The organism is Streptomyces sp. NPDC000410 (assembly GCF_040300305.1).
Lineage (GTDB): Bacteria > Actinomycetota > Actinomycetes > Streptomycetales > Streptomycetaceae > Streptomyces.
Genome location: NZ_JBEPDM010000050.1, coordinates 1 through 48,488, shown reverse-complemented (window position 1 = coordinate 48,488; position 48,488 = coordinate 1). Strand labels below are relative to the sequence as shown.

Annotated in this window: 36 protein-coding genes and 1 pseudogene; 13 read left to right on the top strand and 24 right to left on the bottom strand. The window is 69.0% G+C overall.

Annotation, left to right across the window (positions count from 1 at the left end):
- Both ABT342_RS31840 and ABT342_RS31835 read right to left on the bottom strand, forming a co-directional pair.
- Positions 1–4,827: non-ribosomal peptide synthetase (locus ABT342_RS31840; RefSeq protein ID WP_351581526.1), on the bottom strand; the 4,827-nt coding region annotated here is incomplete at its 3' end.
- A 165-nt stretch (positions 4,828–4,992) separates the two neighbouring features.
- The gene (locus tag ABT342_RS31835; RefSeq protein ID WP_351581524.1) at positions 4,993–5,205 is read right to left on the bottom strand and encodes an MbtH family protein; all 213 of its coding nucleotides are present in this window, start codon (positions 5,203–5,205) and stop codon (positions 4,993–4,995) included.
- Positions 5,206–5,620: 415 nt separating this feature from the next.
- Here ABT342_RS31835 and ABT342_RS31830 point away from each other — a divergent pair, with 415 nt between their 5' ends.
- Entirely contained in the window at positions 5,621–6,832 is a 1,212-nt protein-coding gene (locus ABT342_RS31830) for a cytochrome P450 (protein WP_351581522.1), read from the top strand.
- A 70-nt stretch (positions 6,833–6,902) separates the two neighbouring features.
- Complete coding sequence (locus ABT342_RS31825) at positions 6,903–8,816, top strand: ABC transporter ATP-binding protein (RefSeq protein WP_351581520.1); 1,914 nt, start codon at positions 6,903–6,905, stop codon at positions 8,814–8,816.
- Here the strand turns inward: ABT342_RS31825 and ABT342_RS31820 are convergent.
- Positions 8,807–9,517, bottom strand: coding sequence for a response regulator (locus ABT342_RS31820; RefSeq protein ID WP_351581518.1), 711 nt, complete (start codon positions 9,515–9,517; stop codon positions 8,807–8,809). The genes ABT342_RS31825 and ABT342_RS31820 overlap by 10 nt on opposite strands.
- Positions 9,514–10,245, bottom strand: a complete 732-nt coding sequence (locus ABT342_RS31815) for a sensor histidine kinase (protein ID WP_351581516.1) — start codon at positions 10,243–10,245, stop codon at positions 9,514–9,516. Before ABT342_RS31815 ends, ABT342_RS31820 begins: the two co-directional genes overlap by 4 nt.
- A 170-nt stretch (positions 10,246–10,415) precedes the next feature.
- Between ABT342_RS31815 and ABT342_RS31810 the strand changes: the two genes are divergently transcribed.
- Positions 10,416–11,330, top strand: a complete 915-nt coding sequence (locus ABT342_RS31810; protein ID WP_351581514.1) for an alpha/beta fold hydrolase — start codon at positions 10,416–10,418, stop codon at positions 11,328–11,330.
- Positions 11,331–11,401: 71 nt separating this feature from the next.
- On the opposite strand, the gene ABT342_RS31805 is transcribed toward ABT342_RS31810, so the two are convergent.
- The 12 genes from ABT342_RS31805 to ABT342_RS31750 form a co-directional block, all read right to left on the bottom strand.
- Positions 11,402–12,235 (bottom strand): transcriptional regulator, encoded by an 834-nt coding sequence (locus ABT342_RS31805; protein WP_502965649.1) that lies wholly within the window; start codon positions 12,233–12,235, stop codon positions 11,402–11,404.
- 652 nt (positions 12,236–12,887) lie between these two features.
- Positions 12,888–13,304, bottom strand: a complete 417-nt coding sequence (locus ABT342_RS31800) for a cold-shock protein (protein ID WP_351581512.1) — start codon at positions 13,302–13,304, stop codon at positions 12,888–12,890.
- 74 nt (positions 13,305–13,378) lie between these two features.
- Positions 13,379–14,398 carry a transcriptional regulator gene (locus ABT342_RS31795; RefSeq protein ID WP_351581510.1) on the bottom strand — a complete coding sequence of 340 codons (1,020 nt, stop codon included), beginning with the start codon at positions 14,396–14,398 and terminating at the stop codon, positions 13,379–13,381.
- Between the two features lie 284 nt (positions 14,399–14,682).
- Complete coding sequence (locus ABT342_RS31790; RefSeq protein ID WP_351581507.1) at positions 14,683–17,100, bottom strand: aminotransferase class I/II-fold pyridoxal phosphate-dependent enzyme; 2,418 nt, start codon at positions 17,098–17,100, stop codon at positions 14,683–14,685.
- A 32-nt stretch (positions 17,101–17,132) separates the two neighbouring features.
- The gene (locus ABT342_RS31785; RefSeq protein WP_351581505.1) at positions 17,133–18,155 is read right to left on the bottom strand and encodes a VOC family protein; all 1,023 of its coding nucleotides are present in this window, start codon (positions 18,153–18,155) and stop codon (positions 17,133–17,135) included.
- 136 nt (positions 18,156–18,291) lie between these two features.
- Positions 18,292–19,875: an MBL fold metallo-hydrolase gene (locus tag ABT342_RS31780; RefSeq protein ID WP_351581503.1), complete on the bottom strand. Its 1,584-nt coding sequence runs from the start codon at positions 19,873–19,875 to the stop codon at positions 18,292–18,294.
- Between the two features lie 358 nt (positions 19,876–20,233).
- On the bottom strand, positions 20,234–20,680 hold the full coding sequence (locus tag ABT342_RS31775; protein ID WP_351581500.1) for a cold-shock protein: 447 nt from the start codon (positions 20,678–20,680) through the stop codon (positions 20,234–20,236).
- Positions 20,681–20,792: 112 nt separating this feature from the next.
- The gene (locus tag ABT342_RS31770) at positions 20,793–21,464 is read right to left on the bottom strand and encodes a response regulator (RefSeq protein WP_351581498.1); all 672 of its coding nucleotides are present in this window, start codon (positions 21,462–21,464) and stop codon (positions 20,793–20,795) included.
- Positions 21,461–22,732 carry a sensor histidine kinase gene (locus ABT342_RS31765; RefSeq protein ID WP_351581496.1) on the bottom strand — a complete coding sequence of 424 codons (1,272 nt, stop codon included), beginning with the start codon at positions 22,730–22,732 and terminating at the stop codon, positions 21,461–21,463. The genes ABT342_RS31770 and ABT342_RS31765 overlap by 4 nt, the downstream gene beginning before the upstream one ends.
- Positions 22,733–22,742: 10 nt before the next feature.
- The gene (locus ABT342_RS31760) at positions 22,743–23,909 is read right to left on the bottom strand and encodes an acyltransferase family protein (RefSeq protein WP_351581494.1); all 1,167 of its coding nucleotides are present in this window, start codon (positions 23,907–23,909) and stop codon (positions 22,743–22,745) included.
- Positions 23,902–24,888, bottom strand: a complete 987-nt coding sequence (locus ABT342_RS31755; RefSeq protein ID WP_351581492.1) for an alpha/beta hydrolase — start codon at positions 24,886–24,888, stop codon at positions 23,902–23,904. The genes ABT342_RS31760 and ABT342_RS31755 overlap by 8 nt, the downstream gene beginning before the upstream one ends.
- A 190-nt stretch (positions 24,889–25,078) precedes the next feature.
- Positions 25,079–27,661 carry a GmrSD restriction endonuclease domain-containing protein gene (locus ABT342_RS31750; protein ID WP_351581490.1) on the bottom strand — a complete coding sequence of 861 codons (2,583 nt, stop codon included), beginning with the start codon at positions 27,659–27,661 and terminating at the stop codon, positions 25,079–25,081.
- Between the two features lie 99 nt (positions 27,662–27,760).
- Between ABT342_RS31750 and ABT342_RS31745 the strand changes: the two genes are divergently transcribed.
- The 3 genes from ABT342_RS31745 (at position 27,761) to ABT342_RS31735 (ending at position 31,895) form a co-directional block, all read left to right on the top strand.
- Positions 27,761–30,004: a UvrD-helicase domain-containing protein gene (locus tag ABT342_RS31745; RefSeq protein ID WP_351581488.1), complete on the top strand. Its 2,244-nt coding sequence runs from the start codon at positions 27,761–27,763 to the stop codon at positions 30,002–30,004.
- Positions 30,005–30,065: 61 nt separating this feature from the next.
- Complete coding sequence (locus tag ABT342_RS31740) at positions 30,066–30,425, top strand: ArsR/SmtB family transcription factor (protein WP_351581486.1); 360 nt, start codon at positions 30,066–30,068, stop codon at positions 30,423–30,425.
- A 111-nt stretch (positions 30,426–30,536) separates the two neighbouring features.
- Positions 30,537–31,895 (top strand): MFS transporter, encoded by a 1,359-nt coding sequence (locus tag ABT342_RS31735; RefSeq protein ID WP_351581485.1) that lies wholly within the window; start codon positions 30,537–30,539, stop codon positions 31,893–31,895.
- Here ABT342_RS31735 and ABT342_RS31730 read toward each other — a convergent pair.
- Positions 31,888–33,111 (bottom strand): heparan-alpha-glucosaminide N-acetyltransferase domain-containing protein, encoded by a 1,224-nt coding sequence (locus tag ABT342_RS31730; RefSeq protein ID WP_351581484.1) that lies wholly within the window; start codon positions 33,109–33,111, stop codon positions 31,888–31,890. The two genes, ABT342_RS31735 and ABT342_RS31730, sit on opposite strands and share 8 nt — an antisense overlap.
- Positions 33,112–33,277: 166 nt before the next feature.
- Here ABT342_RS31730 and ABT342_RS31725 point away from each other — a divergent pair, with 166 nt between their 5' ends.
- Together ABT342_RS31725 and ABT342_RS31720 are read left to right on the top strand one after the other, a co-directional pair.
- The gene (locus ABT342_RS31725) at positions 33,278–33,415 is read left to right on the top strand and encodes a hypothetical protein (RefSeq protein ID WP_351581483.1); all 138 of its coding nucleotides are present in this window, start codon (positions 33,278–33,280) and stop codon (positions 33,413–33,415) included.
- 915 nt (positions 33,416–34,330) lie between these two features.
- Positions 34,331–34,723 carry a hypothetical protein gene (locus tag ABT342_RS31720; RefSeq protein ID WP_351581482.1) on the top strand — a complete coding sequence of 131 codons (393 nt, stop codon included), beginning with the start codon at positions 34,331–34,333 and terminating at the stop codon, positions 34,721–34,723.
- A gap of 410 nt (positions 34,724–35,133) precedes the next feature.
- Here ABT342_RS31720 and ABT342_RS31715 read toward each other — a convergent pair whose 3' ends face one another.
- Both ABT342_RS31715 and ABT342_RS31710 read right to left on the bottom strand, forming a co-directional pair.
- On the bottom strand, positions 35,134–36,075 hold the full coding sequence (locus ABT342_RS31715) for an NHL repeat-containing protein (RefSeq protein ID WP_502965648.1): 942 nt from the start codon (positions 36,073–36,075) through the stop codon (positions 35,134–35,136).
- A gap of 116 nt (positions 36,076–36,191) precedes the next feature.
- Entirely contained in the window at positions 36,192–37,184 is a 993-nt protein-coding gene (locus tag ABT342_RS31710; protein ID WP_351581479.1) for an NADPH:quinone oxidoreductase family protein, read from the bottom strand.
- A 97-nt stretch (positions 37,185–37,281) separates the two neighbouring features.
- On the opposite strand from ABT342_RS31710, the gene ABT342_RS31705 reads away from it, so the two are divergent.
- The gene (locus tag ABT342_RS31705) at positions 37,282–37,653 is read left to right on the top strand and encodes a winged helix-turn-helix transcriptional regulator (RefSeq protein WP_351581477.1); all 372 of its coding nucleotides are present in this window, start codon (positions 37,282–37,284) and stop codon (positions 37,651–37,653) included.
- 109 nt (positions 37,654–37,762) lie between these two features.
- Here ABT342_RS31705 and ABT342_RS31700 read toward each other — a convergent pair whose 3' ends face one another.
- Positions 37,763–39,256: an MFS transporter gene (locus ABT342_RS31700; RefSeq protein ID WP_351581475.1), complete on the bottom strand. Its 1,494-nt coding sequence runs from the start codon at positions 39,254–39,256 to the stop codon at positions 37,763–37,765.
- Between the two features lie 153 nt (positions 39,257–39,409).
- Positions 39,410–39,856: a carboxymuconolactone decarboxylase family protein gene (locus tag ABT342_RS31695; RefSeq protein WP_351581473.1), complete on the bottom strand. Its 447-nt coding sequence runs from the start codon at positions 39,854–39,856 to the stop codon at positions 39,410–39,412.
- Positions 39,857–39,976: 120 nt separating this feature from the next.
- Between ABT342_RS31695 and ABT342_RS31690 the strand changes: the two genes are divergently transcribed.
- Positions 39,977–40,888, top strand: coding sequence for a LysR family transcriptional regulator (locus ABT342_RS31690; protein ID WP_351581471.1), 912 nt, complete (start codon positions 39,977–39,979; stop codon positions 40,886–40,888).
- 622 nt (positions 40,889–41,510) lie between these two features.
- On the opposite strand, the gene ABT342_RS31685 is transcribed toward ABT342_RS31690, so the two are convergent.
- Complete coding sequence (locus ABT342_RS31685; RefSeq protein WP_351581469.1) at positions 41,511–42,233, bottom strand: DUF5655 domain-containing protein; 723 nt, start codon at positions 42,231–42,233, stop codon at positions 41,511–41,513.
- Positions 42,234–42,407: 174 nt separating this feature from the next.
- Between ABT342_RS31685 and ABT342_RS31680 the strand changes: the two are divergent.
- Positions 42,408–43,112 (top strand): annotated as a pseudogene (locus tag ABT342_RS31680) (IS630 family transposase); the annotation flags it as partial.
- A gap of 142 nt (positions 43,113–43,254) precedes the next feature.
- Here the strand turns inward: ABT342_RS31680 and ABT342_RS31675 are convergent.
- A complete protein-coding gene (locus tag ABT342_RS31675; protein ID WP_351581467.1) occupies positions 43,255–44,583 on the bottom strand; it encodes a class I SAM-dependent RNA methyltransferase in 1,329 nt (442 codons plus the stop codon).
- A gap of 73 nt (positions 44,584–44,656) precedes the next feature.
- Positions 44,657–46,705, bottom strand: a complete 2,049-nt coding sequence (locus tag ABT342_RS31670) for an APC family permease (protein WP_351581465.1) — start codon at positions 46,703–46,705, stop codon at positions 44,657–44,659.
- A gap of 247 nt (positions 46,706–46,952) precedes the next feature.
- On the opposite strand from ABT342_RS31670, the gene ABT342_RS31665 reads away from it, so the two are divergent.
- Together ABT342_RS31665 and ABT342_RS31660 are read left to right on the top strand one after the other, a co-directional pair.
- Entirely contained in the window at positions 46,953–47,621 is a 669-nt protein-coding gene (locus ABT342_RS31665) for a potassium channel family protein (RefSeq protein ID WP_351581463.1), read from the top strand.
- Positions 47,621–48,301: a potassium channel family protein gene (locus ABT342_RS31660; protein WP_351581461.1), complete on the top strand. Its 681-nt coding sequence runs from the start codon at positions 47,621–47,623 to the stop codon at positions 48,299–48,301. The genes ABT342_RS31665 and ABT342_RS31660 overlap by 1 nt, the downstream gene beginning before the upstream one ends.
- Positions 48,302–48,488: the final 187 nt, after the last annotated feature.

The following is a 48,488-nucleotide window of genomic DNA, read 5'->3' as shown; positions in this document are numbered from 1 at the left end:
CCGTTCTTGGGGAAGTTCCGGGTCGACCGGCAGATAGGCCCCTCCGGCCTTCAACACGCCCAGCAGCGCCACCAACAGATCCACCCCGCGCTCCAGCGCGACCGCGACCACCGACTCCGGACCAACACCCCGACCCATCAACAACCTGGCCAGACGATTCGCCCGAACATCCAGCTCCGCGTACGACACCTCCACACCCTCAAACACCACCGCCACCGCACCCGGAGACCGCCCCACCTGCACCTCGAACAACCCCGCCAACGTCCCAGCCGGCACCTCACCCACCGTGTCATTCCACTCCACCAACACCCGACGACGCTCACCCGCACCCAGCACATCCACCGAGCTCAGTGGTCGGTCGCTATCGGCGTCCATGGCCTCTTCCAACGCGGTGACCAGGTTCTCCAGCGCCGTACGCAGCAGCACTGTCACGGCCTCTGGGTCCACCGGTGGCACGGCGTCCACCGCGAGCCCGATCCCCTCCCCGTCGTCATCGACCGCAACCCAGAGGGGAAAGTTGGTGCGCTCCCGCGCGAACACCATCTCGACGTCGTCCAAGCCCACGCCAGTCACGACGCCTGTGCCGCCGCTGTGCCGGTAGTTGAACAGGGACGTGAACAACGGCATGTCCGCCGGCACGCTGCTGGCCTGCTGGGCGACCGCCAGCGGCGCGTGTTCATGCTGAAGGAGACCCGCCAACTGCGCGCGCATGGCAGCAACCGCCGCCAACACACCCACCTCGTCCACCCGCGTGCGAACCGGCAACGTATTCATGAACGGACCCGGCGCCCGGTCCGCTCCGGCTCCCGCATTCATACGGCCGAACAGAACCGTCCCGAACACCACATCATCACGACCACTGACCGCCGCCAGCGTCCGTGCCCACGCCACATGCAGCACCGTCGCCGGACTCGCACCCAGCCGCCGCGACACCTCCCGTACCCGCTCCACCAGAGGTGCTTCCAACCCGACACGCACGTGGGTCGCGTCAGCCCCGTCGCCGTGCGTATCCGCCAGGCCGAACGGCATGGTCGGCTCACTCACGTCACCCAGGAGTTCCGCGAAGAACCGCTCATGCTCGGAGCGATCCTCCCCGCCCCGTGTCTGCGCCACGAAATCCCGGAACGGCAACGGCTCCGCCAGGTCGCCGCCCCGACCGTCGATGAAGGCCTCGACTTCCTCCAGTACCACTGCCAGCGTCGTCTGGTCCCGAACGATGTGATGCATGCGCAGTGCCGCCAGCCAACGGCCCGTGCCAGGCTCGACCGCCACATGTACGTCGACCAGCGGCGCCTCTCGCAGATCCATGGACCGGCCGCCGATCGCCATCAGCTCGGCCACCGGGTCCGTGGCCTTCGGGTCCAGCTCCACGTGCTTCACCGGCAGCGCGGCGTGGCGCCGCACCACCTGTACCGGTTCGCGGAGCCCCTCCCACACCACACCGGTGCGGAACACGTCATGCCGGTCGATCACCCGCTGCAACGCATCCACGAACGCATCGAGCCGCGCCCGCGCGTCGAACTTCAGCACCGTGGGCGTCACATACGCGTCGTCCTCGCCCTCGCCCACGAGCAAGTGGTGGAACAGCAGGCCTTCCTGCAGCGGTACGAGCGGGTAGATGTCGGCGATGTTGGCAGCCCCACCGTCCACGCCCGCGACAATGCGTTCGATCTCCTCGGCGGACAGCTCCACCAGCGGCAGCATCTCCGGCGTGATCTCCACGGCGTCCGCAGGGATCAGATTCGCCGGCACCACAAGCGTCTCCGCACCCGCCGCAGCGGCAAGACCCGCCGGAGTCGGCGACTGGAAGAACGCACGCACCTCCAGCGAGACGCCTTGAGTGCGCAGCCGCTCAATGAGCGTCACGGCCAGCAGCGAATTACCGCCGAGCCGGAAGAAGTTGTCCTCGACCCCGACCTGCTCCAGGCCGAGCACCTCGGCGAACGCGGCGCACAGGATCTCCTCGCGCGCGTTCGCCGGGCCCCGACCCCCACCGGACACGTACTCCGGGGCGGGCAGCGCCTTGCGGTCCAGCTTCCCGTTCACCGTCAACGGCAGCGCATCGAGCACGACCACGGCAGACGGAACCATGTACTCCGGGACTCGGCCCGATGCGAATTGCCGCACAGCATCCGGAAGTTCACCGTTGTCACTGTCGGCTTCCGGTACGACGTAGGCGACGAGGCGGGTGTCGCCCTGGGCGTCCTCACGGACCACGACCGCCGCCTGCGCAACCTGCGGATGACCGGCGACCACGGCCTGAACCTCACCCGGCTCGATCCGGAACCCCCGGATCTTCACCTGATCATCCGCCCGCCCCAGATACTCCAGCGCACCATCCGCACTCCACCGCACCAGATCCCCGGTGCGATACATCCGCTCACCGGTGCCCGTGTACGGATTCGCCACGAACCGCTCCGCCGTCAACCCCGGGCGCCCCACATAGCCACGCGCCAACTGCACACCCGCCAGATACAGCTCACCCACCACACCCACCGGCACCGGCCGAAGCGCGCCGTCCAGCACAAACGTCTTGGTGTTCGTGATCGGCCGACCGATCGGCACCGAACCCTCGCCGGGCGCGCACTGCCAAGCGGTCACGTCGACGGAAGCCTCCGTCGGCCCATACAAGTTGTGCAGCTCCACACCCTCGAAAACCTCGAAGAACCGCTCCACCACCACGGCAGGCAACGCCTCACCACTGCACACCACCCGCCGCAGCCCCCCACACCCCACCGCGACATCCCGCTCCCGCAGGAACACCTCCAGCATCGACGGCACAAAATGCACCGTCGACACCCGCTGCTCGGCCATCAGCTCAGCCACATAACCCGGATCCCGATGCCCACCCGGCCGGGCCACCACCAACACCCCACCCGTCAGCAGCGGCCAGAACAACTCCCACACCGACACATCGAACCCAAACGGCGTCTTCTGAAGAACCCGCTCCCCCGCCACCAACCCGAACCGCTCCTGCATCCACACAAGACGGTTCACCACACCCTCATGCGACACCACCACACCCTTCGGCACACCCGTCGACCCCGACGTATAGATCACATACGCCGGATGCGAAGGCAACACAGACCGCTCACCCACCGGACCACCCTCAAAGCCCGCCGACTCCCCCACCACCTCAGGCGTCACCACACACACCGCACCCGCATCCGCCAACATGAACTCAACCCGCTCCCGCGGCAGCCCCGGATCGACCGGCAGATACGCACCCCCCGCCTTCAACACACCCAACAGCGCCACCAACAGATCCACCCCACGCTCCAGCGCCACCCCCACCACCGACTCCGGACCAACACCCCGACCCATCAACAACCTGGCCAGACGATTCGCCCGAACATCCAGCTCCGCGTACGACACCTCCACACCCTCAAACACCACCGCCACCGCACCCGGAGACCGCCCCACCTGCACCTCGAACAACCCCGCCAACGTCCCAGCCGGCACCCCACCCGCCGTGTCGTTCCACTCCACCAACACCCGACGCCGCTCACCCGCACCCAGCAGCTCAACCTGGCCGACCACGTCCGCCGGGGATGCTGCCGCGATCCAGTCCACAACCTTCTTGAAGCGTCGAGAGATGTCCCTTACCGCGTCCGAGTCATGCAGGTCCCGATTCGCGCCGACCGCGATCTGAATCGCGCCGTCGGCCGACCTGTCGTACACGTCGATGCCCAGGTCGTCGATAGGGCCGGGGACGATGTTGCGCACGGTGGTGACGCAGTCGCCGAACGCCAGCGGGTAGGCGAAGGACATGACGTTGATGTAGAGGCCGCAGAGCGGAGCACTGTCGATCCGGTTCAAGTCACGGTGTATGTCCTCATAGCGGTACCGCTGATGCCGGAGCCCCTCACGGATCCTCTTCGAGGCTTGCCGTACGAGATCGGCGACGGAGGTTCCCGGATCGATCGTGAGCCGGATCGGCAGAAGGTTGGCCGTCAAACCGGGTATGCCGAGTTCCCTCTTCCCCACGCGGCCGAGGACGGGGACGGCGACGACGACGTCACGCGCCCCGGTGACGCGGTGCTGGTACACGCCGGCGGCAGTGATCAACAGGCCGGCGAGGCTGGTCTTCAGCCGCCGTGCGGACGCCTTGAGGCCCTTGGCCTCATCCGCGCCGACTTCTTCGGTGTGCCGGATCGGCGCGTCCGGCAGATCCCTGAACCGATGCGCGCCAGGACCGGCGTCCTCCAGCAGGTCCGAAAGGGTCTCGAGCCAGAACTCCCGATCCCGGTCGAAGTCCTCCGACTCCCTGTAGGCAATGTCCGATTCCATCAGTACGGACAGCGGCTCCAGGGCTGCGTCGTCGTCCTGACGGCCTTCCAGGAGAGCGGCGTAGATCTGCGCCACGCGGCCGGCCATGACCACGCCGCTGTATCCGTCGATGGCGAGGTGGTGCGTTCGCTGGTACCAGATGAAGTGGCTCTGTCCAAGCTTGAACACCACCTGGACGTAGAGCGGCTCGTTGAAGAGGTCCACCGGGCGGCGCGCGTCCCGCTGCATCCACTGCTCGGCGTCCGAACGCGGGTCCGCCGCGCCAGTCAGATCGACAACGTCGATCGGGAATTCGTACGAGCGGTCGATGAACAGAAACGGAATCCCCGCCTTCTCACGGAAGCGGAGATGATACGCATCGGCCTCGTCAATCGTACGCCGCAGTGCCTCGACAAACAGGTCGACCTTCAAGTCGCCCCGAATCTCGATGCATTCGGCAATGTTGTAGATGGGGTTGTCGGGCGCCAGCTTCTGAGCGTTCCAGATGCCGAGCTGGCCTGACATCAGTTCCAGGAGATCGCCCTCGGACGCGCCCATTCCCGCCCACCCCAATCATTCGATGTTGCGACCCGGCGTTTCACGGCAGTTGACGATGCCTCCTCGCCCGGAAGAGGCCCCGATAACACCTGAAGGGCGCCGGCCAGGCCGGCGCCCCCCGGAGACGGCGCAGGATGTCGCGCCGCGCTGACCGTACGATGCGGTCTACTTCTTCTCCATGGCCTCTATGAGGCTCTTGGGCCGCATGTCGGTCCAGGACTTCTCGATGTAGTCGAGGCATTCCTGGCGTGCGGCCTCACCGAATACGGTCTTCCAGCCGTCGGGCACATCCACGAAGACCGGCCAGAGCGAGTGCTGGCCTTCCTCGTTGACCAGGACCAGATAGCTGGCGTCGGGATCGTCGAACGGATTCGTCACGGGACCGTCCCCTCTCGAGTGAATGATGTGGATCGCAACGCTACGGGGGTTGCCGGCACCATTCGCGCCAGCCCAACAAGTGCCTGGTTGCCGTGGATCACTATGCATCAGCGTTCTTCATGCGATCAACAGTCAGCGATCACCCACGACGCACGGCGGTCCGGGTGTTCAACTGCGCGCCGGCGCCGGTTGAACACCCACGTGAACACCCACGTGAACACCTGCGAGAAAACCCCGTCAATACCTGCGCGAACACCTCGATGCACACGCGCGTGGCTCCTGTCGAACCTTGACGGTCAACAGCGCATCGTGCCACCGTGCCAGCCATATTCAGGGTCCGCAATAATCTATTGCCTGCCGCGTGGCCGCCGAGTACCTGGTCTCGAAATCGAGCGAACTAGCGAGGTATCCCCGCATGCACAGCGAGCCGGCCCAGCCCCGTCCGCAGATCAACCTCGTGGATCCGGAGCTGTACTCGCACGGCGACCCTTTTGAACAATGGCGTTGGCTTCGGGCCAATGAACCCGTGTACTGGCACCCGCCGACGGACCTGCCCGGCTTCTGGGCGCTCACCAGGTACGAGGACGTACGTACGGCATACCGCGACTCGGAGACTTTCAGCTCGGCTCAGGGCATTCTTCTGCGCCCCGCCGAACATGGCGAGGACCCGGGCGGCGGGCGCACGCTAGCACTCACCGACCCGCCGAGGCATCGTCAGCTCAGGGGTCTGGTCGACGAATGGTTCGCCCTTCGGTCGGTACGCGGTTTCGAACCGGAAATGACCGAGGTCGCCAACCGTGTGATCGACGACGCGCTCGCTCGCGGTACCTGTGACTTCGTGGCGGACATCGCGGCCCGCGTGCCCCTGTACGTGATCTGCAACATGATGGGCGTTCCGAGTTCCGACTGGGAGCACCTGTTCAAGCTGACCAGCCAGGCCTTCGGCGCCGGCGACCCCATGACCCAGCGGTTCGCGCATCTGGACATCATGGGGTACTTCGAGGATCTCCAGGCGGCCAAGGCGGCGAATCCGTCGGACGACTTGGTGAGCATACTGGCGACTGCCAGTATCGACGGAACTCCCCTCTCGCCGGAAGACATCATTCTCAACTGCGACAATCTGTTGGTCGGCGGCACCGAGAACACACGCATAGCAGCCGCCGGCGGGATGCTCGCGCTTCTCGAGCATCCCGATCAGTGGCGCATGCTGTCGGAGGATCCGGGCCTGCTGCCCTCCGCAGTCGAAGAAATACTTCGCTGGACATCCACGGCCACACATATCATGCGCACCGCGGTGCGGCCGATCGACATACACGGGCACAGCATCGAGGTGGGCGATCGTGTCACCTTCTGGCTGCCCTCCGCGAATCGCGATGAGTCTGTATTCGAAGAACCTGACCAGTTCGACATCCAGAGAAAGCCGAACCGGCATCTCGCCCTTGGATTCGGGGAGCACTTCTGCCTCGGCAGCGTACTCGCCCGCGCTGAATTGCGAATTCTCTACAACGAGCTGCTGCGCAGGTCCATTCGCATCGAACTCGACGGCACACCCACTCGATTGACCTCGATCGTGGTCAACGGGCCCGAGTATCTCCCGGTCAGGCTGACAGCGACCGCTGCCGCCTAGCGACGACACCGGGAAACCCGACAGCGAGGAAGATTCCGTGTCAATGATGGGCGGCCCAGGACTGGGTCTCATGCGTCCCCGTCTCGACGACAAATCGAAGGCGCAGCCGAAAATCAAGGCCGGCACGGCGCGGCGCATCATCCCGTACGCTCTACGATATCGCTGGTCCCTGCTGCTGCTCACGCTGACCACCGTCGTGGACGCCGCCATCGCCGCAGCGAATCCCCTGATCCTCAAGATGATCATCGATGACGGGATCCTGCCCGGGAAACTCGCAGTCGTGGTCTGGCTCTCCGCGAGCATCGCGGGGCTGGCCCTGGTGAATGCGCTGGCGATCTATGTCCAGGCATGGAGCTCCGGCCGAGTGGGCGAAGGGCTTGTCTACGATCTGCGGACCGCGCTGTTCGGTCATCTGCAGCGGCAGCCTCTGGCGTTCTTCACCCGTGCGCAGACCGGTTCTCTCGTCAGCAGGCTCAGTACCGATATCAACGGCGCCCGGCAGGCCGTCACGACGTTGCTGACCCAGGCGGTTTCGGCCGCACTGACCCTGGTCCTGGTGGTCGGTGCGATGCTCTATCTGTCCTGGCAGATAACCGTCGCGTCTCTGCTGCTGATGCCGCTCCTCTTTCTCCCCGGCAGGGTGATCGGGAGGAAGCTTCAGCGGATCACGAGAGAAGGAATGCACCTCGACGCCGAGATGAGCACGATGTCGAGCGAGCGGTTCAACGTGGCCGGCGCGATGCTCGTGAAGCTGTACGGGCGGCCGGACGACGAGGCGGACGACTTCGCGAAGAAGGCGGGCCGTCGACGCGACATCACCATCACCGAGGGCATCCTCGCACGGATGTTCCTCATCGTCATCACCCTGCTGACGGCCATGACCACCGCGCTCGTGTACGGCCTCGGCGGCGCTCTCACCATCGACGGCGCGCTCGAACTCGGCACCCTCGTAGCCATGGTCACCCTGCTGTTCCGGCTGTACGGCCCGGTCAACCAGCTGGCCTCCATGCAGGTCGAGGTCATGACGGCGCTGGTCAGCTTCGACCGGGTCTTCGAGGTGCTCGACCTCAAGCCCCTCATCGCGGAGCGGCCCGGGGCCAAGGCACTGCCGCCCGGCGGATCCGACAAGGGCACGGCCCCCGAGATCGAGTTCGCAGGCGTCTCGTTCCGCTATCCGACCGCCGACGAGGTCTCGCTCGAATCGCTGGAATCGATCGGGTTGCGCAGACCGGAGCGGACCAGCAACGCACAGGTGCTGCAGGAGCTGAGCTTCGTCGCTCCGGCCGGCAAGCTGACGGCGCTCGTCGGCCCGTCCGGTGCCGGCAAGACCACGATCACCCAGCTGGTTCCCCGGATGTACGACCCCGGTGCCGGATCCGTACGCATCGGCGGCCACGACATCCAGGATCTGACCCTGAAGTCCCTGCGGGACACGGTCGGCGTGGTCACCCAGGACGCGCATCTGTTCCACGACACCATCCGGGCCAACCTCATGTACGCGCGTCCCGACGCCACCGAGCAGGACTTGGTCGAGGCGTGTCTGGCCGCGCGGATCTGGGACACGATCTCGTCCCTCTCCGACGGCCTCGACACGGTGGTCGGCGACCGGGGCTACCGCCTCTCCGGCGGCGAGAAGCAGCGCATCGCCCTGGCCAGGCTGCTGCTCAAGTCTCCGCCGGTGGTCGTCCTCGACGAGGCGACCGCGCATCTGGACTCGGAGTCCGAAGCGGCGATTCAGCGGGCGCTGAAGACCGCGCTGGCCAACCGGACCTCGCTCGTGATCGCTCACCGGCTCTCCACCATCCGTGAAGCGGACCAGATTCTCGTCATCGAAGAGGGCCGGATCCGGGAACGCGGAACCCACGACGAGTTGCTGGCCATGAACGGGCTCTACGCGGAGCTGTACCGCACCCAGTTCGCCATCCAGGCGAACGGCAGCGACGAGGGCATCGACTCCCCGGTCCACACCACGGGTCAGGCCTGATTCTCGTCGGTGGCTCCGCCCGGGGTGACCAGCCCCGTCTCGTAGGCGAGGACGACTGCCTGTGCGCGGTCGCGCAGGGTGAGCTTGGCGAAGATGCGGGCGACGTGGGTCTTCACTGTGGCTTCACTGAGGGTCAGTTCGCGGGCGAGCTCGGTGTTGGAGAGCCCCCGCCCCATGAGCGTCAGGACCTCCAGCTCCCGGGTGGTCAACGCCTCGAGGTCGCGGTGGACGCCCGGGGACTCGGGTGCCCGGCCGGCCCCGCGGTCGTCGCAGGCGAAGCGCTCGACGAGCCGCCGCGTGATCGAGGGGGCGAGGAGGGCGTCACCGGTGTTGACGAGGCGCACGGCGGTGGCGAGGTACTCGGGGGTGACGTCCTTCAGGAGGAAGCCGCTCGCCCCGACGGCCAGGGCCGCATACACGTACCGGTCGAGGTCGAAGGTGGTCAGCATGAGCACCCGGCAGTGCGGAGCCTGGTCCAGGACACGGCGTGCGGCCTCCAGGCCGTCCATGTTCGGCATGCGGATGTCCATGAGCACCACGTCCGGCCGCAGCAGCAGCGCGGCCTCGACCGCTTCGGCTCCGTCGGCGGCTTCACCGACCACGTCGATGCCGCGTGTGGTCAGGATCAGGCGGAAGCCTGAGCGGACGAGGGCCTGGTCGTCGGCGATGAGGACGCGCGGGCCGGGCTCGGATGCGCTCATGGCCGGTCCAGAGGGATACGGGCGCGGACCCGGTATCCGCCGCCGAGGCGGCGCCTCGCGTCCAGGTCACCGCCGTAGACGGCGACTCGCTCCCGGAGCCCCAGCAAGCCGCGCCCCGCTCCGTCCTGCCACGCCGCGGCCGGTGCTTCCCGTGCGGATCCGCCGCCGGAGTCGGTCAGTATGCTCGGCCCGCCGTTCAGCACTTCCACCCGCAGGGATTGGTCCGCGTAGCGCACCGTCACCTCGGCCTTCTCGCCATCGCCGTACTTGAGCGCATTGGTCAGCGCCTCCTGCACGATCCGATACGCGGTCGTGTCGATCCCGGCGGGGAGCGGGCGTGGCTCTCCGTGGATGCGTAGCTCAACAGGCAGACCGGCAAAGGCGATTCGGTCGATCAGGGCACTGAGCCTGCTCAGACTCGGCTGCGGCGCCAGCTCCGCCTCGCTGTCGTCGTCGCCGCTCTGCGACGGTGCCAGCAGTCCGAGAAGGTGCCGCAGTTCGGTCATCGCATCGCGCCCGGCTGTCTCGACGGCCCGCAGCGCCGCCGCGGCCTCGTCCGGCATCGTGGCGAGCACCTCTCGGGCCGCCCCGGCCTGGACCACCATCAAGCTCACGTTATGACTGACGATGTCGTGCAATTCCTGTGCGATACGGTCCCGTTCGGCGTCGACCGCGGTCCGGGCGGCGCTTTCGCGTTCTCGTTCGAGGAGCCGGCGCCGGTCCTCCACGGCCTTGCGGTACATGCGCCGGGCCCGCATGAGCGCCACGCCCAGCCAGCAGATGACAGCACATGCCGCCGTCAAAGCGCCGACGAGCCACCCTGTTTCGGATACCCACACGGCTCCACCCTCTCAGACCGTCCCGCGTTCCGCATAAATTCGCAGGTCAGACGGGCGCGGTGGCTCAGTTCAACGAGCGGGCCGAGATTAATTGCGGCGCGGCCTTCACTGCGCGTATTTTGAAATCCGAAAACGCCCCAATTCACGACGACGAGAAACTCGGGCGCATTATGCCTTATGTGAAAAGCAACGGTATCCGGCTGGCTTACGAACGCTCGGGCCAGGGGGAACCGGTCCTCCTCATCATGGGCTCGTCGGCCGGCGGACATGTCTGGACCATGCATCAGACACCCGCGCTGAACAATGCCGGATACGAGACGATCACGTTCGACAACCGGGGCGTAGCAGGCTCGGACGCGCCTCCCGGGAAGTACTCACTCGCGGACATGGTCGCCGACACCAAGGGACTGATCGAGGCGCTCGACCTCGGCCCGTGCCGCATCGTCGGGGCCTCCATGGGCGCGATGATCGCCCAGGAGCTGGCGATCACCGCCCCGCACCTCGTCCGGTGTGCGGTCCTGATCGCCACCAGGTCAAGGGCGGACGCCGTCCGGAAGGCACAGTGGGCGGCGGACCACGCGCTGTTGGAGAGCGGTATCCAGTTGCCCGCCAGCTATGCGGCCATCAAGTCGGTGCTCGAAATGCTGTCACCGAAGACCCTCAACGACGATTCAGCCGCTGCCACCTGGCTGGAGATCTTCGAACTGTCCGGCGGCAGCAGTGAGAAGAGCAACGGTCAGTCCTGGGTCGATACCTGTGAGGACCGCCGCGAGGCCCTGCGGGGCATCAGCGCGCCGTGTCGTGTCGTCGCCTTCACCGACGACCTCATCACCCCGCCGCACTTGGCCGCCGAGGTGGCCGAAGCGATCCCGGACTGCGACTTCGTGGAGATACCCGACTGCGGGCACCTCGGGCACCTCGAACGCCCGGATGAAGTCAATTCTGCGGTTATCGAATTCCTCGCCAAGTACTGAAACAACGGGGTCACCCGAGCCAACCGTTCACTCCTCGGGTGACCCCGCGCAAAATCCTCAAGCGCGGCCTGCTATCCGCTGACCGCGGATCCGGTCATGGACTGCACCCGCTCGTCCAGTTCCCGTGCGAACCCCATCCACGTCTCGGCGTACTGCCGCGCGAGATCCACGACCAGGGTCCCGCAGTGCGGCGGCACCGCGGCGGTCAGCTCCGACCACTCGTGTCTGGCGATCGCGTTGTGCTGCAGCAGACGCAGGAGTTGCCGCCCCTCCTCCCGGTGCCGAAGCGACGGATCCCGGAGCAACTTCTCGAGCACATAGCCCGGATCCGGCTCGATCAGCCGCGCCAGCCGCTCCCGTCTCGGTCTCGAGGACCGGTCCGCCGCCGCGGCGTCACCACCGCCGTCGGACGCACCGGATTCCACCGGCGCGGGCGGCTCCCCGGACTGAAGCCGCTTGCGGACGTCACTCGCCGTCGCCGGCGAGATCCCCGCGAGCCGTGCCACCTCTCGTAAAGACGCATTCGGGTTCTGGGCCATCACCTCGGCGGCCCGGCGCCGGCCTTCCGCACCGTTCAGCGGGCGGACTTTGCCGTCCCTGCCCATGCGCGTGTTCAACCGCTGCCCGGCGTCGGTTGAACGCCGCCGGATGGCCGCCACGGCCTTGGCCCCCAAACCGGAAGCCCGCGCGATCGCGCGGTCGGACATGTGCGGATGCGACGCGACGATCCGGGTGGCGGCGGCCTGACGATCGGCCAGCGACAGCGGAAGCCCATGCTCCACATTCGCTTGGACGGAACAGAGAAAGGCCTCTTCGGCGGTACCGTCGAAGAAGGTGACACGTATCGTCTCATCGCCTCTTAGCAGGGCCGCCAGCAATCGATGTGTGCCGTCGATCACCTGCATGTTTCGCCGGTTCACGAGAATCGGCGGAAGCGGCGCATCAATTCCCGCCAATCTGGCTATGTGCTCTCTACTGTGCCCCTCTGTACGCGGAGACTCACCGGGTCGCAGTGCCGATATCGCCACGGACGCGAACTCCTGCCCGCGGCCGCTTTCAAGAGACATGGACCCGTGTATCAGACTGGCGGTCTTCCCGCCACGCAGAGAATCAGGTGCGGCAGTATCTGGCTGATCCATTTCTATTACCCCCTACTGGAAAGGAAGACGCTCAGATCTGGTTCTCGCGGATTTACACTTTTTGTTGAACCGTGGCTCCACTGCTGGGTCTGTGGGGATCCGTGACCATGGTCACCTTTCGCCGCAGCGCTGTCGAGCCGCCGCGTCCGCAACCTTGCTCAGGTTGGCGTCATGCCATTCTGGATCTTGCGACCAGCCATAGCTGACGGGCACTCAAGGAAATCGTCCGCTTCGGTGTACAGGACGGAACCGGCCAACCCCGCGCTCCCCCGAAGAGCACGGCAACCGGCCGCAAATGGTGGCAAGTAGCCCCGGCACATGCCCAGACACGAGCGGACGGACGGCACGCTCGACCCCAAGACAGCGAAAACCGGACGCCGTCGAGGCGTCCGGTTCCCGTTTCCCTGTCCCCGCCCGGTCAGCCGTCGGTCCAGCCGTGGCTCTTCCCGAAGCGCAGCAACTCACTGCGGATCTGCAGAATTTGACTTCCATTCAATGTCGGCGCCGCCTTCAGCAGAAGCTCGGTCACCTCCCCGATGTACTCCTCCAGGGTGAGCACATCGCACATCGGCTCCTCGCCGTCCGCGATTCCGGCCACGGCGGCCGAGGGGATCGCCGGCGCGCCCGAAGCTCCCGGGGCGAGTCGTACGGCGGACGCCTTCGGCCCGCGACCGCCTTCCTCGACCTCGAATTCGACCGCCGTCCCGGAGCGCACGTAGGCCTCGGGAATCAGGAGATCGTTCACGTGCAGAAATACGTCCTCGCCGCCGTGCTCGGGGGCGATGAATCCATAACCCCGCACGCTGTCGAACCGCACCACGCGACCAGCAACCATGCCAACCCTCACGCAACATCGGGCCCCTTGCCCGAACACCATGGTCCCGGATATTAGCCGCCCGGCCCGGGTGCTCATGCTCCCGATGCGGTCACCCAGTTACTCTCCAGTTGCTGCGCGAACTCCATCCACGTCTCCGCGTACTGTCTCGCGAGGGCGACGACCAGGTCCCCACAGTGCGACGGCACGGCGGCGGCCAGTCTGGACCACCCCTCGTTCCCGATCGCGTTCTGCTGCAACACGCGAAGCAGATGCCGCCCCTCCTCCTTGTGGCGCAGGGAGGGGTCTCGCAGCAACTTCTCGATCACGGCGACGGGGTCCGGCTGCGCCATGCGCGCCTGTCGCGCGGCTCGCTGCGTGGCCAGGCGCACCGGCGCGGCGGAACTTCCGTGGTCACCGTCGGAACCGCTCGCGTGCGGCCCGCGCTCCGTCACCGGCGGTTCTCCGGCCATGAGCCGCTTGCGGACGTCACTCGCCGTCGCGGGCGAGATGCCCGCGCGCCGCGCCACCTCGCGTACCGAAGCCTCCGGATACTCGGCGAACAGCTCGGCTGCCCTCCTCCGCCCCTCCGCTCCGCTCAGGGGACGGACCTTGCCGTCCCTGCCGACGCGTGCTTCCGGCTGCCCCGACGCCGCGTCGGTCGAACTCCGCCTGAGGGCCGCCACGGCCTTGGCCCCCAGCCCCGAAGCGCGCGCGATCGCCCGGTCCGACATCTGCGGATGTGAGGCGATGATCCGCGTGGCCGCGGCCCGTCGGTCCTCCTGCGACAGTGGAAGGCCGTGCGTCACATTGGCTTCCACCGCACGCAGGAAAGCCTCTTCGGCGGTGCCGTCGAACAATTCGACGTCGATCGTCTCCTGGCCTTTGACAAAGGCCGCCATCAGACGATGCATCCCGTCGATCACACGCATGCTGCGCCGGTCCACGAGAATGGGAGGAAGCGGCCCGTCGAGCTCCGCCAGCAGGGCGACGTGATCCACATCCTGCCCCGCCAGGCGCGGCGACTCGCCGGGCAGGAGCGATGCGATCGGTACGGCCACAACCTCAGGTTCACGCATGCCGACCGGCACAGCTGGTCTGATCAGATCGACCACCGTACCGCCTCGCACCGGTCTGAGTCCGTCGGCACTGTGACGATGCAAAGCTCATCTCCCCCATCAGATACAAGATCAGAATCTGGATGTCACGAGAACTCCCGAGCCGAACCCCTTGCTCCTCATGAACCCCGGGAGCCCCACCGAACACACGTACTCATGGTCGCCGTTCGCCGCAGTAGTGTCGAGACATCACAACAGCCTCACTGATTCGCCCCTCGGGCACCACAGACCCTCCTCGCCCGTTCAACTGCGGCGCGGCGTCGGTTGAACAGTGAGGTGTCTCAGGCGTGCGCTTGCGCCTTGATGAAGCGGGCCAGCCGACCGATTCCGTCCACGATCTCCGCATGCGTCAGATAGCTGACGGACAGTCGGATGCCGTGCTCTCCGCCGCCCTGGGGGTAGAAGTAGGACATGGGCGTCCAGATGACCCCGAACTCCTCCGCCGAGCGCACCAGCGCCGCGTTGTCCGCACGGAAGGGAACGCTGACGGCCAGGAAGAAGCCCCCGCTGGGCTCGTTCCAGCGCACGCCGAGCGCTGCCCGCTCGCCCTCCGGGAAACACTCCTCGAGCTGCTGGAGCGTGACCCGCATCGCGTCCCCGTAGTACGCGGCCGTCCTGGTGTTGAGCTCCGAGGCGCGCCCGTCGGCGGCGAGGAGCATGCCCGCCACGACCGCCTGGGCGACCGGGGAGGTGTTCACCGTGACCATGCTCTTGATCTTGGTGAGTTCGTCCGCCAGCAGTCCGGTACCGCCCGCGCTGTCGGTGACGGTCTGGTCCGCGACGGCGAAGCCGACCCGGGCGCCGGGGAAGAGCGTCTTGGAGAGCGAGCCCAGGTGGACGACCCGGCGCTCGCGGTCGAGGGACTTGAGGGTCGGCAGCTGCTTTCCCGGGCTGACCAGTCGGTAGGGGCTGTCCTCCAGCAGCAGGATGTCCAACCGGGCCGCCAGTTCGAGGAGCTCCTGGCGGGTTTCCAGGGACATGGTGGTGCCCGAGGGGTTCGCGTGGTCCGGGATCACATAGAGGGCACGGGGCCGGCGTCCGCGCGCCCGTTCGGCGAGGATCGCCGTCTCCAGTTCGGCGCAGCTGAAGCCGCCCTCGCCCTCCTCCACCGCGGTCACCTCGGCATCGAGCAGCCGGGCCGCGCCGGTGATCCCCACATAGCAGGGGCTGGAGACCAGCAGTACGTCCTCGGGCGACGAGATGAGCGCCCGTACGGCGAGGAACATCGCCTCCTGACAGCCGACGGTGACGACGATGGACTCCGGGGAGACGTCGATGTCCTCGTCCTGGCGCAGCCAGTCGGCGATCAGCTCGCGGATCTGGCCGCTGGTCGGGCCGTACTGGAAGAGCGCGTCGCGGACCCGGGCGGGTGAGGCCCCGCCCGCTTCCAGATGGTTCAGGTAGCGACGCAGGTACTCGAAGATCTGCTCGGTCTCGAAGAAGCCGTCGTACGGACGGCCGGGCGCGAAGGAGATCGCCTCGGGGTAGCGGTGAGTGATCTCGTTGAGGAAGTTCATCGTGTCCAGCACCGGGTCGCTGACGCTGCCGTGCAGATCCTCCTTGCGCAGCCCGGAGCCGTGCGGCAGGCCGGAGCCGTAGCCTGACGGCTGCCCGGGGACCGCCCGCGCGGGCTCCGCCCCGGTCGGACGGCTGGGCCCGGTGGCCGCCTGTACGAGTTCAGGGCCCGCGTCCGCGACCGAAGCGGTGCCGGTGAGCACCATCGCCTCCGTCAGTTCGTCGCTGACGATGCCCAGGACGTGTGCCACTCCCTCTTCCTTGCCCGCTGCCAGGCCGTGCAGCACCGGGCGCCCGAGGAGCACCGCGGAGGCGCCCAGCGCCAGGGAGGCCAGCACGTCCGCGCCGCGGCGGATCCCACCGTCGAGGAGCACGGGGCAGGCCCCCGCGACCGCCGCCGCGATCTCGGGCAGCACCTCGAGCGTGGCCGGGACGCCGTCCAGCTGCCGGCCGCCGTGGTTCGACACCACGATGCCGTCGACGCCCGCGGCGATCGCCCGCTGTGCGTCGCAGGCGGTGAGCACGCCCTTGACCAGCACGGGGAGTGAGCTGACGGAGCGCAGCCACTCGATCACCGACCAGTCGAGGGACGTCTCGAATTCGATCAGCGCGTCGCCGGACGAGGAGAGACCGGGGCCGGCGAGGTTGACCGGCTCGATCCCCGGCGGCAGCCGGAAGCCGTTGCGCACATCACGCAGGCGCCTACCCGGGTGCGGGGCGTCCACCGTGAGAACGAGCGCCTCGAAGCCGGCTCGTTCGGCACGCTCGATGAGGCGTCGCGTCGTGGCGCGTTCGCGGAAGCAGTTCACCTGGAACCAGAGCGGGCCGGCGGCGGCCGCGGCGATCTCCTCGAAGGTCCGGCTCGCGAAGGTGCTCACGATGAACGGGACACCGGCCGGCGCCGCTCCCCGGGCCGTGGCGACCTCACCCTCCGGGTGAACCAGCGTGTGATACGCCATCGGAGCGATGGCGACCGGGACCGGCCAGGTCCGTCCGAGGATCCGGGTCCCGGTGTCGGGCCGGTCGACTCCGGTGAGCACGCGCGGCCGCAGCCGTGCACGGTCGAACGCCTCCAGGTTGGCCGCGAGGGTCCGTTCCTGTCCCGCGCCCCCTTCGATGGAGTCCCAGACTCCCGGGTCCATGCCCTCGCGCGCCGTGGCGGCGTAGTCGGCCAGAGTCAGCATGTCCGCCGCGGCGGTACCGGCGCCAGGGCCCCTCATCGTGCGGCCAGCCCTTCGCGCTCCACCGCTTCGTACAGGGCCCGGATGCCGGCGCTGCCGAATCCCCGCGCGCCCTGGCGCTGGATGAGCGCGTAGAAGAGGGTGTTGCGCTCGTAGGGAGATCGGCTGAACGACTGCAGCACGTGGCCCCCCTCGTCGCTGTCGGCCGGCACCCGTGCGTCCCGCAGCCCCGCGATCCGCGCGCGCAGCTCGGGGAACCGGTCGGTGAGCGTGTCGTGGCAGGTGTCCGGAATGCTCAGGAACTCCACTCCACGGTCCCGGAATTCGCGCACGGCGGGAACGATGTCCTCGACCAGGAAGGCGAGGTGCTGCACCCCCTCACCGGCGTTCCGCTCCAGGAACGCGTCGAACCGGCCCGGCTCCTTCGCCGGATCCGGCGCGGCCAGGGTGAAGGTGACGCGCTCGGACGCGCTGCGGACGACGATCAAGTCCATCGCCCGGTCGCCGACGGCCACGTGTTCGGAGGCGTGGCGGGAGAATCCGAAGGCATCCCGGTAGAAGTCGGCGTGATCCCCGAGGCTGCCGCCTTCGAGGCGGATCGCGACGTGGTCCAGCCGCTGGATCCGCCCCGTCGGGCGGGCCGGAGCCTCCGGTGCGGCCACCCATCTACGGCCCGGGGGCAGACTGTTCGCGGGGTTCTCGATCCGTGGGAGGAGGCTGTGGGAGACATCGCCGAACCCCGGGACAACAGGAGTGCCGTACGCGGAGCCCGCCCGCCCGGCACCGGCCGCCACCGCGGCGTCCAGGGTCGCCGTCACGTCGTCACAGGCCACCGCGATATCGGCGATCCCGTCCCCGTGCTGGTCCAGGAACTTCCAGACGCCCCGGCCCGACGTGACGACCAGTTGCACCTCACCCTGCCTGAGCAGCGCGGAACTCCGGTCGAACTCGACGGAGTCCGCGACCCGCGTGAAGCCCATGGCCGAGACGAAGTGATCGACCGTGGACACCTTGTCCCTGGTGTACATCTCGATGTACACGATGTCCTGCACAGCCATGAGCTACCTCCTGAAGGACCGGTGGCCACCGGACGGTCGGTGCGTGTCAGGGATTGCCAGAGGCGGGACACCCGGGCCGCCGAAACACGGCGGCAGCCCGGGTGTCCCGCCTCGACCGGCACCTGTGCTGTTGCGTCTACCAGCGCCATTCCTGCTGGCCGTAGAGGTGCCCGGCCTTGATGTCGCGGTCCTTGCACCAGGTCAGGAACTCGTCGATCTGCTTGATCTGGTAGGTGTCCTCGGTGTACGTGGTGGCCATGACGTGGCCCAGCCACGGCTCCTCGCCCATGGCGTAGATGTACGCCTCGGTGGCGCCCAGCTCGGTCATGATCGCGGCGGCCTGCTCGGCGTTGGAGCCGGAGAGCTTGCGCGAGTTGCTCATCTTCTTCGTGACCGGAACGGTCAGCAGGGCCTGGTAGAGCCAGGTCAGCGGCGCGCCGTCGCACTCCATGCCCAGGAAGGCCAGGTCGGCGGTGCCCAGGTGCCCCTTGATGTAGCGGTAGAGAGACGGGTCGATGCCCGAGGAGTCGGCTCCGATGAAGACCTTCTTGCCCGCCAGCTCCGCCCAGTAGGTCGACTTGGCGCGGATGTCCAGGTCGCAGTGCTCGCCGAGGAACGGGGTGGCGGTGATCTTGCCGCCCGGGAACTCGACCTCGTCGAAGTCGTCGACCTCGGTCACCGAGAAGCCCAGGCTCTTGAGCATCAGCCCCATGGACGGGTCGGACAGGTTGCCGCGCGAGGAGCGCGGCACGACGACCGTCCCGATGCGCCCGCGCAGCGGGAGCAGCGTCTCCAGCACGATGTGGTCCTGGTGGCCGTGGGTGATCAGCACCAGGTCGATGTAGTCCGGCAGGTCGTCCAGGGTGTACCGGTCGCCCGCGGTGCTGTCCGCGCTGATGAACGGGTCGGTCACGATGGCGGCGTCGGGGGTCTGCAGGACCAGACAGGCGTGCCCGAAGTACCGGATCCGGCCGCCGGCCGCGATGTGCCGGTCCTCGGCCAGACTGGGGCGCTCACTCAGCATGCCCGACAGCTGGGCCGCCTGCGCGTCGTCGAGGTCGAGCGCATCGCGCAGGTGGGACAGTGTGGTGGGCCGCACGCGGGCGTTGAACAGCTCGTCCAGCCCGGCGTGGCGGAACGGGATCCCCAGCTCCAGCACGTCCGGCGAGGGCAGGCGCGGGGTGCTCAGGATGAACGGACGCTCGATGCCGGTCTCGAAGGACAGCTGCACCGACTGGCGCGCCTCCTGGTAGACGTTGCTGCGGTAGACGACCGGCTCCATGAAGCGCATCTGCGCCTGGTTGTCCGTGTCGTACGCCAGCTCCACCAGGCCGCCCAGCTCCGACGGCAGCTTCGGATACAGCGGCGTCAGGTCGAAACCGGTCGCGTTCGCGCGCAGCAGCTCCTGGCCGGCGGCGATCGCCTCGGCGAACCGCAGCATGTCCGCCCGGTCCCGCTTGATCGCGGCCAGCAGGTCGCGTACCTCGTCGGCGCGCTCCTCCGCGATATTGATGAAGTAGCCGCCGCGCAGCTCCGGATTGTTGCTGGCCGCGATATGCACCTGCGGAGACTGCAGATACGACTCCAGCAACGGCACCTGGAGGAATGCCAGGTTCATCGCCGCCTGAACCGGCGCCACCGTGTGCGGCCAAGCGAAGAACCTGTCCACCAGAGGCTCAACTATGACCTTCGACCGCAGAAACAACTGCTCGTCAGTCATCCGCGCCCCTCCCTCCAGGAGAAAACAAAAGAGAAACTACGAGAAAAATGGCAGCCGCAGAGAAACAGAGGCCTGAAGATCAAGGTGCCAACGGGTGCTCTGCCCCAGCAGAATGCCCCGGGGGCACACGGCCGATCAATACTGTGCTCAGCCGACGGCTGTTCAACTGCGCGAGCACGGCAGTTGAACAGCGCGCTGAATGACGGCCGATTCCCTTATGCGTCACAGGATCATGCCGGTGCTGTACTGTGCCGATCACCAGCACGGCGACGAGCGCTGACCACCGCGGTCGGCGACGATGCCGGCGCCGGCCGACCATGACGCCGCGCCCGGGCGACTCCAGCCGTCGCCTTGCTGGTCAGTCCGTGACCCATCCCCGGGATCGAGCGATGTCGAGGACACAGGCCCGGACCTGCTTGATCTGAGTTGCTGTCAGCGTTGCAGCCTCCGCGAGCAGGGACTCGGTGAGTTCGCGGCTGAACCGGGCGGCGGACAGCTGGTCCTGCGCGGACTCGGTCCGCTCCCCGTCAGACCGGTCGGCTGCCGCTCCGTTCGCCGCGGCCGCGGAGGACGGGGAGGCGAGCCTGTGCGGGGAGGGCTGATAAACGAGGCGGATCCCGGACGCCTTCGGCCCCTTTTCGCCTGCCTCCGCGAAGAACTCCACCTTGCTTCCCTCTTTATAGAGGTACTTCTCGTCGAGCAGGTCATTCGCGTGCATGAAAACGTCTTCACCCCCTTCGTCGGGGAGGATGAATCCGTAACCACGAACCTCGTCGAACCGCAGAATCTTCCCTGTTTTCAGCACGACCGCCAGCCTCCAACACACACCGCTACTGCACTCGGAGCCCGCTGCTTCGCCGAGCGGCCCGGCCCGTCAATTTACTAGGGACTCGCCGCTGATTCGATAGGCCAGGGCGTCAGTAACCGGCCGGACGCACCAGGCCCGTCTCGTACGCGTGGATCGCGGCCTGCGTCCGGTCGCGCAGGTTCAGTTTGACCAGGATCCGGCTCACATGGGTCTTCACCGTCTGTTCCGCCACCACCAGACGCTCGGCGATCTCCGCGTTCGCCAGGCCCTGCGCGATGAGGGACAGCACCTCGGTTTCGCGTTCCGTCAGGTCGCCGACGCGGCCCTTGGCCGGGGCGCGGCGGGTGCCCGTCATACGGGAGAACTCAGCGATCAGGCGCTTGGTGATGTTCGGGGCGAGCAGGGCGTCGCCGGCGGCCACCACTCTGACCGCCTGGGCGAGTTCGGCGGCCGATGCGTCCTTCAGCAGAAACCCGGACGCGCCCGCGAGCAGGGCCTCGTACACGTACTCGTCGAGGTCGAAGGTGGTGAGGACGAGCACCTTGACGGTGGATCCCTCGGCCCCTACGACCCGCCGCGTCGCTTCGATGCCGCCGAGTTCGGGCATCCGAATGTCCATCAGGACGACGTCCGGGGCGAGTTCGGCGACCTTGGCGACGGCGTCGAGACCGTCCACGGCCTGGTCGACGACCTCGATGCCGGGCTCGGCGTTGAGCAGCACCGTGAAGCCCTGACGGACCATCCTCTGGTCGTCGGCGATCAGGACACGGATGGTCGTCATGTGGTTTCCTCAACAGGTTCGCCGGGCAGGATCGCGGTCACTTCGTATCCTCCGTCGGGGGTGGCTCCCGTGGCGAGTTCGCCCCCCAGCATCGCTGTGCGCTCGCGCATGCCGAGCAGACCGTGCCCGGCGCCCGAGAACGGCGGGGCGGGCCGGTCCGGCGCGGTGTTGGTGACCCGGACCGTAACCCCGGACGGGCGGTAGCCGATCTCCAGTCGTACCGTCGCTCCTGGCGCGTGGCGCATCGCGTTGCTGAGCGCCTCCTGCACGATGCGGAACGCCGACAGTTCGACGCCCGGCGGCAACGGACGCGGCTGACCGGTGGTCCGGGTGGTGACAGTGAGCCCGGCGGCACGGACATTGCCGAGCAGGTCGTCCAGCCGGTCGAGGCCGGGCTGCGGGGTATGCCGTTCCCCTTCCGCCAGGGCGTCCTCGGAACGCAGGACACCGAGCACACGCCGCAGTTCGGTGAGGGCCTCGACAGCGTTCTCGCGGATGCCGACGAGGTTCTCCTTCAGCTCTTCCGAAGGGTTCTCGACCAGGTGCGGGGCGGCCTGTGCCTGGATGGAGATGACCGACATGTGGTGGGCGACCACGTCATGGAGCTCACGGGCGATCCGGTTGCGCTCCTCCAGGAGCGTGCGCCGGGACCGTTCCTCGGCGGTCAGCACCTCCTGCTCGACCAGCCGCGTCCGAGCGACCCGGCTGACGCGCAGCGAGGCACCGACCACCACCGCCATCACGAAGACCACGGAGCCCCCCTCCACCACCTGGTTGTGCTCGTGGGAGGCAAGGAGCGTGTTGACCACGCCCGACAGGACAGTGATGCCCAGCGCTTCGACCGCGGCCACGGGGTGGACCCGCAGCGAGAGGAAGAACAGCACGAGAGTGTGGAGCGCGATGCCCCAGATGCTCCAGGGCCAGGGCATGTCGGGGCCGACTGTGGGGTCCCCCAACTCCCCGGTCAGGAACAGCACGATCGTCGACAGCCACCAGGCGGGAACCGGGCGGAACAAGGCCAGGACGAGGGCCGCCGACTGGAGCACGACGAGCGTCGTCCTGTGCGGCAACTCCGAGTAGGACTCGTAGGCGTTGCCGTTGAAGCCGCAGATCAACACCGCGAGCAGCACCACATGGGCGTGCGGCAGCCAGCGCAGCCGGCCGTCGCGCGGCAGCGGGTCGCGTGCCACCGTCCACAGTCCCGCCCACAGTCCGCGCGGCGTCGAGCGCAGTGCCGCGGTCAGCCGTCCGTTCTCCCCCGTCTTCACGTCGTCAACCCTAGACACGCCGCACCTCGGCCGCTTGCTCAGGCCGCTGCTCGCGCACGACGCGGCTTCCGCGCCTGCCCTTCCGCCCTTGCTCGTACGTACGGAACGCGGCCCAGCAGATCAACAGCGCCACCGCGAACGCGGGCAGCCAGGCGAGCCTCGCGAGCACCCAGCCGCCGCTGTCCGGCATCGTGTGCAGTCCCGGCAGGGCCTCGCTCGCCGGCACGCCGATCGCGGTCACCGCCATCATCGCGGTCTGGTGCCAGAGAAAGATGGTCATCGCGGAGAGGTTCACCACCGTCACCGCCGCCCAGGCCGCGGGCCGCTCCAGCACCCGCCGCAGCGGGCCGAGCAGCAGCAGGGCCGCGCCGCATTGGGCGGTGCCGAACGCGACCGCCGCCAGGTTGGGCGGGTCGAGGTTGGAGATCTCCGCCCCGGGCACGCCGACCATGGAGGCGGGGTAGCCGGCCCACAGGATCAGCCCGGCGGTGGTGGCGGCCCCGCCGACCAGCAGCGACCAGCGCGTCGCGCGGCTGCGCAGACCGCCCCGGGACCAGGCCGCGCCGAGGCAGTACGGGACCAGCCAGCCGGCCACCACGTTGACCGAGGAGAGCCAGGCCGGCCCGTCCAGCCCGAACCGGATCACGTCGATGTGCAGCACGACGGCGATCGGCCAGAGCGGATGGAGCTTCGCCACCAGCGGGGTGATCGCCGTCAGCGCCGCGAAGACCAGCAGGAACCAGAGCGGCGACCACACCAGCTTGAACAGTGCGCGCACCGTCTTCTCGTCCACTCCGGCCGCGAGCATCGCGACCGCGGCCACGGCCCACACCGCCAGCACGACGGCGACCGGCCGGAACAGCCTGCTCATGCGGGCGCCGACCCACTGCCGGTACGTCGTGCCGCGGGCGCGGGCGGTGGCGTACCCCTTCGCGCCCACCACCCCGCCCACGAGGAAGAACACCGCGAGCGTCTGGAACACCCAGGAGATGGGGGCGAGGTAGGGCATGAACGTGAGCGGACTGGCGCCGCGCAGGGTGCCGCTGTCCTCGATCAGGGCGGTCACGAGCCAGTGGCCGAGCACCACGCCCACGATGGCGAGGACCCGCAGGGCGTCGAGAGCACGGTCGCGGTCGGGAGGAGTCGAGGATTCGACGCGCCGGACGAAGTCACGCATGACGGCCTCCCGAAGTGTTTTCGGACGGGTCCCCAGGGTGCTTTCCGGAGACGATCCGGGCGATGTTCTTCAGCGGTACGGAGCCGGGCTTCAGATAGTCGCTGTGCCCGCCGTCGCCCGTCGGGAACCGCTTGGCGCCGAACTCCTCGGAGACCGGATCGGTCCCGAACCCGATCGCGGTGACGAGCAACGGGACCCGCAGGTGCGGCACGTTGGCGATCCAGTCGTCACCGCTCCGGCCCGTCCAGACGGTGGCCCGGGTCTTCAGCGCGGCCGCGTTGTCGTAGCCGGTGCCGGGGCTGCCGTACAGGACGACATCGGCGAGCTCCAGCCCGGACGCGGCGCGGGCGCAGACGACGCTGCCGTAGGAGTGGCAGACGAGGGAGGTCCGGGCGGCGGGCTTGAGCTCCTCCAACTCCGCCATGAATTGGTGGAGTTCGTGAGCGGCATCGTCGGCCCGCCCCGAGGTCACCGCCGCCAGGCTGACCGTGGACGGCGTTTCGTATCCGAGCCAGGCGACGACGGCGGACCGGTCGCCCAGCTCCTTCTGCAGCGCGGTCGCGCCGCCCAGTAGGCGCCAGTAGTTGTCGACGAGCACTCCCGCGCCCGGCACCACCACGGCGATCCGCTCGGCGCGGGCGAGGTCGCCGACGACCTCGACGGTCCGGCCTCCCTCGCGGCCGTCGAAGGACAGGAACTGGCGTGCCGGATCCGCCATGACGCGCAGCGCGTCCGCCCGCGTGTGATCGCCGTGGGCGGCGGCCATCCGCCCGGCCGCCCCCATGTCGCGACGTGACGCGGCGTACCGCTCGGCGAGCGCGGCCGGGGTGGCGGCACTCGGTGGTCCGGAGACGGTCGGTGCGGGCGCCGGGACGTGCGCGGGGCTCGCCGCGCCCGATACCGGCACGGCCACCGAGGCGGCGACCAGGGCGGTGAGCAGGGCGCGGCGTAAGCGGCCTCTGCGGGGACGGGGCGCCATGGCAGACGGTGTTCCTTCCGTGCCGGATCTCTGTCGTGCTTACGGCACCGAAGCTACGGATCACGCCTTGTGGCCTGCGTCCCGCCGGGGAGTGAACCCTCCTTGTAGCCCTGAAGTACTACGGGTAGGGGGTGGGGTGGGCGCCCTGCCGACACCAACCACCCGTGTCCGAAAGCCGGTTGAACCCGTGTCAGAAAGCCGGTTCGTCCCCGATCGGTCGACGGGCCTCGGCCAGGGCGGTCACGTGGATGAACCACTCCAGGACGGCGCAGATCTCCTCGCTGTGTCCGGCGAAGACCTCCAGGGAGAAGGAGGGGCGCAGATCCAGCTTCGCCTCGGCCAGGTCGATCCCCTCGATACGGTTCAGCCGTGCCATCAGCTCGCGCCGCAGCGGCTCGTCGTCGAACGGCGGCCGCCGCTTGAGGTGCTGGAAGACGACTTCGGCCGTGCCGATCACCGGGTAGATGGCGATCGGCCAGAGCGTGCGCGAGGCGAGCGCGCTGCCCGCGTCCAGCGAGGGGAAGCAGCTGGTCTCGTTCGCCCGGCCGTAGGCCCGGTAGCCGCCCTGCAGTTCCCAGAACTCCAGGGCGGACAGCACTCCTTGGACGGTCTCGGCCGTCTGGTTGTCGCGGAGCAGGGTCTCGAAGCGGCCGGCCGCGGTGTCGTCGCCGGTCGGCGAGGACGCCATGGGCGCGCTGTCCTCGGCGACCTCCTTGCCCATCAGCGCGGCGAGGTCCGCCGTGGTCAGCCGGTGGGTGCGGCGGGCCCTGCCCGCCTCGTCGAAGGGCACTCCCTCGGCTTCGAGGAGGGCCCTGGGGTCGCCGGAGTGGCGGTCGTCGGTCCAGCGGAATCCGTCCGAGATCCGTCCGTCGGCGGTCAGGACCCGGTAGGCGCAGTGCAGGCCCGTCCGGGTCGCCACGTGGTTGCCGACCGCCACCGCGTGCGTGCCGATGAGCGCCGCGAGGTCGCCGTACGTCGTCCAGGTGCCGGCCGGCATGGCGAGGAGGGCCGCCCGCAGCTCCTTCCACCCGGCCCATTCGTCGTCGGCGTGGACGATGCCGTCGATGGGCCCCGGCCACAGCCGGACGGCCCGCTCGGCCAGTTCGTCGGCGCGGGCGAGGATCTCCGCCCTGCCCCAGCGCTCCTCGGCGGCGATGCGCTGGTTCATCCGCAGGGCGCTGGAGTCGAGGATCTCCTGCTTGCGGCGGAAGGGGTGGTTCGACAGGCGTGCGTTGTCGCCGGAGAGGGTCAGGTTGCCCAGGGTGTGGACCAGCATGGTGTGCAGTTCGTCGGGGCTCCCGTCGTCGCCGGCCTCCTCGGCCAGCAGGTCGTACCACTGCTGGGCGGGCTGCTGCGGCAGTACGTGCTCGACGGTCAGCTGTGCCTTGGCGTAGTCGACGGGCTCGCTCGCGCTGTAGCTCTCCTCCAGTCGGCGCAGCACCTGGAACCGCTGGTTGCTGCGACCCGCCTTGTAGAAGGGGCGGGTGCGGATGGCATCGCGTACGGCCTCGTCGCCGGGCCAGACGCGGGCGCCCGTCTTGCTCCGCGACAGATGGCGGCGTACCTCTTCGGCGAGCGAACCGTCCTGGCCCAGGTCCTTGGGGAGTTCCATGAAGACGCGGTTGTTGCCGGTGGTGGAGTATCCGGCGAACAGCCGTCGCACCATGTAGCTCTCGGCGTACGCCAGGGCCTGCGCGGCCTCGGCGGGCTCGGCCTGCCCGCCGTCCACCAGGTCGAGGGCGTGCAGCGCCAGCGGATAGTGCGTCTGACCGCCCCATCGCGCCAGGCGCTCCAGCACGTCGCGCAGCTCGGGGTGGCTCTCCCGCTCCGGTTCGAGGATGCGCATGAGGCGGTCCGCGCGCAGCGAGAGCCGGCTGATCTCCGCCTCGAGTGCCGCCTCGTCCGTGCTCAGCGGTTCCAGCCGCTTCTTCTGGTCGCGGTAGATCTCGCTCTGCTTGGCCCGGCTGTTGCCGCCGACGACCAGATCGAGCCAGACCAGCAGTTCCAGATTGGCCGGGCCCAGCAATTCCTGCATGGGCAGCCACAGGTTGCGGTAGACGGATTCGCCCCGCGTGGGCAGGCACATGAAGAGGTAATTGCGCAGCAGGTCGCTCTGGCTCAGGCCGACGCCCGTGTTGTTGATGGACTCGAAGATCCGGTAGACGTTGTCGCCCTCGGCCGCGGTGATGGCGACGATGGAGAGGAAGTCGCGCAGGACGGACTCCACCGCCTCCACCCACGGCTCACCGCCGCTCTCCTCGCCCTCGCTGAGGGCGGCGACGAAGAAGCGGTAGGCGGCACCGACGTTTCCGGCTCCGCCCGCCTTCGGGAGGGAGTCCACGCAGGCGATGAACGCCTCCCGGTCGGCCTGGGTCGGCAGCAGGCGGTAGTGGTCGTGCCCGTCCTGGTAGCCGTTGACGAGGACGAGGTCGTGGATGCGGGCCGCCTTCTTGTCGGCGCCACGCGCCCGGTGGTGGTCCCGCAGGGCGGTGAACGCGAGCATCAGCGTGGTGAGCCGCTGCTGGCCGTCGACGACGAGCCAGCGGGCCATCCCGCCGGCGGCGACGCGCTCGGGCGCGAGGACCACCGAGCCCAGGAAGTGCGCGGCCGGCGGGCGGCCCGCGAGCTGGTCGTCGACCAGCTCCTGCACGTCGTCCCACAGTTGCCGCAGCTCGTCCCGCTGCCAGCTGTAGGTCCGCTGGTAGAGCGGGACTTGGAGCTGCATCTCCCCCTGCTGCACCAGCTTGCTGAACGTGATCTCCCGAGCCTGCACGCGCGTCCCTTCCCAAGTTGTACGGCGCCCGTCACGCATTGTTCCCCATGCCGGTACGGTGATCGGAGGAAACGAGGACGGCGCGACACGGGGGCACGGATGGCGACGCTGGGAATCCACAAGGACTTCCTGATGGAATTCGCCAAGCTGGAGAAGCCCGTCCAGAAGCGGGTCCACGAGGTGTTCGACAAGTTCCGTGCGCACCGGCACGCCGGGCTCCACCTCGAGAAGCTGGAGAACCCCCGCGACTCCCGTATCCGTACCATCCGTATCAGCAAGTTCATGCGAGGGGTCGTCCTCGCACCCGACGCCGGGGACAGCTTCCTGCTGCTCAAGGTGATGGCGCACGACGACGCCATCACCTGGGCGCTGAAGCACCGGGCGACGGTGAACTCCGCGACCCAGGGCATCGAGTTGCGCGACGACGTCGCTCTCGAACGTGCCACCGCGTCGGTCCCGCGGACCGCGCCGGAAACCGCGGGGCTGTTCTCCCATGTCGGCGACAAGGACCTGATCCGGCTCGGTATCGACCGCGACCTGCTGCCGCTGGTCAGGCACCTCAGCGACGAGACCCATCTCGACGCGCTGCACAAGATCCTCCCCGAGCAGCAGTACGACGTGCTCGCGGGCCTCGCGGCCGGGCTGGAACCGGAGGAGGTCTGGCGCGAGTCGATCGCTTCGCAGACGGCGCAGGCAGTGCAGGCGGTGCAGGTCGGACGGGCCGACTCGGCGGAACGGGCCGAACGGACCTCCGGGACCGGACGGGCCGGGCTGACCGGACCGGCCGCCGGGACCGGCCCCGTGGACGCTGGGGAGATGGACACGGAGGATCAGCTGACGGCCGCCATGGCCCGGTCGCAGGGAAGGATCGCCCTGCTCTCCGGCCCGGACGAACTGATGGACGTCCTGTCCCGGCCCTTCGACGCCTGGCGGGTGTTCCTCCACCCGAGTCAGCGGCGGGTGGCGTACCAGTCCTCCTACAAGGGCCCCGCGCGGGTGACCGGCGGCCCCGGCACCGGCAAGACCGTGGTCGCGCTGCACCGCGCCCTGCACCTGGCGCGGCGGCTGCCCGCGGACGCTCCCGACGAGTCGGTCCTGCTGACCACGTTCACCCGGGACCTCGCCTCCGACCTGCGGCGGAGCCTTGAACTGCTCATCCCCGAGGAACGGCTCCGGGCGAGGATCCGCGTGGTCAACGTGGACGCGCTGGCCCATCAGGTCGTACGGGACGACCGCGGCGGTCCGCTGAACATCCTCACCGACCAGAAGGAGATCACCGCGCGCTGGTCCCGGATCGCGGAGCGACTCGGTCTGGACTTCACCGGAACCTTCCTCGACCAGGAGTGGCGGCAGGTCGTCCTCGCGCAGGACCTCCGCTCGCCCGAGGCGTACCTGAAGGCGTCGCGCAGCGGCCGGGGCACCGCCGTCGGCCCGCTCAAGCGCGCGCAGGTGTGGCGGGCGGTGGAGGCCTTCACCCAGGAGCTGCGCAAGGCCGACGAGTTGACCTTCCTCCAGGTGTGCGCGGAAGCCGCCCGGCTGCTGGAGCCGCGTACGGAGCGGCCGTTCCGTCACGTGGTGGTCGACGAGGCCCAGGATCTGCACCCGGCACAGTGGCGCGTGCTGCGGGCACTGGTGGCCCCCGGGCCGGACGACCTCTTCCTCGCCGGAGACACGCATCAGCGCATCTACGGCAACAGGGTGTCGCTGCGCGGACTCGGCATCGCGGTGACGGGGCGGTCCCATCGCCTGCGGATCAACTACCGAACCACGCGCGAGATCCTGGCCTGGTCCACCGCTCTGCTGAGGGACGAGGAGGTGGACGACATGGACGGCGGCAACGATTCCCTGACCGGCTACCGTTCCGTGTTCCGCGGCCCCCGGCCGGTGACCCACGGCGCGACGGGCAGGTCCGAGGAGATCTCGGCGCTCACCGCGCAGGTCGCTCAGTGGGTGGACGACGGCGTCGAGCCGAACGAGATCGGGGTGGCCGTGCGCTACCTCCAGCTCGGCAAGGACATCGCGCGGGCCATGGAGGGGGCGGGGGTACCGGCGGTCGTGCTCGGCACACGGGCCGGGCGCGGCGACGGCGACCGCGACGCGGACGGCGTCCGGATCGGGACCATGCACCGCATGAAGGGGCTGGAGTTCCGGTACATGGCCGTCTCCGGCGTGAGCGAGGGTGTGCTGCCGATGCCGGGCGCGGTGACGCCCAGGGAGGTGGACGCGCAACAGCACCGGGAGGACCTGCTGGGCGAGTTGAGTCTGCTCTTCGTGGCCTGCACGCGGGCGCGGGAGGCGTTGCGGGTGTCGTGGCACGGGAAGGCGAGCTCGTTCCTGGCGTGATGTGGGGCGCCGCCCGGGTCCACCTGGGTCCACCTCGGGCCGACGCGCCTACGATGGCCCCATGTCCGAACGCGCAGGCTCCCCAACAGCGACTGATGCGCATCAGCGCACACCGGGCGCCCCCGAGCTCGCCGCCGCCGCAGGCGTCTTCTCCCTGCTGGCCGATCCCACGCGGCTGCACCTCGTATGGCTGCTCACCCGCGGCGAGTCGGACGTGACGGCACTCGCGACCGCGTGCGGCGCGGCCCGGCCCGCGGTGAGCCAGCATCTGGCCAAGTTGCGGCTGGGCGGGCTGGTCCGGTCCCGCAAGGACGGCCGGCGGGTGCTCTACGCGCTGACGGACGGACACATGCGGCGCCTGGTCGTCGAAGCGATCAGCCACGCCGACCATCAGGTCACGGGCGAGCCCTGGCACGACTGAACCGCCGCGCGGGCCGCCGGAAACAATTCAACACGTGCGCAACCATGCACGCTTAGGTTACGCTGGTAGAAGTCCGACCTTGCCGCACCCTCCCGCCCGAGGACTCGCCGCATGCTGTCCGTGTTGCGCCATCGCACCTACCGGCATCTGTTCACCGCCCAGGTCATCGCCCTGACCGGAACCGGGCTCGCGACCGTAGCGCTGAGCCTGCTCGCCTATGACATCGCGGGCGCGAACGCCTCCGCCGTGCTGGGTACGGCCCTGGCGATCAAGATGCTCGCCTACGTGGGCATCGCACCGGTCATCAGCGCCTTCGCCGACCGAATACCGCGACGGGCGCTCCTCGTCTCCATGGACCTGGTCCGCGCCGTCGTCGCCCTCGCGCTCCCGCTCGTCACCGAGGTGTGGCAGGTCTACGTCCTGATCTTCCTGCTCCAGGCCGCGTCGGCCGCCTTCACCCCGGCGTTCCAGGCCGCCCTTCCCGACGTACTGCCCGAGGAGCGCGACTACACCCGCGCGCTCTCCCTCTCACGGCTGGCCTACGACCTGGAGACCCTCTTCAGCCCGGCGCTGGCCACCGCCCTGCTGTCCCTGGCCTCGTACGACTGGCTGTTCGCCGGCACCTCGGCCGGCTTCGTCGCCTCGGCCGCCCTGGTGGTCTCCGTACTGCTGCCGAAACCCGAACCGGTGGAGCGCGCCGGGGGCGTCTACGCCAAGGCGGCGTTCGGCACCCGTCTGTTCCTGCGTACGCCCCGACTGCGCGCCCTGCTCGCGCTCGACCTGGTGGTCGCCGCGGGCGGCGCGATGGTCATCGTGAACACGGTGGTGCTGGTGCGCGCCGGCCTCGGCCGGTCGGCGGGAGACGTCTCGCTCGCGCTGGGGGCGTACGGCGCGGGTTCCATGGCGGTCGCGCTGCTGCTGCCCCGCGCGCTGGACCGGGTGGGCGACCGGACCCTGATGCTGCCGGCCGCGTTCGTCATGACCGGGGTGCTGGCGGCACTGTCCGTCGGGCTCGTCCCGGCCACCGCGGGCTGGTCCTGGCCCGCCCTGCTCACGGCATGGACGCTGCTCGGCGCCACGACGTCGGTGATCCTCACGCCCAGCGGCCGACTGCTGCGCCGCTCGGCGACCAGCGCGGACCTGCCCGCCGCCTTCGCCGCGCGGTTCTCGCTCTCCCACGGCTGCTGGCTGCTGACCTACCCGCTCGCGGGCTGGCTGGCGGCGAAGGCCGGCCCGCCCGTCGCGGCGGCCGCACTCACGGTGGTCGCGTTGGCCGCCGCGGTGGCGGCGGTACGGATCTGGCCACGCGTCGATCCCGCCGAGCTGGAGCACGTACACCCCGAGCTCCCGGCGGACCACCCTCATCTGACCAGCGCTGTCGAAGCGGGTCGGCGCCACACGCACGAGTACCGCATCGACGCCCTGCACCCGCAGTGGCCGACGCCCGATCGCCTCCGACCGGTCAATTGATCAGAAAGGCGGGCTTCGCGGCCGCGTGCATCACGTACTCCAACGGCCCGCGCCGGAAGAACCGGGTCCAGGCGAGCGCGAACAGCATGGCCGCCACGGCGAACCAGAGGAGGACCGGCATCCCGTCGGTCTCCAGGGCCTCGATGGCGACGATGTGCGCGACGTAGGCGGTCAGGGCGATCGAACCGACCGCGACGACCGGCGCGGCCGCCCGCCTCAGCCATGCCGACCGTTCCATGGCGACCAGGCAGACGGCCAGGACCACCAGGGCGACACCGGTGTTGCCCAGGATGGGCCACGTCGTCTGACTGTGCGGCGAACCCACCAGCAGCCAGGCGGGAACGCCCGCGACGGGATCCTCGCCCACACCGTCGGACCACCACGCCGACGCTGCCACCGACGCCCCGCTGCCCGACGCCTCCCCCACCCCGTCCAGCGCGCCCGGGACGAGGTGCAGGGCCAGCCATGAGCCTCCGTAGCCGAGCACGGCCAGCGCCCCGCCGAGCAGGCCCACCCTGCCGACGACGCCGGGCCGGCCGAGGTCCAGCCTGCCCACCGCCATCCCGGCGACGATGAACGGAAGCCAGGTCAGCACCGGGTACGCACCGGTGATGAACAGCTCGACGACCCCGTCCGAACCGGTGGCCCACGCCAGCGGGTCGCGATCGATGACGGCATCGCCCCAGCTCCCGTACTCCACCGCCGCCCGCAGCAGGTACAGAACCTGCGGCAGCACGAGCGCGCCTGCCGCGGCGACGGCTGCCAGGGTGGCGGCTCGCAGCCGGTGGAGCGGCAGGGCGATGACGAAGAGGAGCCCGTAGCAGGCGAGGATCACATCGACCCCGGTGTCCAGGCCGGTGAGGGCGTACCCCAGCACGATCAGCGAGAGGGACCGGATCACCACCCTGCCCATGGCCTGCCGCCCCGCCCGCCCGGTCCGCGCCCGCGGCCGCCCGGTCAGCACGACCAGCGTGAACCCGGCCAACAACGCGAACAGCGCGGCGGACCGCCCCCGCGCCACCTCCATCCCCCACCCCAGCGCGCCGCCCTCCGACGGATCGGGCCCGACGTGCGCGGCGAACATCCCGAGGACGGCGAGCCCCCGGGCCAGATCGACCCCGACCAGCCGCCCTGCCGACGATGTACGTGACGGTCGGCCCGCCATGACGGAGGACTGCGCCTCCGGTGGTGGGGCGGGTGAGGCGTTGCGGCTCATTGCTCCAGGGTTGGGGATACGGCGGGTTTCAACCACTTGGCGGCGGGCGGGCCGCTCGCCGTCCCTGGCCACGGCGGACTCAAGCAGAACCACAATGCAGGAGTCTGCATTTGCGGGGCGGCCTGCCCGAGCCAGTGCTGCACGACACGACACCACATCCCGGTACGTGGGCTCGGGGCCCGGCGTCGACGTGCGCGCCGAGGCGACCTGGACCGAGTTCCAGCAGTTCGTCGACGTCACGAAGCGCCCCACCGGCGAGGCGGACGACACCTGCACGCTGCGCCGTGAAGGCCAAGGGGCTTGAGGGCCTTCCCGTGCGCAGGACCCTCCTGGCGTCTTGCCCGGTCATGCGCGGCCGAGCGCGCAGACTCCGACAAAGGGCTCCGCAGACCTACCGGCGCACGCCGCCGGTCAGGAACCGTCCTTCACCAGCACCAGAATCGCCACGCACTCCACATGATGCGTCATCATTTTCACGTCACAGGGGATTATCACAGGAAAACTGCTGGTCAGATGCGGTTTACCGGCTCTGCGAGTGCGGTGCTTCCAGGCCCGAGCATCAAACGAGCGTCACGGGTCAGCAGGTGCCGGCTGCTGCCGTTCGCGCTACGGGCGGCTGCGGGGGAGGCACGTTGCCGACGGCATCCTTGACGGCCCGCTCGCCGGCGCCCCGCGGCACGCCATCGGCATCCCCAGGGCCAGCGCGGCCACGAGCCACGGGAACACAGTCAGGGGAAGGTACGGCCACCCGATGGCAACCACGACAATCCCGCCGAGTGTGGCCGCCGTGACACCGGCGAAGGCCAGCTGCAGCCCCAGCCGCAGGAACCGGGACCAGGTGCGACGCAGGAGAGCGTCATCGAGGGCCAGGGCCGCGCGAGCGCCCGCCGCCCCCGAAGCCAGGAACAGCATGGGACCGAGTATTCCGTAGAGATTCACCCCGCCACTCCTCCTTTCCGACTCCATCCGGCATACGGGCGGCCGAATCGTAGCCGTACCACCGGACACGGGCTCCGCCGGGTGGCACAGGACCACCTGGAATCACTGCCTGGGAGGCTCTCCACAAGGTCGTAGCGCACGGGTGGCCGAGAGTCCGTTCTGCCCAGGGCGGAGCAGACTGCGGCACCCAGCTCGCCCCCGAGGGATCCGCCCCCGCTCGCTCCGGACGCCGACCCCGCATCATGACCCGCACCACCTATCCGGCCGCCACAATGAGGGCATGCCCGCCAGCCCACACCACCCCGCACCCGCGCCGAAGAACCTCTCGGGCGCGAACGCCGAGGACCTCGCGCTGTACCGGCAGAAGTTCCGGTGCCGTCTGCCGGAGTCGCTGGACGAGTTGCACGGCCCGACCCAGGGGGTCGTCGAGCTGCCGCTGCACATGGCCTGGTCCGGGATGACCTCGTACGACCTGGGCAAGCCGCGCCAGCGTATGAGCCTGTACCGCACCGTCCTGCACGAGGGGCTGCGCGAGGACCTGCCCCGCTACCTCGACCGGGACCTGCTCCTCCATCTGTGGCCGGTGCTGCGCACCCTCGTCGGCCGCACTGTGCGCACGCTATGGGAAGACGCCTTCCCCCAGCTCGCCTCCCGCGCCCAGGCAGCCGCGTGACGGACATGCCGGAGCTTCTTCTGAAATTCGGTACGCCCTGCAGCCGGCCGCGCGCAATGATGCCCGCAGCCGGGGCTCCGTCACCTCTCGCCAGCAGGTGGAGTAGCCCCGACTCCGTGCAACCGTCCCGCTCCCACCGGCGGAACAGGTCATAGATCCGACCCCACAGTTTCCTCCGTGAGATCTCCCCGCCCTGCGGCCGAGCGCCGGCCGTCACCCAGCAGCATCGCGTGCGTCGTTCCTGACGGAAGCTCCTCCAAGGATGGGTACCCAGCACGGAAACCAGCCGGGGCCGAGCAAGGAGGAGCGCGTCCAGGCGGTCGACGAACTGCCTGCCCGCGACGTCCAGACCGGTCGCGGGCAGCGCGAGGGTGATTCCGGCCTTTGGCGGAACCATGCGTGCCGCCGTTTCACAGGCGGGGGATGGCGACAGCGTCGTACGTCGTTGCCGGGGTCTGTTTCGTGGTGAAGCGGGCGTTGGGCAGGTACAGCCGGGCGCCGAAGGCGGCCACGGTCGTCGGTGTGTCGAACCGGTGATCACGTACCCGTCGCATGACGCGGCCCTCGGTGCCCGCTGCGTTCAAGCGCAGGACAGTGAGGGCGCTGCGCCGGTTCCGGACCCCGTTCTCCACGGCGAACAGCGTCCGGCCACGCAGCAGCAGGCCGTCACCGTCGGGCAGCGACTCTCCGTGCAGGTCCACCCGGTGGCTCCTGCCGGACGGGTCCACGTGGAACAGCTCGCCGGTGTTGGACTGGACGACGAGCAGGGCCCGGCCGTCCGGAGTCAGCGTGATGCCGTTGGCGTTGAAGCCTTCGCCGTACGTCATATCTCCGCTGAGCGGGATCCGTACCGCTGCGGCGGGCAGCTGTCCGCCGTGCAGAGTCAGCTTGTAGAGCACCGGGTTGGTGGAGTCGGTGAACCAGGCGGCGTCCTCGGTAAGGATGACGTCGTTGACGAACGCCGGGCCGTCGGCGAGCCGGTAGGAGGCCAGCACCCGGCCGGTGCGGGTGTCGATGACGCGCGCGTCACCGCCCGTGCCGCCCGCCACGAACAGCCGTCCGCGATCATCGGTCTTCATCCCGAGGGAGGGTGTGCCTGGTCCGCTGCTGAGGATCGTGCCGCGCCCGGTGCGCAGGTCAGCGCGGTAGATGGATCCGTCGGCCATGGAGCCGACGAACGCGAACGGGCCGGGGCCGATGGCGATGCCCTCGGGCCGGAAGCCGTTGGGCAGCGGGATGGACGTCGGAGGCGTCCCGGCCCGCCGGTCCGGACTTGCTCCGGCGGGACCGCCGTTGGTGACAGCCAGGGCGATCGCGGTGACGATCGCACCGACAACCTTGATCACGCGCATGATGGGATGCCTTTCTTGCTCCGTGCACGCCGAGCGAGTGCCGTTGCTACATGGTGGGTCGCGGTCGGCAGCGTGAAGGAGCTCGTCGATGGTGTCTCTGACATGGACGGCGACCGTTACGCGAGAGGTCCGCGCACGATGGGGTGCTCCCCGCGGAGGTCCACGGCGAGCTTGTGCAGTGCGGTTCCGTCGGCGATTGAGCCGAGCGCGGCGGCGAGGCCTGCGACGGAGTGTCGGACCGGTCGGCGCGGCGCCAGGAGGCCCTCGCCGTACCAGCTCAAGCACTGGTGCAGCGCCAGCGTGGCCGTCGCGATGTCGCGGGCGGCGTACCCCGCGACGTCCTCGCCGACGATGGCGATGTTTCTGACGAGGACGTCGAGCAGGCTCACCTCGGGGACCGAGCCGCTGGCGAAGCCCGTAGTGACGAGTCGCCCCTCCCAGGCCAGTGCGTCGAGCAGTTCCGTGGTGACTGCGCCGCCGACGAGATCGAGGGCGAGGTCGGCGCCGCGCCCGCCGGTCAGTTCCCGTACCACCCGGGCGAGGCCGGGAGGTCGCAGGACGTGGTCGGCCGCGGTCGGCGGCAGCGCGCCGGAACGGTCGACCGCGATGACCCGCGCGCCGGCGGCGCGGGCGACCTGAAGTGCAGCCGTCCCCACGTTTCCGGTGGCCCCGGTGACCACTACGGTCTCGCCCTCCCGCATCCCGCCGCGGTGCAGCAGCGAGAGGTGGGCCGTTGCGTAGGCCACTGGGAAGGCGGCCGCGGTCAGGTCGTCCATGGACTCGGGCACGGGCAGCACGTGCGCGGCATCGACGACGAGCCGGTCGGTGTAGGCGCCCCAGCCGACCAGCGCCATGACCCGTTGTCCGAGGGTGAACGTTGTGACGTCGGAGCCGACTTCGACGATGGTGCCGGCCAGTTCGAAGCCCGGCACGAGCGGGTCGGGGGCGGGGATCTGGAAGTCGCCGGAGAGCTGGACGAGTTCGGCGAAGTTCAGCCCGATGGCGGCGACGCCGACGCGGACCTGCCTCGGCCCCAGGACGGGGTCGGGCAGGTCGCGCCAATGGAGTTGTTCGGGGCCGCCGTGGTGCCGGGCGGCAAGGACGCGCATGACAGAGTGCTCCTGGATTGCTGATCGGATGGGGTTGATCGCCGCGACCCCGCCCACGCTAGAGAACCGATGGGAACCGCCGGGTACCTTGGGCACCATGAGTTCCTTCAACCGGCCCGGCGACGTGTTCCTCGCCGACTGTCCCGCCAGGCTCGCCGTCGAGATCCTCAGCGACAAGTGGTCGGTCGTCACCATCTACGCCCTGGGCAACGGCCCGCGCCGCCACGGCGAACTCAAGGCCCTCATCGGAGGCATCAGTTCCAAGATGCTCACCCAGACGTTGCGCCGGCTCCAGCATCACGGCCTGGTGCGGCGCCAGGCGTTCGCCGAGGTGCCACCTCGCGTCGAGTACGCACTCACCGGCCTGGGGGAGTCGGCGCTGGAACCGGTCGGCGTGCTCAGCCGCTGGGCCGAACACAACGGCGACGCCATCCTCGCCGCTCAGGAGGGTGGCGCCGCGCCGCTGTGAGAACGGCGCCGGACGCGCGGCGACCGTCCCCCGGTCGAGGAGACCCGGGAGCCGGTCGGCGAGGCGGGACGCCGGCTGCGCGACGGCGAGAAGCTCCGCCTTCCGGTCGTCAGTGACCGGCCATCACGTGCTTGCCGTGGTCCGCGTCGACCTTCGGCGCCGACCCCTCCTTCTCACGGTGCAGCAGCAGGAGCAGTGCCGTGACCAGTCCGGCCAGCGCGAAGACCGCGGTGGCCAGGAATCCGGCCTGGAAGCCGTCGTTCAGCGCCTCGGGACTCGTACCCGTGGTGTAGGCGAAGGCGACGGATGAGGCGATCGCGATGCCGAGCGCCGCGCCGATCTGGAACACCGCGTTGTTGATACCTGACACGAGGCCGGATTCCTCCGGCCTGGCGCCCGTCAGCGAGGCGATGGACGCGGCGACGTTCGTACTGCCGATGCCGGTGCCGAAGATGACCAGACCGAAGAACAGATCGCTCCAGTAGCCGCCGTTCGGATCGATCTGCGTGAGCAGCAGCAGTCCGCCGGACAGCAGTGCCATGCCGACGATCGCGATCGGCTTGTAGCCGATCCTGGCGACCAGGCGGGCGCTGACGTTGGCTCCGATGATCGACATGACGGCGTAGACCGCGGTGCTCAGGCCGAACTTGACGGCGCTGTAGCCGAGGACCTGCTGGGCGTAGAGCGAGGTCATGAGCGCTCCGCCGTACACGGCCATGGCGACGATGACCATCAGGATGTTGCCGCCGACCACGGTCGGCGAACGGAAGATCCGCAGCGGGACCAGCGGCACCTGGGAACGGTGCTCGATCAGTGTGAAGGCCACGAGCAGGACCGCGGCGGCGACCAGCATGCCGATCGTCTGGCCGCTGCCCCAGCCGACGAGCGGGGCCTCGGAGACCGCGTAGACCAGCAGGGCGATCGCGGCCGTGACCGTCACCGCGCCGGCCGGGTCGAACCGGCGGCGGCCCTGCTGGACGGGCGTCCGCTTCAGCAGGCGTGGGCCGAGCAGCAGCACCGCGGCGACCACCGGGACGTTGATGTAGAAGATCCACTCCCAGCCGAGGCCGTCGGTGATCGGGCCGCCGATCAGCAGCGCGGCGGTGGCTCCGAAGGCGCCGATACCCGTCCAGATGCCCAGCGCCTTGTTGCGCTCGGGACCCTCGGCGAACGTGTACATCAGCACGGCCATGGCGGTCGGGGTCATCACCGCGGCTGCCACACCCTGCACCACCCGCGCTGCAATCAGCACCTCATCGGTCCAGGCGAGACCGCACAGCACCGAGGCGACGCCGAACAGCGCGGTGCCGAACAGGAACATCCTGCGTCCCCCGAGCAGGTCCGCGGTGCGTCCGCCGAACATCAGCAGTCCGCCGAAACTCAGCAGGTAGGCGCTCATCACCCACTGGACGCCGCCCGGCGCGAAACCGAGCTCCTCCTCGATCGCCGGCATGGCCAGCATGACGATCTGCGAGTCCACGATGACCATGAAGAACGCCGCCACCAGCAAGGTGAGCGCGAGCCATCTGCGGGGGTCGGGCGCCGCCTCGGAATCGCGGCCGGTTTCCTGATTTTTCAGTCCATTGCGTCGTGCATGGGACATGGGTGTTCCTTATCTGCTTTCCCTTGACGGGGGTCTGGGTCACGTCGTCACGCTGCGGCGCCGTTGCCGTGTGACGGGGCAGCGCGAGGCCACCGCGCCGGGTGTCGCGGCAGTCGTGTCGCGTGTGGTGGGCGGTGCGCCCGATGGTGAGGGCTAGTGCAGGGAACAGTGCCTCGCGGCCAGGCACATCCGGTCGAGCGCGTTCGCCACGGAGATCGCGATGATGAGGATTCCCAGGCTGTACGGGCCGAGCAGACGCTCCGCCTGGCCGTACTCGGCGTCCGGCACGCCGTTCGACGGAAGCCGGGTCATCACCTCTGCAAGGGCCGGGGCGGCCCGCTCCGGCTCGGTGAACAGTGCCGAATCGCGCCACCCTGGGAGCTCGTTGAGCGGTTCCTGCCGCTCCCCCAGGCGGAGTGCCTCCTGGGAACGCCGCGCGAGGAAGTACGCGCAGCCGTTGAGTTGCGCCACTCGGATTCGGACCAGCTCCCTCAGGCGATCGTCCATCAGTCCCTCACCCCGGAGCGCGCCTTCGAGCTCGCACACCAGGCCGGCGGCACGCGACGACACGGCTGCCAGATCGATCCGCTGCCTGGTCATCGTGGGCTCGCCTCCTCGTTCGCCGCTCATCCGTAGCCAGTGTGGATCCGTCCGATGTCCAGGAACAACAGCGAAGTTCTCACCGTTCGGTAAGGTGCGCTTACCGAACGGGGGATGGGGATGAACTGGCAGGAACTGGAGACCTTCCTGACGCTGGCCGAGGAACTGCACTTCGGCCGCGCGGCCGAGCGGCTGCACGTGTCGCGGGCACGGGTGAGCCAGATGACCAAGGCTCTGGAACGGCGCGTCGGCGCCCCACTGTTCGAACGCACCAGCCGCCAGGTGTCATTGACGCCGCTCGGCCGGCAGCTGCGCGAGGACCTCGACCCGCACCACCACGGTGTCCTGGAAGCCGTCGCCAAGGCGTCGGACACCGCTCGGGGTACCTGCGGCATCCTTCGGGTGGGGTTCTCCAGCCCGCTGGCCAGCGAGCGGATCATGGCCGCCATGGAGTCCTTCCGCGATCGGTATCCCCGCTACGAGGTGCAGATCCGCGAGGTCCACCTGTCAGACCGCTTCGGGGCTCTGCGCCGGGGCGAGCTGGACCTCCAGCTCATCGAACTCCCCGTCGACGAGGCCGACCTCACCGTGGGTCCCGTGCTCGTGCGCGACCCGACGGTGCTCGCGGTCTCCACCGCGCACCGCCTGGCCGGCCGCACAACGGTCTCGCTGGAAGACCTCGCGGACGAGAAGCTGCTCCTCATCGACGGCATGCCCGGGTACTTCACCGCGCGGCACATGCCCGACCGCACCCCGTCCGGGCGCCCCATCCACCACAAGACCACCACGAAGTACTGGCAGGAACTGCTCGCGCTGGTGGCGGCGGGCGAGGGTGTCACCATCGCGGCCGCTCAGGGAACCCGCTACTACCCCCGCCCCAACCTGGTCTATCTCCCGTTCGAGGACGTCGAGCCCTTCGAGTACGCGGTGATGTGGCGGTCGGACGATCTCTCCGCCAAGGCACTCTCCTTCAAGCGGACGGCCATGGAGATCTCCGCAGCCGATCGCTGCAGGCAGCCCGGCTCCTGCTGATCACGTTGCCGCAGCGCGTGCCGGCCACGGACGGCGGCGCGTGGCGCACCCCCGCCACGGACCGCGCGGGACCCCCGACCTGGCGCTCGACACCGTCGGCGCGGTACCCGCCGGCGTACGTCCGGTGGGCGGGGTCCTTCGTCGGCAGCTCGCGGACGAGTTCCGCGGGCGGGGGCGGAGGCCCTGCTCGTTCACGATGCAGCGCTGCTCCACGTGAATGTGGGGATGGCCCCACGGCAGGTGGGGTTCAGATGGAACGCTGAGGGCTCACACCGGTGTGAAGTCCAAAGGGCCTCAGCGGGTCGTTCGGCGTGGGGCGTTCCCCCGCCACTCCCGGCCGATCGAGACCAGCACCGAGCACACCATCGCCGACCTCACGTCCTCGACGACCCGCGAGACAATGGGTGCCGAAGCCAGCTTCGTCGGCGGAGAGCGCGGGTCCTCGATGGGCACCCCTCCGCGATTATCACTCCGTACAGGAATTCGGAAATCACGGATTCTCCGCATCATGGAAGGACACCGCCACCCTTCTAACCATCGCGACGCGAGGGGGACACCTTCCACTCCAGCACCAGTACGTTGTCAGCCAGCCGCCGTCGACCGGACATGGTCGCCGGCGTTCTCAGGCACCCTCGTAGCTCATCCGGAGCAACGGCTCAGCGCGACTCAGGTCGCCCTCCGTCCGAAGGCGGACCTCGACATCACCAGTGCCGTGGTGGCCGATCTGGCTGGCATCCCGGGTGAAGCCCCCAACGAGGTCCACGTCTTTGGGATCAATGCGGAGCGTAACCACGACCTCCTGCTGGTGGGCGTGGCTGACGCATGCGAAGTTTCGCAGCCGCCGGTACGCGCGGTACTGCTTGCGGTCAACACTGCTCACATCGTCTCCCAGCCCCTGGAGCAGTTCGTCGAGCGCGCTGCGCAGCCCCGCGTTGGGGTCCTCACGCATGCCTACCGACGCACTCGGTCGTCGACGACGCTGCTCGCTGCGCTCCTGTGCCCCGGCTGTCGTTTTGGCCACTGGTTCGAGGGCGAGCAGCCCTGTGCCGAAGTAGCTGTATCGGACGAGGTCGATGGTGCGTCGGATCTCGCGTACGGCGTGGAGGTCGTAGCGGGTGTAGTCCTCAGCGACGCAGATCAGCCTAGGGCTGCTCCACAGCACCTGGGAAGCAACCTCTGCCCAGAGACGCTCGCGGAACAACTGCTGGAACTCGGCCCGGTGATCGGTGAGCCACGCCAGGTAGAACAGCCCTTGGGTGATGACCTGTTGACTGAACTGCTGGCGGACTTTCTGCAGGTCAGTGATCTTGTGGTGGGGGCGTCGTTGAATCGGCCATGGAGGCATCGAGAGATCTGGCAGCCCTGCCCGTCCCACTGATCGGGGAGCTGGTGGCCATGGATGATCCGTGGGATCCGTACCGGCTCATCGACCCGCCTGGGCAACCGATCGAGGGAGCTGGCGCCTTCCTGCGGGATCTGCAGGGAACCGGTCGTTCGGCGGCGACGGCCCGTTCCTTCAGTGTCACGGATCTGGCGGGCGTTCGGCCTGCAGCCGCACCGGTCGGAGACCTTCAAACTGTCAACCGATCCGTACTTCGTCGACAAGGTCCACGACGTCGTGGGGCTCTACCTGGACCCGCCCGAGCGGGCGTTGGTGTTCTGCGTGGATGAGAAATCCCAGATCCAGGCCCTGGACAGGTCCCAGCCCGTGCTGCCGATGATGCCCGGGGTTCCCGAGCGGGCGACCCACGACTACGTCCGCGCCGGTACCACCACACTGTTCGCGGCACTGGAGGTCGCCACCGGCAAGGTCATCGGCTCCCTGCACCGCCGACACCGCGCCGAGGAGTTCAAGAAGTTCCTGGTCAAGCTCGACCGCGAAGTGCCGGACGGCCTTGAGGTCCACCTGGTGCTCGACAACTACGCCACCCACAAGACACCCGCCATCAAGAAGTGGCTGCTGGCCCATCACCGGTTCCACCTGCACTTCACACCGACGGGCTCATCCTGGCTCAACCTCGTCGAGCGATGGTTCGCCGAACTCACCAACAAGCAGATACGACGAGGCGTCCATAGATCCGTCCAAGCCCTGGAGAAGGACATCCGCAACTGGATCGCAGCCTGGAACACCGACCCGAAGCCCTACGTCTGGACCAAGACCGCCGACGAGATCCTCGAACGCCTCGCCTCACATCTGAACAGAATTCCTGACTCAGAAGGCTAGCGCCAGGTGGTCCGAGACTGGCGAACTGCCCCTCAAATCACCTGACGCCCCGCCAAAACGAGCGTCACGAGCGTCATTTCAGCGTCAAGATATCGCCCGTAACACCCACAACGCACATAATGCGCACCGGCAAAACCGCAGGTCAGGCGTCTTCCCGCACCGGTTCAAGGATCGCCACGCACTCCACGTGGTGGGTCATCGGAAACAGGTCGAACGCCCTCAGCGTCCGCGGCCTGTACCCGTTCTCCCGGAAGTACCCCAAGTCCCGCGCCAGCGCCGCCGGATCGCACGCCACGTACGCGATCCTGCGAGCCCCCAGCCCCGAGACGTACTCGACCGTCGAGCGGCCCGCGCCCGCGCGCGGGGGGTCGAGGACGACGAGGTCCGCCTCGGTGATGCCGGTGCGCGGGAGGACGGATTCGACCTTGCCCTGTTCGATGCGGACGCGCGGGAGGTCCTGGAGGTTGTGGCGGGCGTCCTCGACCGCGCGCTTGCCGGACTCGATGCCGAGGACCGCGCCCTTTTCGCCGACGCGCTGGCCGATGGCGCCCGCGAAGAGGCCGACGCCGCAGTAGAGGTCGAGGGCGGTGTCGCCCTTGCGGGGCATCAGGCCCTGCATGACGGCCTGGACGAGGGTGTCGGCGGCCTTCGGGTGGACCTGCCAGAAGCCGCCCATGCCGACGCGGTAGGTGCGGTCGTCGGCGCGCTCGCGGACGAACGGGCGGCCGTGGACGCGGTGGACGCTGCCGTCCTTCTCGTGGATACGCAGGACGGAGACGGGCTTGTCGAGCTCCACCAGCGGGAGCCGGGCGCCGGGGCGGGGGGTGAGGATCACCTGGCGGTCGCCGGAGCCGGTGGCGGCGATCGCCTCGATGGAGGCCATGCCCTCCCAGGTGCGCTCCTCGATGCCGAGCTCCGAGACGCCGGGCGCCGCGATCATGCAGTGCTCGACCGGCTCGACGTCGTGCGAGCGGTGCTTGCGCAGGCCCGCCCGCCCGGACTCGTCGACGGCGTACTGGACGCGGGTGCGCCACTGCGGGACCTGCCCGGCCGGGAGCTTGTCGCCCTCGACGGGCGCGACCGTGCCGTCCCAGCCGGCCTCCTCCGGGGTGAGGCCGGCGAGCCGCTTGAGCTGCTCGGCGACGACCTCGCCCTTGAAGCGGCGCTGGGCGCCCGGCTTGGCGTGCTGCCAGTCGCAGCCGCCGCACTTGCCGGGGCCGGCGTACGGGCAGGGGGCCTCCACCCGGTCCTTGGAGGCGGTCAGGATCGTGATCGCGTCGGCGCGCAGGTAGCGGGAGTCCTCGTGCCCCTCCGTGACGCGGGCGACGACCTTCTCGCCGGGCAGCGCGTGCCGGACGAACAGGACACGGCCGCCCTCCGTGCGGGCGATGCAGTGGCCGCCGTGGGCCACGGGGCCGACCTCGACCTCGTACTCCTCCCCGACCAGCGAAGACGTTTCAGCGTTCTGCATGACGGGGTGGCTCCAGGGGGTGGGCGGTGTGGTGGGACGACAGCCCACCAGTCTACGTGGGCTGCCGGGTCCCTCAGCCCTTGGCGCTGGGCTCCTTCGGACGGTCGTTCACCGGGCCGCGGCGCACCGAACCGGGCGCGTTCCATTCCTGGCGCTTCCTCGCCCGCTTCCTCGCGAGTTCGGACGACTGGAGCTGGTACGGGACCGAGGTGACCATGACGCCCGGGGTGAACAGCAGGCGGCCCTTCAGGCGCAGGGCGCTCTGGTTGTGCAGCAGATGCTCCCACCAGTGGCCGACCACGTACTCGGGGATGATCACGCTGACCGCGTCCCGCGGGCTCTCGCGCCGCAGGCCCTTGACGTACTCGATGATCGGCCGGGTGATCTCCCGGTAGGGCGAGTGCAGGATCTTCAGCGGTACGTTGATGCCGCGCCGTTCCCACTCCTCCTTGAGCGCCTTCGTCTCCGCCGGGTCGACATCGATGCTGAGGGCCTCCAGCCGGTCGGAGCGCATCAGCTTGGCGTAGGCGACCGCGCGCAGCGTCGGGCGGTGGACCTTGGAGACGAGCACGATGGAGTGGACCCGGGAGGGCCGCACGGTGTCGTCGGTCGGCTCGTCGGGGGCGGCGATCTCCTCCGCGACGCGGTCGTAGTGCTTACGGATCGCCGTCATGGTCCCGTAGAAGATCACCATGCCGAGCAGGGCGACCCAGGCGCCGTGCGTGAACTTGGTGACGAGGACCACGACGAGGACCAGTCCGGTGAAGAACGCGCCGAAGGTGTTGATCGCGCGGGAGCGGATCATGTGGCGGCGCTTGGCCGGGTCGCGCTCGGTCTTCAGGTGGCGGTTCCAGTGGCGGACCATGCCGGTCTGGCTGAGCGTGAAGGAGACGAAGACGCCGACGATGTAGAGCTGGATCAGCTTGGTCGAGTCGGCCCCGTACAGCCAGACCAGCAGGATGGCCGCGCCCGCCAGCAGCACGATGCCGTTGGAGAAGGCGAGCCGGTCGCCGCGGGTGTGCAGCTGGCGCGGCAGGTAGCGGTCCTGGGCGAGGATCGAGCCGAGCAGCGGGAAGCCGTTGTACGCGGTGTTCGCGGCCAGGAAGAGGACGAGCGCGGTGGCGGCGGCGAGCAGGACGAAGAAGAACGTACCGTCACCGAACACGGCGGCCGCGACCTGCGAGATCACCGGGTCCTGGACATAGCCGGAGCCGACCGGGGTGCCGTCGACGAGCAGGTCGTGGGCGGGCTTCTCGGCCATCTTCACGCCGGTGGCCATGGCCAGGCCGATGATGCCGCAGAACATCGTGACGGCCAGTGCGCCCATGAGGAGCAGGGTGGTCGCGGCGTTCTTGCTCTTGGGCTTCCGGAAGGCCGGTACGCCGTTGCTGATCGCCTCGACGCCCGTGAGCGCGGCGCAGCCGGAGGAGAAGGCGCGCAGGAGGAGGAAGAGCAGGGCGAAGCCGGCGAGGCCCTCCTGCTCGGGCTTGATCTCGAAGTCGGCGGTCGGGGCCCGCATGGACTCGTCCAGGACGAAGCCCTTGAAGGCGCCCCAGGCGATCATGATGAAGACGCCGGCGACGAAGACGTACGTCGGGATCGCGAAGAGCTTCCCGGACTCCTTCACGCCGCGCAGGTTCATGAGCGTGAGCAGCACGATGATGACGATGGCGCTGAGCACCTTGTGCTCGACGACGAACGGGACCGCGGAGCCGAGGTTCTCCACGCCGGAGGAGATCGACACGGCGACGGTGAGGACGTAGTCGACGAGCAGTGCGCTGGCGACGGTCAGGCCCGCCTTGGGGCCGAGGTTGGTGTTCGCCACCTCGTAGTCGCCGCCGCCGCTGGGGTACGCGTGCACGTTCTGCCGGTACGAGGCGACGACCGTGAACATCAGGACCACGACGGCCGCGGCGATCCACGGGCTGAACTGGTACGCCGACACACCCGCGATGGACAGGACCAGCAGGACCTCTCCCGGGGCGTACGCCACCGAGGACAGCGGGTCGGACGCGAAGACGGGGAGTGCGATGCGCTTGGGCAGGAGCGTTTCACCGAGCCTGTCGCTGCGCAGCGCCCTGCCGATCAGGATCCGTTTGGGAATGTCGGTCAGTTTGGACACGCAGAGGATCGTAAGCGTTCCGTATTGACGGCGCCCACCCGCCACCCTGCTCCGGAGGAGAGGGGGTGGCGGGTGGGCGCTGTGAATCCAGGGCGCACCTCGGCGTATCTCGGCGTACCTCGGATGCGGGTAACCCGACGGTCACGTCATAAGCTCGTTGGGGGCAACAGCCGAGAGAGAAGAGTGAGCACGGTGTTTGCGCAGGTCAGCGGGATGACCGAGATGACCAGGACTGCGGGGTAGATAGGTGCACATCGTCATCATGGGCTGCGGGCGGGTGGGAGCGGAGCTCGCTCAGACCCTGGAGCAGCAGGGGCACACGGTCGCCGTGGTCGACCAGGACCCCACGGCCTTCCGTCGCCTGGGTTCCGGTTTCGGCGGCCGTCGCGTCACCGGGGTCGGCTTCGACCAGGACACCCTTCGCGAGGCGGGGATCGAGGAGGCCGGGGCGTTCGCCGCGGTCAGCAGCGGCGACAACTCCAACATCATCGCGGCGCGCGTCGCCCGCGAGATGTTCGGGATCGAGAACGTGGCCGCCCGGATCTACGACCCGCGGCGTGCCGAGGTCTACCAGCGCCTCGGCATTCCGACCGTGGCCACGGTCCGCTGGACCGCCGACCAGATGCTGCGGCGGCTGCTGCCGTCCGGCGCCGAGCCGCTGTGGCGCGACCCCAGTGGGGGCGTACAGCTCGCCGAGGTGCACACGTCGCCGGCCTGGATCGGCCACAAGATCAGCAAGCTGCAGGAGGAGACGGGCGTACGTGTCGCGTTCCTCACCCGGCTGGGCGAGGCGGTGCTGCCGACCTCGCAGACGGTGTTGCAGGAAGGCGACCTGGTCCACGTGATGATGCGTACGGACGAGATCGAGAAGGTCGAGGAGGCCTTCGCCGAGGGTCCCGAGGAGGGCGGTCACTGATGCGTGTCGCGATTGCCGGGGCCGGCGCGGTGGGGCGTTCCATCGCGGGCGAGCTCCTGGAGAACGGGCACGAGGTGCTCCTGATCGACAAGGCGCCGACCGCCATCTCGGTGGAGCGGGTGCCGCAGGCGGAGTGGCTGCTGGCCGACGCGTGCGAGATCACGTCGCTGGACGAGGCCGCGCTGCAGCGCTGCAACGTCGTGATCGCGGCGACCGGTGACGACAAGGTGAACCTGGTCGTGTCGCTGCTCGCCAAGACCGAGTACGGGGTGCCGCGGGTCGTCGCCCGCGTGAACAACCCGAAGAACGAGTGGCTGTTCAACGAGGCGTGGGGCGTCGATGTCGCCGTGTCCACGCCGCGGCTGATGTCGGCGCTGGTGGAGGAGGCGGTGAGCGTCGGCGACCTGGTGCGGCTGCTCCGCTTCAGCCACGGCGACGCCAACCTGGTCGAGCTGACCCTGCCGCCGGAGTCGGCGCTGGCGGGGACGCAGGTCGGGGCCGTGGCCTGGCCCGAGGACACCTCACTGGTGACGATCATCCGCGGCTCGCGGGTGCTGACGCCGCACGGGGAGGAGACCCTGGAGGCGGGGGACGAGCTGCTGTTCGTGGCGGCGCAGGCACGCGAGGAGCAGCTGGAGGACCTGTTGTCGGTCCGCCGCGAGGGCACGACGGCGAGCTGACGCTCGCACACGGGGTGCCTCCGGCGGGGGCGGGGGCGGTTGGCTGCCCCTGGGCGGGGGCTTCGGCCCCTTCGGGTCGGTCGCCCCGGGTCGGGGCGCCGACTCCGGCTGCCGCCTGTACGCCGAGGGGCCCGACAACGGAAGAGCAAACCGAACAACAACAAACACAACAATAACGAACACGTAT

What these genes read in the sequence shown, in the direction of transcription:
- ABT342_RS31770 (WP_351581498.1), bottom strand. Translation starts at nt 21,464, where the DNA reads ATGACGACCATCCGTGTCCTGATCGCCGACGACCAGAGGATGGTCCGT.
- ABT342_RS31755 (WP_351581492.1), bottom strand. Translation starts at nt 24,888, where the DNA reads ATGGCGCCCCGTCCCCGCAGAGGCCGCTTACGCCGCGCCCTGCTCACC.
- ABT342_RS31805 (WP_502965649.1), bottom strand. Translation starts at nt 12,235, where the DNA reads ATGCAGGTGATCGACGGCACACATCGATTGCTGGCGGCCCTGCTAAGA.
- ABT342_RS31735 (WP_351581485.1), top strand. Translation starts at nt 30,537, where the DNA reads ATGCTGTCCGTGTTGCGCCATCGCACCTACCGGCATCTGTTCACCGCC.
- ABT342_RS31800 (WP_351581512.1), bottom strand. Translation starts at nt 13,304, where the DNA reads ATGGTTGCTGGTCGCGTGGTGCGGTTCGACAGCGTGCGGGGTTATGGA.
- ABT342_RS31685 (WP_351581469.1), bottom strand. Translation starts at nt 42,233, where the DNA reads ATGCCTCCATGGCCGATTCAACGACGCCCCCACCACAAGATCACTGAC.
- ABT342_RS31720 (WP_351581482.1), top strand. Translation starts at nt 34,331, where the DNA reads ATGCCCGCCAGCCCACACCACCCCGCACCCGCGCCGAAGAACCTCTCG.
- ABT342_RS31710 (WP_351581479.1), bottom strand. Translation starts at nt 37,184, where the DNA reads ATGCGCGTCCTTGCCGCCCGGCACCACGGCGGCCCCGAACAACTCCAT.
- ABT342_RS31660 (WP_351581461.1), top strand. Translation starts at nt 47,621, where the DNA reads ATGCGTGTCGCGATTGCCGGGGCCGGCGCGGTGGGGCGTTCCATCGCG.
- ABT342_RS31790 (WP_351581507.1), bottom strand. Translation starts at nt 17,100, where the DNA reads ATGCTGACTCTGGCCGACTACGCCGCCACGGCGCGCGAGGGCATGGAC.
- ABT342_RS31700 (WP_351581475.1), bottom strand. Translation starts at nt 39,256, where the DNA reads ATGTCCCATGCACGACGCAATGGACTGAAAAATCAGGAAACCGGCCGC.
- ABT342_RS31675 (WP_351581467.1), bottom strand. Translation starts at nt 44,583, where the DNA reads ATGCAGAACGCTGAAACGTCTTCGCTGGTCGGGGAGGAGTACGAGGTC.
- ABT342_RS31760 (WP_351581494.1), bottom strand. Translation starts at nt 23,909, where the DNA reads ATGCGTGACTTCGTCCGGCGCGTCGAATCCTCGACTCCTCCCGACCGC.
- ABT342_RS31785 (WP_351581505.1), bottom strand. Translation starts at nt 18,155, where the DNA reads ATGGCTGTGCAGGACATCGTGTACATCGAGATGTACACCAGGGACAAG.
- ABT342_RS31705 (WP_351581477.1), top strand. Translation starts at nt 37,282, where the DNA reads ATGAGTTCCTTCAACCGGCCCGGCGACGTGTTCCTCGCCGACTGTCCC.
- ABT342_RS31825 (WP_351581520.1), top strand. Translation starts at nt 6,903, where the DNA reads ATGCGTCCCCGTCTCGACGACAAATCGAAGGCGCAGCCGAAAATCAAG.
- ABT342_RS31745 (WP_351581488.1), top strand. Translation starts at nt 27,761, where the DNA reads ATGGCGACGCTGGGAATCCACAAGGACTTCCTGATGGAATTCGCCAAG.
- ABT342_RS31820 (WP_351581518.1), bottom strand. Translation starts at nt 9,517, where the DNA reads ATGAGCGCATCCGAGCCCGGCCCGCGCGTCCTCATCGCCGACGACCAG.
- ABT342_RS31730 (WP_351581484.1), bottom strand. Translation starts at nt 33,111, where the DNA reads ATGAGCCGCAACGCCTCACCCGCCCCACCACCGGAGGCGCAGTCCTCC.
- ABT342_RS31695 (WP_351581473.1), bottom strand. Translation starts at nt 39,856, where the DNA reads ATGACCAGGCAGCGGATCGATCTGGCAGCCGTGTCGTCGCGTGCCGCC.
- ABT342_RS31690 (WP_351581471.1), top strand. Translation starts at nt 39,977, where the DNA reads ATGAACTGGCAGGAACTGGAGACCTTCCTGACGCTGGCCGAGGAACTG.
- ABT342_RS31740 (WP_351581486.1), top strand. Translation starts at nt 30,066, where the DNA reads ATGTCCGAACGCGCAGGCTCCCCAACAGCGACTGATGCGCATCAGCGC.
- ABT342_RS31780 (WP_351581503.1), bottom strand. Translation starts at nt 19,875, where the DNA reads ATGACTGACGAGCAGTTGTTTCTGCGGTCGAAGGTCATAGTTGAGCCT.
- ABT342_RS31715 (WP_502965648.1), bottom strand. Translation starts at nt 36,075, where the DNA reads ATGCGCGTGATCAAGGTTGTCGGTGCGATCGTCACCGCGATCGCCCTG.
- ABT342_RS31830 (WP_351581522.1), top strand. Translation starts at nt 5,621, where the DNA reads ATGCACAGCGAGCCGGCCCAGCCCCGTCCGCAGATCAACCTCGTGGAT.